Annotated in this window: 50 protein-coding genes, 1 tRNA gene and 2 pseudogenes; 20 read left to right on the top strand and 33 right to left on the bottom strand. The window is 69.1% G+C overall.

Translation table 11 applies throughout. The annotated features are described in order from the left end of the window. Positions 1 to 91 precede the first annotated feature (91 nt). Positions 92 to 1,366 (bottom strand): hypothetical protein, encoded by a 1,275-nt coding sequence (locus tag H7I87_RS26335; RefSeq protein ID WP_050483943.1) that lies wholly within the window; start codon positions 1,364 to 1,366, stop codon positions 92 to 94. 248 nt (positions 1,367 to 1,614) lie between these two features. Here H7I87_RS26335 and H7I87_RS26330 point away from each other — a divergent pair, with 248 nt between their 5' ends. Beyond that, positions 1,615 to 1,872 carry a hypothetical protein gene (locus H7I87_RS26330; RefSeq protein ID WP_033727021.1) on the top strand — a complete coding sequence of 86 codons (258 nt, stop codon included), beginning with the start codon at positions 1,615 to 1,617 and terminating at the stop codon, positions 1,870 to 1,872. A gap of 704 nt (positions 1,873 to 2,576) precedes the next feature. On the opposite strand, the gene H7I87_RS26325 is transcribed toward H7I87_RS26330, so the two are convergent. Beyond that, the gene (locus H7I87_RS26325; protein WP_063967102.1) at positions 2,577 to 3,650 is read right to left on the bottom strand and encodes a DUF3644 domain-containing protein; all 1,074 of its coding nucleotides are present in this window, start codon (positions 3,648 to 3,650) and stop codon (positions 2,577 to 2,579) included. Positions 3,651 to 4,104: 454 nt separating this feature from the next. Here H7I87_RS26325 and H7I87_RS26320 point away from each other — a divergent pair, with 454 nt between their 5' ends. The 4 genes from H7I87_RS26320 to H7I87_RS26305 all read left to right on the top strand — a co-directional run bounded on the left by H7I87_RS26320 (position 4,105) and on the right by H7I87_RS26305 (position 6,944). Further along, on the top strand, positions 4,105 to 4,248 hold the full coding sequence (locus H7I87_RS26320; protein ID WP_167380286.1) for a hypothetical protein: 144 nt from the start codon (positions 4,105 to 4,107) through the stop codon (positions 4,246 to 4,248). Positions 4,249 to 4,896: 648 nt separating this feature from the next. Beyond that, positions 4,897 to 5,331, top strand: coding sequence for a hypothetical protein (locus H7I87_RS26315; RefSeq protein WP_033727033.1), 435 nt, complete (start codon positions 4,897 to 4,899; stop codon positions 5,329 to 5,331). A 156-nt stretch (positions 5,332 to 5,487) separates the two neighbouring features. After that, complete coding sequence (locus tag H7I87_RS26310; RefSeq protein ID WP_308205919.1) at positions 5,488 to 5,739, top strand: helix-turn-helix transcriptional regulator; 252 nt, start codon at positions 5,488 to 5,490, stop codon at positions 5,737 to 5,739. Continuing rightward, positions 5,739 to 6,944, top strand: coding sequence for a tyrosine-type recombinase/integrase (locus tag H7I87_RS26305; RefSeq protein ID WP_033727023.1), 1,206 nt, complete (start codon positions 5,739 to 5,741; stop codon positions 6,942 to 6,944). The genes H7I87_RS26310 and H7I87_RS26305 overlap by 1 nt, the downstream gene beginning before the upstream one ends. Positions 6,945 to 6,980: 36 nt before the next feature. Here the strand turns inward: H7I87_RS26305 and H7I87_RS26300 are convergent. The 7 genes from H7I87_RS26300 to H7I87_RS26270 all read right to left on the bottom strand — a co-directional run bounded on the left by H7I87_RS26300 (position 6,981) and on the right by H7I87_RS26270 (position 12,467). Next, positions 6,981 to 7,057 (bottom strand) — tRNA-Pro (locus H7I87_RS26300). Positions 7,058 to 7,261: 204 nt separating this feature from the next. Next, positions 7,262 to 8,662, bottom strand: a complete 1,401-nt coding sequence (der, locus tag H7I87_RS26295; protein WP_019732782.1) for a ribosome biogenesis GTPase Der — start codon at positions 8,660 to 8,662, stop codon at positions 7,262 to 7,264. Beyond that, positions 8,659 to 9,345 carry a (d)CMP kinase gene (cmk, locus tag H7I87_RS26290; protein WP_033720006.1) on the bottom strand — a complete coding sequence of 229 codons (687 nt, stop codon included), beginning with the start codon at positions 9,343 to 9,345 and terminating at the stop codon, positions 8,659 to 8,661. The genes der and cmk overlap by 4 nt, the downstream gene beginning before the upstream one ends. Then, positions 9,342 to 10,085: a pseudouridine synthase gene (locus H7I87_RS26285; protein WP_031344368.1), complete on the bottom strand. Its 744-nt coding sequence runs from the start codon at positions 10,083 to 10,085 to the stop codon at positions 9,342 to 9,344. Before H7I87_RS26285 ends, cmk begins: the two co-directional genes overlap by 4 nt. Then, the gene (gene scpB, locus H7I87_RS26280; RefSeq protein WP_003876326.1) at positions 10,085 to 10,792 is read right to left on the bottom strand and encodes an SMC-Scp complex subunit ScpB; all 708 of its coding nucleotides are present in this window, start codon (positions 10,790 to 10,792) and stop codon (positions 10,085 to 10,087) included. The genes H7I87_RS26285 and scpB overlap by 1 nt, the downstream gene beginning before the upstream one ends. Next, positions 10,789 to 11,607 (bottom strand): segregation/condensation protein A, encoded by an 819-nt coding sequence (locus tag H7I87_RS26275; protein WP_003876325.1) that lies wholly within the window; start codon positions 11,605 to 11,607, stop codon positions 10,789 to 10,791. The genes scpB and H7I87_RS26275 overlap by 4 nt, the downstream gene beginning before the upstream one ends. Then, a complete protein-coding gene (locus H7I87_RS26270) occupies positions 11,604 to 12,467 on the bottom strand; it encodes a ParA family protein (RefSeq protein ID WP_009977240.1) in 864 nt (287 codons plus the stop codon). Before H7I87_RS26270 ends, H7I87_RS26275 begins: the two co-directional genes overlap by 4 nt. A 236-nt stretch (positions 12,468 to 12,703) precedes the next feature. Here H7I87_RS26270 and H7I87_RS26265 point away from each other — a divergent pair, with 236 nt between their 5' ends. Beyond that, the gene (locus H7I87_RS26265; protein ID WP_063967101.1) at positions 12,704 to 13,456 is read left to right on the top strand and encodes an O-methyltransferase; all 753 of its coding nucleotides are present in this window, start codon (positions 12,704 to 12,706) and stop codon (positions 13,454 to 13,456) included. Positions 13,457 to 13,481: 25 nt separating this feature from the next. Here H7I87_RS26265 and xerD read toward each other — a convergent pair whose 3' ends face one another. From xerD to H7I87_RS26195, 14 genes and pseudogenes are all read right to left on the bottom strand, one after another. After that, positions 13,482 to 14,423, bottom strand: a complete 942-nt coding sequence (xerD, locus tag H7I87_RS26260; protein WP_009977243.1) for a site-specific tyrosine recombinase XerD — start codon at positions 14,421 to 14,423, stop codon at positions 13,482 to 13,484. Further along, on the bottom strand, positions 14,420 to 15,043 hold the full coding sequence (locus H7I87_RS26255) for an NUDIX domain-containing protein (RefSeq protein WP_003876321.1): 624 nt from the start codon (positions 15,041 to 15,043) through the stop codon (positions 14,420 to 14,422). The genes xerD and H7I87_RS26255 overlap by 4 nt, the downstream gene beginning before the upstream one ends. Further along, entirely contained in the window at positions 15,036 to 16,787 is a 1,752-nt protein-coding gene (gene pyrG, locus H7I87_RS26250) for a CTP synthase (protein WP_003876320.1), read from the bottom strand. Before pyrG ends, H7I87_RS26255 begins: the two co-directional genes overlap by 8 nt. Positions 16,788 to 16,909: 122 nt before the next feature. Continuing rightward, positions 16,910 to 17,863, bottom strand: coding sequence for a copper transporter (locus tag H7I87_RS26245; protein ID WP_009977247.1), 954 nt, complete (start codon positions 17,861 to 17,863; stop codon positions 16,910 to 16,912). Continuing rightward, positions 17,864 to 19,046 (bottom strand): annotated as a pseudogene (steA, locus tag H7I87_RS26240) (putative cytokinetic ring protein SteA). It abuts the gene before it with no gap. A gap of 184 nt (positions 19,047 to 19,230) precedes the next feature. After that, entirely contained in the window at positions 19,231 to 21,000 is a 1,770-nt protein-coding gene (gene recN / locus H7I87_RS26235; RefSeq protein WP_011725232.1) for a DNA repair protein RecN, read from the bottom strand. Positions 21,001 to 21,025: 25 nt separating this feature from the next. Continuing rightward, on the bottom strand, positions 21,026 to 21,952 hold the full coding sequence (locus H7I87_RS26230) for an NAD kinase (RefSeq protein WP_011725233.1): 927 nt from the start codon (positions 21,950 to 21,952) through the stop codon (positions 21,026 to 21,028). Beyond that, positions 21,949 to 22,758, bottom strand: coding sequence for a TlyA family RNA methyltransferase (locus H7I87_RS26225; RefSeq protein WP_011725234.1), 810 nt, complete (start codon positions 22,756 to 22,758; stop codon positions 21,949 to 21,951). Before H7I87_RS26225 ends, H7I87_RS26230 begins: the two co-directional genes overlap by 4 nt. Before the next feature lie 8 nt (positions 22,759 to 22,766). Next, complete coding sequence (locus H7I87_RS26220) at positions 22,767 to 22,952, bottom strand: hypothetical protein (protein WP_003876314.1); 186 nt, start codon at positions 22,950 to 22,952, stop codon at positions 22,767 to 22,769. A gap of 23 nt (positions 22,953 to 22,975) precedes the next feature. After that, on the bottom strand, positions 22,976 to 23,989 hold the full coding sequence (locus H7I87_RS26215; protein ID WP_031348029.1) for an HAD-IIA family hydrolase: 1,014 nt from the start codon (positions 23,987 to 23,989) through the stop codon (positions 22,976 to 22,978). Positions 23,990 to 23,999: 10 nt separating this feature from the next. Then, a complete protein-coding gene (locus H7I87_RS26210) occupies positions 24,000 to 24,794 on the bottom strand; it encodes a tetratricopeptide repeat protein (protein ID WP_085989551.1) in 795 nt (264 codons plus the stop codon). A gap of 28 nt (positions 24,795 to 24,822) precedes the next feature. Beyond that, positions 24,823 to 25,191, bottom strand: a complete 369-nt coding sequence (locus tag H7I87_RS26205) for a DUF732 domain-containing protein (protein WP_011725236.1) — start codon at positions 25,189 to 25,191, stop codon at positions 24,823 to 24,825. A 91-nt stretch (positions 25,192 to 25,282) separates the two neighbouring features. Next, positions 25,283 to 26,548, bottom strand: a complete 1,266-nt coding sequence (gene tyrS, locus H7I87_RS26200; protein WP_011725237.1) for a tyrosine--tRNA ligase — start codon at positions 26,546 to 26,548, stop codon at positions 25,283 to 25,285. A gap of 11 nt (positions 26,549 to 26,559) precedes the next feature. After that, positions 26,560 to 27,177: a DNA-3-methyladenine glycosylase gene (locus tag H7I87_RS26195; protein ID WP_003877793.1), complete on the bottom strand. Its 618-nt coding sequence runs from the start codon at positions 27,175 to 27,177 to the stop codon at positions 26,560 to 26,562. Positions 27,178 to 27,282: 105 nt separating this feature from the next. Between H7I87_RS26195 and H7I87_RS26190 the strand changes: the two genes are divergently transcribed. The 4 genes from H7I87_RS26190 (at position 27,283) to H7I87_RS26175 (ending at position 30,827) form a co-directional block, all read left to right on the top strand. Continuing rightward, entirely contained in the window at positions 27,283 to 28,560 is a 1,278-nt protein-coding gene (locus tag H7I87_RS26190; protein WP_011725238.1) for an ammonium transporter, read from the top strand. Between the two features lie 111 nt (positions 28,561 to 28,671). Then, positions 28,672 to 29,433, top strand: coding sequence for an ABC transporter ATP-binding protein (locus H7I87_RS26185; RefSeq protein ID WP_011725239.1), 762 nt, complete (start codon positions 28,672 to 28,674; stop codon positions 29,431 to 29,433). Beyond that, a complete protein-coding gene (locus tag H7I87_RS26180) occupies positions 29,367 to 30,185 on the top strand; it encodes an ABC transporter permease (RefSeq protein WP_196236124.1) in 819 nt (272 codons plus the stop codon). The genes H7I87_RS26185 and H7I87_RS26180 overlap by 67 nt, the downstream gene beginning before the upstream one ends. A gap of 18 nt (positions 30,186 to 30,203) precedes the next feature. Further along, entirely contained in the window at positions 30,204 to 30,827 is a 624-nt protein-coding gene (locus tag H7I87_RS26175; protein WP_011725241.1) for a TetR/AcrR family transcriptional regulator, read from the top strand. Here H7I87_RS26175 and H7I87_RS26170 read toward each other — a convergent pair. From H7I87_RS26170 to H7I87_RS26160, 3 genes and pseudogenes are all read right to left on the bottom strand, one after another. Further along, a complete protein-coding gene (locus H7I87_RS26170; RefSeq protein WP_011725242.1) occupies positions 30,793 to 31,008 on the bottom strand; it encodes a Trm112 family protein in 216 nt (71 codons plus the stop codon). The genes H7I87_RS26175 and H7I87_RS26170 overlap by 35 nt on opposite strands. Then, positions 31,005 to 34,043 carry an acyl-CoA synthetase gene (locus tag H7I87_RS26165; protein WP_085989552.1) on the bottom strand — a complete coding sequence of 1,013 codons (3,039 nt, stop codon included), beginning with the start codon at positions 34,041 to 34,043 and terminating at the stop codon, positions 31,005 to 31,007. The genes H7I87_RS26170 and H7I87_RS26165 overlap by 4 nt, the downstream gene beginning before the upstream one ends. A 144-nt stretch (positions 34,044 to 34,187) precedes the next feature. After that, positions 34,188 to 34,556: pseudogene (locus H7I87_RS26160) on the bottom strand (hypothetical protein). 492 nt (positions 34,557 to 35,048) lie between these two features. Here H7I87_RS26160 and H7I87_RS26155 point away from each other — a divergent pair. The 6 genes from H7I87_RS26155 to H7I87_RS26130 are packed head-to-tail and all read left to right on the top strand — an operon-like array spanning position 35,049 to position 41,945. Then, on the top strand, positions 35,049 to 35,549 hold the full coding sequence (locus tag H7I87_RS26155) for a hypothetical protein (RefSeq protein WP_011725245.1): 501 nt from the start codon (positions 35,049 to 35,051) through the stop codon (positions 35,547 to 35,549). Between the two features lie 7 nt (positions 35,550 to 35,556). Continuing rightward, positions 35,557 to 36,303 (top strand): gluconate 2-dehydrogenase subunit 3 family protein, encoded by a 747-nt coding sequence (locus tag H7I87_RS26150; RefSeq protein ID WP_011725246.1) that lies wholly within the window; start codon positions 35,557 to 35,559, stop codon positions 36,301 to 36,303. Further along, positions 36,303 to 38,000 carry a GMC family oxidoreductase gene (locus tag H7I87_RS26145; protein ID WP_024636968.1) on the top strand — a complete coding sequence of 566 codons (1,698 nt, stop codon included), beginning with the start codon at positions 36,303 to 36,305 and terminating at the stop codon, positions 37,998 to 38,000. The genes H7I87_RS26150 and H7I87_RS26145 overlap by 1 nt, the downstream gene beginning before the upstream one ends. Further along, positions 37,993 to 39,789: a glycoside hydrolase family 15 protein gene (locus tag H7I87_RS26140; protein WP_011725248.1), complete on the top strand. Its 1,797-nt coding sequence runs from the start codon at positions 37,993 to 37,995 to the stop codon at positions 39,787 to 39,789. The genes H7I87_RS26145 and H7I87_RS26140 overlap by 8 nt, the downstream gene beginning before the upstream one ends. A gap of 30 nt (positions 39,790 to 39,819) precedes the next feature. Continuing rightward, positions 39,820 to 40,842 carry an SDR family oxidoreductase gene (locus H7I87_RS26135; RefSeq protein ID WP_009977275.1) on the top strand — a complete coding sequence of 341 codons (1,023 nt, stop codon included), beginning with the start codon at positions 39,820 to 39,822 and terminating at the stop codon, positions 40,840 to 40,842. Then, a complete protein-coding gene (locus H7I87_RS26130) occupies positions 40,839 to 41,945 on the top strand; it encodes an enolase C-terminal domain-like protein (RefSeq protein WP_011725249.1) in 1,107 nt (368 codons plus the stop codon). The genes H7I87_RS26135 and H7I87_RS26130 overlap by 4 nt, the downstream gene beginning before the upstream one ends. A 101-nt stretch (positions 41,946 to 42,046) precedes the next feature. Here H7I87_RS26130 and H7I87_RS26125 read toward each other — a convergent pair whose 3' ends face one another. From H7I87_RS26125 to H7I87_RS26105, 5 genes are read right to left on the bottom strand one after another with little or no spacing between them, the layout of a single operon-like run. Beyond that, positions 42,047 to 42,817, bottom strand: coding sequence for an SDR family NAD(P)-dependent oxidoreductase (locus H7I87_RS26125; protein WP_011725250.1), 771 nt, complete (start codon positions 42,815 to 42,817; stop codon positions 42,047 to 42,049). A 15-nt stretch (positions 42,818 to 42,832) separates the two neighbouring features. Further along, entirely contained in the window at positions 42,833 to 43,645 is an 813-nt protein-coding gene (locus tag H7I87_RS26120) for a mycofactocin-coupled SDR family oxidoreductase (RefSeq protein ID WP_011725251.1), read from the bottom strand. 6 nt (positions 43,646 to 43,651) lie between these two features. After that, a complete protein-coding gene (locus H7I87_RS26115; protein ID WP_023863932.1) occupies positions 43,652 to 44,716 on the bottom strand; it encodes a DUF7064 domain-containing protein in 1,065 nt (354 codons plus the stop codon). Positions 44,717 to 44,723: 7 nt separating this feature from the next. Then, positions 44,724 to 45,860, bottom strand: a complete 1,137-nt coding sequence (locus H7I87_RS26110) for a sulfotransferase family protein (RefSeq protein WP_011725253.1) — start codon at positions 45,858 to 45,860, stop codon at positions 44,724 to 44,726. A gap of 4 nt (positions 45,861 to 45,864) precedes the next feature. Beyond that, on the bottom strand, positions 45,865 to 46,758 hold the full coding sequence (locus H7I87_RS26105) for an SDR family NAD(P)-dependent oxidoreductase (protein ID WP_175609954.1): 894 nt from the start codon (positions 46,756 to 46,758) through the stop codon (positions 45,865 to 45,867). A 150-nt stretch (positions 46,759 to 46,908) separates the two neighbouring features. Between H7I87_RS26105 and H7I87_RS26100 the strand changes: the two genes are divergently transcribed. The 4 genes from H7I87_RS26100 (at position 46,909) to H7I87_RS26085 (ending at position 52,000) form a co-directional block, all read left to right on the top strand. Beyond that, positions 46,909 to 47,862, top strand: coding sequence for a LysR family transcriptional regulator (locus tag H7I87_RS26100; protein ID WP_011725255.1), 954 nt, complete (start codon positions 46,909 to 46,911; stop codon positions 47,860 to 47,862). A gap of 192 nt (positions 47,863 to 48,054) precedes the next feature. After that, on the top strand, positions 48,055 to 48,744 hold the full coding sequence (locus H7I87_RS26095; RefSeq protein WP_011725256.1) for a PAS and ANTAR domain-containing protein: 690 nt from the start codon (positions 48,055 to 48,057) through the stop codon (positions 48,742 to 48,744). 191 nt (positions 48,745 to 48,935) lie between these two features. After that, positions 48,936 to 50,711 (top strand): ABC-F family ATP-binding cassette domain-containing protein, encoded by a 1,776-nt coding sequence (locus H7I87_RS26090; RefSeq protein ID WP_033722713.1) that lies wholly within the window; start codon positions 48,936 to 48,938, stop codon positions 50,709 to 50,711. Between the two features lie 5 nt (positions 50,712 to 50,716). Next, a complete protein-coding gene (locus H7I87_RS26085; RefSeq protein ID WP_011725258.1) occupies positions 50,717 to 52,000 on the top strand; it encodes a cytochrome P450 in 1,284 nt (427 codons plus the stop codon). On the opposite strand, the gene H7I87_RS26080 is transcribed toward H7I87_RS26085, so the two are convergent. Both H7I87_RS26080 and H7I87_RS26075 read right to left on the bottom strand, forming a co-directional pair. Continuing rightward, positions 51,983 to 53,044: a type III polyketide synthase gene (locus H7I87_RS26080; protein ID WP_011725259.1), complete on the bottom strand. Its 1,062-nt coding sequence runs from the start codon at positions 53,042 to 53,044 to the stop codon at positions 51,983 to 51,985. The two genes, H7I87_RS26085 and H7I87_RS26080, sit on opposite strands and share 18 nt — an antisense overlap. A gap of 160 nt (positions 53,045 to 53,204) precedes the next feature. Next, positions 53,205 to 54,547: acyltransferase domain-containing protein (locus H7I87_RS26075; RefSeq protein ID WP_264002943.1), on the bottom strand; the 1,343-nt coding region annotated here is incomplete at its 5' end.

Genomic DNA, 54,547 nt, shown 5'->3' with positions numbered 1-54,547 from the left:
TACCGTCACTATCCAAGCCGGCAAGCACACCCTGACCGCTGCTGAACCGCCACCACCCGACCTCGCCGAAATCCTCGCAAACATCCACAGCCTACGTGCGCACTAGCCTGATAAAAGTCGGGTCAGATTTCTGGTCGGCCTCATCAAGACCATTCGCTAACTCGCGTAGACGGTACGAGGTGCTGAGCAGCGTGTCGACTTCGCTGCGGGTGAACATGATTTCTCGGACCCCACGGGGGCGAGTCAGCCTGAGTGCGGACAAGCGCCGCAGCACATCGGCGATACCCGACTCCAATTCCAGCACCCGTTGCTGGTCTGCTCGGAGCGCCTGAACGAAACCTTCGAAGGGATTCGATTCATCCATTTGAGCGTGTTCGACGGCCTGAAGCACAAGGACGCGCTTCTTCAGCGCGATGGCCAACTCCGCGAGATCGAGGTGGGCTCGGAACAGGCCACCTTCGTCTTTGTCGATCCCATCGAATTTGGTTCTCAGCTTGGCGATTTCGACGGGTCCGTCACCTAACTCTGCGATGGCGGCCTGCCACTTCTTCAGTCGGCTGTCTGCCTCAGCGACGGCGGTATCGATCGCGTATACGGCCGGGCTCAATCCCACCGAAGCACCGATGCGCCCCTGGTCAAGCAGAATAGCGGTCGCCTTGTCGATCGCCGCTCTGCAACCGTTGAGCGCAGTGCGTTCGCGCTGGAGGTTGTCATCGTGTAGCTTCTCCAGCAGCGAGGTGATGTTGTCAATCGCCTGCTGACGCTTTTGGTCGGCGTATGCACTCATGCCGACGGCGACCGCCATCAGCACGAGTGGTGCCGCGACGGTCATTGCACCCGCTCCCGCGGCTGCCATTCCAGCGGTGGCCGCCGAGCCTCCCGCAGCACCGGCGGCTGCGGCTTCTCCAGCGGCAACCGGTACGAAGGTCGCCTGAGCGGCGATACCGGACGACCCTGTCATAGCGCTGTGGACCCCGCCTGATACCGCCTTCGAGGCCATCGGCTTGACCAATCCGTTGCTGACCTGAGAAGCGACTTTGGCGGGCACGACCATTCGGTACAGCGTCTCGCCGCCGACTCCAGCGACAGCAGCCTGCGGCGGCTTGGACGTCCCCGCAATTAGCCGCGACAGGTGTGTGGCCAGTGGGCTTGCGGCGTCAAGGTGCAAGCCTTTGCTGCGATCAATGCTCGTCGCCAACGGGTGGGCTTCTAGCGTTGCGATGGGCGCATCGGCCATCGCCGCGAGCACCGTCCGCAACTCGCCAAGGCGAGCGGGAGTCATTGCGTCGGCAGTGAGCGTCGGCACCGTGATGTCACGCGTGGCCAACGTCCACACGGGCACCAGCGTCTCTTCGCTGTCCGCCACTGCTCGACCCCTCTCCTATCTCCGCCGAGATCATATTCTGCACCTGCGACAAAAGATCATGAGTTGACACGTCGACTTCAACAACGACCGCAAGATCCGCTCACGTCAAGTCCAAGTGGTATGGGTAGTGGCGGCCGACCGAGACACAACGCGGGACGCCCGAAATTGTCGGCGCAGCGGGGTAGCTTCCGGATCAGGGCGCCCACGACCCCGGTGGGTGCTCACAGCCCACATGAAAGGCGTTTGCAATGGGATTCGAGTTCAAGATCGATACCGAGGCTCTGAAACAGTTCGAGCAGGACTTGCAGAAGCGATTCGACGGCAAGAGGATCAGCATTCCACTCGAAGGCTCCGAGGAAGACGCTGTCCGCGACGTCCGCAAGCAGCTCGTGGACATGGGTCTGACGCCCAACGACGCCGAGATCGCCGGGTACGTGCGGGATGCTCGCCGCCAAATGGACTCTCATTTACGAAGAGCCCCAAAACCACCGGCGCCCTCGATATAGCGCTGCTGCCGCCGCTGGTCCGCCGGGACAACATCGAGGAGATCACAACGGGTACGGCTTCATCACCGTCGATGAATGCCACCGCGTCCAGCGAAAGACCGAGTACGAGCACTCCAGCTCCGCCAACGAGTGCTGTAGCTACGAGGCACTCGTCGTCAGGGTCAGGTAGGCGGATGTGCCGTCAACGAGTTCCCAATTTCCTAGGCGTGCCGCGCGGCGCCCAGCGGCAGCCGCTGCAAGAGCAAAAAGCGGCTAGTACTTTGGGTGACCCAATGGTCGTGGTATGTAACCCGCGGTTTCCATTGGTGTCTTTCCTTCCCCGACGCACGATTGGCCGCCCAGGTTGTTGTGAGCCGGGATTCGTTCAAAAACCGTCAGACGCATCCTCTTTGCGCAGTCGGGGCATTTACCTGACGATTTAGAGTCGGGGAGATCGACGGCGACCTCTTTGCCGCTTCCAGAACATCTGACTTTGGTGAACTGAAGGAAATGCGATTTCAAACGCCTGGTTTCCATTAAGACCTTGACGCGTTGGCCGCACGAGGGACACTCCAGCGTGGGCGACTCATGGGGGATTTTCGGTCTTCCCGACACAGTCCGTCACCTCGCAAGCATCAAGTAATTTCGCAAATTCTAGCCTCGATCATGAATGCTGCATGGTTCAGCCGGCTGGCGTAGCTAACCAGATCAACCGCAGGAGCAGGTCAAGAGGCAGCTGCGTGCGCAGCCGGCAGAGGCTGCACAGGAATGCCCAGCAGAGTCCGGAAGCCTTCGGCTGTGCGGAGGTGGCGTACGAGGTGCTCCACGTATGCAGGGCTGTAGGTGTAATCGCGGTGTGGTTCGTCATAGCGGCAGTACTGTTCCATCGTCCGCGCGGGATGAGCGCTATCGACCGGTGGCCGGATCGATTCGGCTTTCCACGCCTTGACGAAGTGGCTCATGTTGAATCGGAACGGAATTCGTGCTGCAACTGCCGTCACGACTTGGTGGGGCTTCATCCATCCGCAGTTAGTCACATCGCGCTGCTGTTCCCGCACCAGTACCAAGCCCGTCTGCTGTAAGACAGCTTTTTGTTCCTCCGTCATGTCGGCCTCCCGGATAAACCGGATCGGTGAACCGGATGCCGAATTCTTAACCAGTTCCAAAAACACACGAAGGCGCAGGTCGTACTTGTTGTCGTTCCGCACTTCTTCGGGTAGGGCTTCTGCCGATTGGACGATGAACCGGTTCAACTCGCTCGGCAACTGAGAGTGCAGTCGTTCGAGCGCTTGCTGTCCCTCAGTGGTGAAGGATCCGATGAAAAGTGGGAACCGCAGCTTAGTCGCCAAGGTGAACTGGGCCCCGAACTGGAAAGTCAGCTCCTCTTCGAAATTGAGGATGAGCGCCTGCGACTTCCCGCCAACCGCGAGCGCCAACTCCTGCTGGAACCGCGTGTACCGATGCTCGATCTTGTTTCGGAGCGCAATAAAGAATTCAATATTGGCTCGGACCGGGCTCTGATCCGGCCAGCGTTCGGTAACGCACCTGGCCAGCTCCCATAGTTTCGGTTCGCCATCGACCCGCTCGAGCCGGCGCGGATTGTCTTTCTGCCTATAGCGGATGTCGACGTTGTCCCGCTTGAGTTCGGCGTGTAGCAGGTAAAGCCACGCCAAGTGCATGTGGACTACGAAACCTTCGAACGACCGAGGTTCTGACGGGTCGTTGTACAAGCGCACCGCCAGACAGGCCTCTGCGCAGGCAGCATTCACCGACGCCTTCCAATGTCCGGGGCGCGCCACGGCAGATCACTTCCTTTCGGTGAATCACCGTATCGCCCAGAGTCGGCAAAGCGGCGGACGCGGCGCGGCGTGTCGCTAGGCAACTCCGGCAGTTAGTCAGCATGCCGAGCGATGTTCAAGCCCTCGGGGCCGGTCCGGCGGCCGAAGCCGGTAGGTGTCCCGCGTGCAGTCTGCGCCCCTTGGCGAGCCAATCGGGGCCGCGCTGTCTAGCGTCGCCATCTCGCGCCAACATGCCGCCATCATTGCTCAGGCCCATCGTCAACCTGGCGCCTCCTTTCGGAACAGCCGCCACTGCGCGCCGCTCCCTCGCCACTCATACATCGTGATTCCCGCCCCGCGTTTCAGCGGCCAAGAGACGAGACGGGGACATGTTGAGAGTTCCACGTGATTGCGCGCTGCGTGTCGGCACAGGGGGTACGCCGTTCGCCCCGAAGGTCTCGGTAGTCTGCCCCTGATGGAGCAGGCGTTAACGCAAGCCTTAGCTGCGCTGAGCCCGGTACCGCTGCCGGTGGCGCACGGAATTGCCAACGACGACTGGCTCGCCGCGGACCAGCCTCACTTCGACGTGTCGTTCCCGCGATTGACGTTCTCGGTGTAGACCTCGCCGAGTGCCGGAACGAAGACCGAGAGAAGACCATCCGGCTCCGCGTGGCCCGGGTAGTGCCCGCGCCAAGACCGCTGCGCATAACCCGACGCTCGGGTTTCGGGGTCGCCACGCTGGAGGACCACCCTCCGCCGGAAACGCCGTGCACCGGTGGAAACTACCGGTGCGCCGTACCCCAGCGCCAGCACCCCAACCATTTCGGTTTGTGTGCCACGTCGCTGCCCGACATGTCAACCGGCTAAGGGCTCTTTGCACTGCAGATGACCCCTGCAGTCGGGCGCACCCACTAGGACTTAGTACTGCTAATTTCACCGCCTCCCGACCATCACACCTCTTGCACTCAGGTCTCGCATCTATAACAATTCGTCCAGACGTTTTTCGTGGGATGCCGTGGTAATGGGCGTTGACAAAGTGGCCTCAGAGGCAAGAACGGTCTCGGAAAGAGTGTGCCCGCGCTGCGGTACGTCGTTCGAAGTGCCCGAGAAGGGGCCGGGTCGACGACCCCTGTGGTGCTCCCCCGGCTGCCGGAGGCGAGCCTCCGCGGAGCGCATCGCAGCCCGTAACTCCGGCGCGGCGGTGCGCGTCGTCGAGGTGCCTCGCGCGCACCGCCCCGACCCTGATGCGCGCCTACCGCTGCCCTCCATGGAGACCCTGGCGCGTCTATTCCTTAGCTCGGACTACCAGTGCAAAACACTCCTACAGCGCCTTGTACACCGCTACGCCGCAGGCGACATTGGCGACGAGTTGCGGTCCGCGATGGAGCAATTCGCGGCCTCGGTACAGCTCCACCAGGCCCTGTCAGAGGACCCCGCGTATCGGCAGGCCCGCGACGAGCTCGAGAGGCTCCGTGAACGTCTACGCAAGGATGTCGAAGCGGCCGATCGGCGCGACCGGGAACTGGCCCGCCTGCGCGGCGAGTCTGAGAAGTTGCGGCGATTGCGAATCCGCGTGGCGGAATTGGAGTCTGTCGTGGCGAGCACCCCGTACCCGCTGCAGCAGGCCGGCCAGCACGAGGTCACGCTCAGCCGCCAGCAGCGCCGCGCAGCAGAACGCGCCGCCCGCAAAACGCACTACTGAGCCGACAGGCACAGAGCGAAGGTCCAGCGGCAGCTCACCACCACGTACCGCGCTGGTGAGCGCCAAATATCCGCCAATTCTCGTCACCGCCGGCCGTCGCGTAACGCCACCGCCAGCTCTAGCCTTTAGACACGAGGTACCGCACGACACCGACGCATGAAGCTGGCGCCGGCCGACGCGGGGAGGGAACGTAGCGCGATGGCCTTATTAGACGGGCACTGGTACAGCTCAGCCGAACTTGCCGAGCTGCTCCACGTCGACGCATCTACTATTCGGCGCTGGCGTACATCGCATCCGCCCAAAGGCCCGGCGTTCGTACGCGTTTCGGACCGGGTGTACATGTATAACTCCAACGATGTCGAAGCATGGTTGTCCAGTCGGCATGTCGACCCTGGCGCGGTCGCGTGATGGCCGAAGAACTGACACTGCCCCTTGGTGTTTCGTTATCAGTTGACATCGAGGAGCGCCCCACCCGGGCAACTCCCTTTCGCGCTCGGGTCCGCTGGATCGACCCCGCCACCAAGAGCCGGACCTCGAAATCCGCGTCCTTCCCAACGCGTGAAGCGGCGGTCTCCTGGGCCGCCCGGATGGAACGCGCCGCGGCGCACGGAGTCGACCCGAAGACGGCCACGACGACGCTGGCGGAATACGGCACCACCAACATGACATTGGCATTGCGGGGGCTTGAGTCCAAGACCACCGATCCCTATCTGGCCGGCTGGCGCAAGCGCGTTGTCCCGACGCTCGGGCACCTGCCCATTGCCATGATCACCAACGGTGCAGTGGACCGTGCTGTGCACGCGTGGATCGCCGACGAATGCAGTCGGTCAACTGTCAAGAACAGCCTTGCCGTGCTCGTCCGCGTTATGGAACAAGCGCTCCGGGACGGCATCATCGACCGCAATCCGGCTCGTGTCACCGGCTGGCAGCGCCAATACAAGCTCGCCGAGGACGAACTCGACGATCCACGGGCGCTTGCGCTCCCGAACTGGACTGCCCTCACCACCCTCGCCGACGCACTCGTCGCCCGGTCTGCGGACCATTATCGGGGTTGGGGTGATGCCGTCATCTTCGAAGCGTGCACCGCCGCCCGCATCGGCGAAGTGGCCGGATGCCTGGTGCGCGACATCAACACCCACGAATGGATCTGGACGGTGCGCCGTCAGACCACCCCATCGCCGGGTGGCTTGGTGGACAAGAACACCAAGGGCAAACGTGCGCGCGAAGTCCCGTTGATCCCGGCCATCCGCGAACTCGTCCAGCGACGGATAGACCTCGTCGCAAGCAACCCCGATGCGCGACTCTTCACCGGTCCCAGGGGCGGAAAGATCACCACAGCCACGCTGCGCGACGCCACCTCGTGGGACGCCGTGGTCACCCAGCTCGGTTACGAAAAACTCACGCGCCATGGCTTAAGGCATACGGGGCTGACGTGGATGGCCGACGCCGGTGTCCCGGTACACATCCTCCGCAAGATCGCCGGTCACGGCGCGCTCACGACGACCCAGCGCTATCTGCACCCCGACCGGCAATCCGTCATCAACGCAGGTGACCTGCTTGAGCGACACTTGTGGTCCCCAAGTGGTCCCCAACTCCGCGTCATCTCATCCTGACCTAACCGCGTCACGGCAGGTCAGGGCATATTTGTCTGGTCGGGCTGACAGGATTTGAACCTGCGACCACTTGACCCCCAGTCAAGTGCGCTACCAAACTGCGCCACAGCCCGCGCGCCGGCGGTTGCACCGGCAGCAGGTCGAAAGCCTACCGTAAAGGATTGGCCTGCCGGGCAAGCGACCTCCCGTCAGTCACCAGTGAAGGACGCCGGCACGCCCAGGCGCAGGCGCGGACCATGAGATGACCCGCAGACACGCCAGCACCGGCGCTAGCGGATTTCGAACAGCGCGATACCTCCAGACACAGTCCACGCCACTCAGCGCCGCCGGGCCCCGCGCTTCTCCCGCACCCGCACGTTGATCCGGATCGGCGTCCCCTCGAACCCGAACGCCTCGCGCAGCCGCCGCTCCAGGAAACGCCGGTACCCGGCCTCGAGAAAGCCGGTGGTGAACAGCACGAAAGTCGGCGGCCGGGCGGCGGCCTGGGTGGCGAACAGGATGCGCGGCTGCTTGCCGCCCCGCACCGGCGGCGGGGTGGCCGCCACCACTTCCTTCAGCCAGGAGTTCAGCGGGCCGGTGGCGATCCGGGTGTCCCACGACGCCAGGGCGGTCTCCATCGCCGGCACCAGCTTGGCCACCGCGCGACCGGTTTTCGCGGAGATGTTGACCCGCGGCGCCCACCGCAGCTGCACCAGCTCGCGGTCGATCTCGCGTTCCAGCAGCTCGCGGCGGTCCTCGTCGACCAGATCCCATTTGTTGAACGCCAACACCAGGGCCCGGCCGGCTTCGATCACCATGGACAGCACCCGCTGGTCCTGCTCGGTGAGCGGGGCCGACGCGTCGATCAGCACGATCACCACCTCGGCCGCGTCGATGGCCGAGTGCGTGCGCACCGACGCATAGAACTCGTGGCCGCTGGCCTGCCCCACCTTGCGCCGCAGACCCGCGGTGTCGACGAACCGCCACACCCGATCGCCCAGCTCGATCAGCGAGTCCACCGGGTCCACCGTCGTCCCGGCCACATCGTGCACCACCGAGCGCTGATCGCCGGCCAGCTTGTTCAACAGCGAGCTCTTGCCCACGTTCGGCTTGCCCACCAGCGCCACCCGCCGCGGCCCGCCGGGCCTGGGCGCCACCTCGGACACCTCGGGCAGCGCGGCCAGCACCTCGTCGAGCAGGTCGGCCACCCCGCGCCCGTGCATCGCGCTGATCGGGTGCGGCTCGCCGAGGCCCAGCGACCACAGCATCGCCGCGTCGGCCTCGGCCTTGTCGCTGTCAACCTTGTTGGCGGCCAAGAAGACCGGCTTCCCCGACCGCAGCAGGATCCGGGCGGCGGCCTCGTCGGCGGTGGTGGCGCCGACGAGCGCGTCGACCACCAGGATCACCGCGTCGGCGGTGCGCATGGCCACCGACGCCTGTTCGGCGACCAGCTGCTGCAGCCCCTTGGCGTCGGGCTCCCATCCCCCGGTGTCCTGCACGACGAATCGGCGCCCGGTCCACAGCGCGTCGTAGGACACCCGGTCGCGGGTGACGCCCGGCACGTCCTGCACCACCGCCTCCCGGCGGCCCAGGATCCGGTTCACCAGCGTCGACTTGCCGACGTTGGGCCGCCCCACCACCGCCACCACCGGCGCGGGAGGCGCGTGCGCCGCCTCGTCGAGCTCGAATTCGACCGCCTCCCAGTCGCTTTCGTCGCTCCATGTTCCGTCGTGAGTCACCGCGCCACTTCGCTTCGCTGCCTGACCAGATCCCGCAGGTGGTCGATCACCTGCGCCTCGGTCATGTCACTGGTGTCGACCACCACCGCGTCGGGAGCCGCCCGCAACGGCGACACCCGCCGGGTGGAATCCAGGTGGTCGCGCCGGCGCACGTCGGCGAGCACCGCCTCGTAGTCGTCGGCCAGCCCCGCCGCCACGTTCTGGTCGTTGCGCCGCCGGGCCCGGGTCTCGGCCGAGGCGGTCAGGAAGATCTTCACCGGCGCGTCGGGCAGCACCACGGTGCCGATGTCTCGGCCCTCGACGACGATACTGCCGGGGCCGGAAGCCATTTCGCGCTGCAAGCCGACCAGGCGGGTGCGCACGGCGGGAACCGACGACACCGCGGACACAGCCGCGGTGACCTTGTCGCCCCTGATCTCGGTGGAAACGTCTTCTCCGGCAAGGAAATAACGGTCACCGTCGGGGTGATAGTCCACCGACATCTGCACCGCCTGCGCGGCGCGCCCGACGGCTTCGGCATCGGCCGGGTCGATGCCGGCGCGCAACACCGCCAGCGTCACCATCCGGTACATTCCCCCGGTGTCCAGATAGCGCGCACCCAGCGCGCGCGCCAATCCCTTTGAGACGGAGGACTTCCCGGTCCCCGCGGGGCCGTCGATGGCCACCACGACGTCGGCGCTCACAGCCCGACCGCCTGGTAGAGCCGGCCCACCTCGTCGCGTCCCAGCGCCCGAATGCTGCCCGGCCGCTGCTTGCCCAGGGAAATCGGCCCGATGTCGGTGCGCACCAACGACTCGACCGGGAAGCCCGCGGCCGCCAGCAGCCGGCGCACAATGCGATTCCGCCCCTCGTGCAACGTCACCCGCACCAGCGTCTTGCCCGGGATGGCGTCCACCACCGCGAACTCGTCGACCCGCGCCATCCCGTCGTCCAGCTCGATGCCCGCGCGCAGCGTCTTGCCCAGCCCGCGCGGTATCGATCCGGTGACCGTCGCCAGATACGTCTTGGGCACCTCGTGGGAGGGATGCATCAACCGGTGCGCGAGTTCGCCGTCGTTGGTCAGCAGGATCAGCCCTTCGGTCTCGGCGTCCAACCGCCCGACGTGAAACAGGTTCTTGTTGCCGCGAACTCGGCGTTCGATCAGGTCGCCGATGCACGGCCGGCCGCGGTCGTCCGACATCGTCGAGTGCACCCCGCGCGGCTTGTTCAGCGCCAGATAGACCTGCGACTCGTCGAGGACCACCCGGGCCCCGTCGACCCGGATCACCGCGGCATCCGGGTCGACGCGGGTGCCCAGCTCGGTCACCACCTGCCCGTCCACCTCGACGCGGCCGTCGACGATCAACTTCTCGGCGGCCCGCCGCGACGCGATTCCGGCCTGCGACAACACCTTTTGCAGCCGGATGCCCTGAGCTTCGACCATCAATCCTGGTCCACGTCGAACGTCAGCGCCGCATCGGAGGCCTGACCGCCGGAGAGTTTGACGAAACGTGGCTCGCTGTCCAGGGATTCGCTCAAGTCCTCGATCGTGTCGACGTCGGGAAGCAGGGGCGCGATGTCGGGCAGGTCGGCCAACGACGTCAGCCCGAGCCGCTCCAGGAACAGGTCGGTGGTGGCGAACGTGGTCGCGCCGGTGTCCTCGTCGACCCCGGCCTCGGTGATCAGGCCGCGGGCCAGCAGCGTGCGCATCACGGCGTCCACGTTCACCCCGCGCACCGCGCTCACCCGCGCCCGGGTCACCGGCTGGCGGTAGGCGACGACGGCCAGCGTCTCCAGCGCGGCCCGGGTCAGCTTGGACCGCGCCCCGTCCAGCAGCAGCTTCTCCACATAGGGCGCGAACCGGGCCCGGGTGTACATCCGCCAGCCCTCGCTGGTTTTGCGCAGGTCGATGCCGCTGTCGCGGGCGGTGAGCTCGTCGGCCATCTCCTGCAGCTTCGTGGCGATCCGGTACACCGGCTGCTGGGTCGCGGCGGCCAGCGCCTCCGCGGTGACCGGGGTGTCCACCACCAGCAGCAGCGCCTCCAGCACCGACCCGAGTTCCCCGGACTCCATGGGTGCGGCCTCGGCGATCTCCGGGATGCCCGCCTCGAGCTCGGAGTCGAGATCGACGTCCGGCGCGTTCTCGCTCACAATTCGTCCCGCACTTCTACCAAGGTTTCACCGACCGGACGTTCCCCGGTCCACGAGATTTGGAGCACGCCAAGCGGCTCTGACTGCTCGAATGCTACCGCCCGGGACCGATACAGTTCGAGTAGCGCCAGGAACCGGCCCACCACCTCCATTGATCCCTCGCAGTCGGCGACCAGCTCGGAGAACGTCGCCCACTGCCCGCTGCCCCGCGCTTCCAGGATGGCCAGCAACTTGCGCGCCTGCTCGGGGACCGAGACCTTCACCTCGTGCAGGTGCCCCACCGACACCGTCGGAACGGGCCGCGGGCTGAACGCGACCGCCGCGATCTGGGCGAACCGTTCGGCGTCGACGCCCAGCATCACCTCGGGCAGCAGTTGGGTGAACCGGTCCTCCAGCGACACCGCGCGCGGATAGCTGCGCAGGGCACTGGCCTCCAGCTCGGCGAACATCTCGGCGACGTGCTTGAACGCCCGGTACTGCAGCAGCCGGGCGAACAGCAGGTCGCGCACCTCCAGCAGGGCGAGGTCTTCGTCGTCGTCGACCTGTCCGGCCGGCAGCAGCCGGGCGGCCTTCAGGTCGAGCAGCGTGGCGGCGACGACCAGGAACGCGGTGGTCTCCTCCAGCTCCAGCTTGGGGCCGATCTCGCGGGTGTAGGCGATGAAGTCGTCGGTGACCTGGTGCAGCGCCACCTCGGTCACGTCCAGCCGGTGGGCGAAGATCAGCTGCAGCAGCAGATCGAACGGCCCCTCGAAATTGGTCAGGCGGACCTGAAAACCGGTCTGGGGTTGCGCCTCACCGTTTGCGGTCGCGTTCACGCGCCGAATCGGTCGATGAACTCGCGGGCCAGCGCGCGGTAGGCGATGGCCCCGGTGGAGCGCGGGGCCCAGGTGGTGATGGGCTCGCCTGCCACGCTGGTCTCCGGGAACCGGACGGTGCGGGTGATGACGGTGTCGAAGACCAGGTCGCCGAAGCGTTCGACGACGCGGGCCATCACCTCGCGCGCGTTGACGGTCCGCGGGTCGTACCGGGTGAGCAGGATCCCGCTGATTTCCAGCTTCGGGTTGAGCCGGTCGCGCACCTTGTCCACGGTGTCGGTGAGCAACGCCAGGCCGCGCAGCGAGAAGTACTCGCACTCGGTGGGGATCACCACACCGTCGGAGCAGGCCAGCCCGTTCACGGTGAGCAGGCCCAGCGACGGTTGGCAGTCGATCAGCACGTAGTCGTAGCGGTCCAGCACCGGGTGCAGCGCCCGGCCCAGCGTCTGCTCGCGGCCGACCTCGTTGACCAGCTGGATCTCGGCCGCCGACAGGTCGATGTTGCTGGGCACCAGGTCCATGTGCTTGACCCGGGTCTGAAGCAGCACGTCGTCGATCGACACACGCGGCTCGACCAGCACGTTGTGGATGGTCTTCTCCAGCTCGTAGTGCGGCACACCCAGGCCTGCCGACAGCGCGCCCTGCGGGTCCATGTCCACCAGCAGCACCCGGCGACCGTACTCGGCGAGCGCCGCACCCAGGTTGATGGTGGACGTGGTCTTCCCGACGCCGCCCTTCTGGTTGCACATGGCGACGACTTTGGCCGGGCCGTGCGAGGTGCGCGGCTGTGGCTCCGGGATCGCCCGCGGTGGCCGCCCGGTCAGGCCGAGCTCGACGCCGTTGTCCGGCCGCTCGGTCATGGCGGGGGTGTTCGGGAGGTGAACATCGTCGGAAAGTCTAACGGGTTCGTCGCGCGAAACCCGGCGACCCGCAGGCAATCAACCAGCCAATATGGGCGGAAATCGGTGGTAGGACGCACATCCGGACAGCCTATTCACTTCCGCCACACCAGCACCAGTTTGGGGGTGGGGACGCCGGGCGAAAAACCGCCGTCGCGGGCACCGGCACGGTCGCCGACGCGCCTATGGTGGCGGCTATGGACCTCAAGCGACGGATACCCCTGCTGCGGTGGTCGGTCTGGCGCATGGCGGCCGGGGTGCAGAACATCACCACCACCGGCCAGATCGGTGACGGACGGGAAGCGGCCGCCGTCGAGTACGTGCTGCGCAACGCGCGGGCCGACGACATCGACGACGTGCTGGCCACCATCGACAGGTTCGCCTACCAGAAATCGATGCTGATCAACGTCGGCGACGAGAAGGGGCTGATCCTCGACGCCGCGGTGCGCCGCGCCGACCCGGACGTGGCGCTGGAGCTGGGCACCTACTGCGGCTACGGCGCGTTGCGGATCGCCCGGGCCGCCCCGGGCGCCCGGGTGTTCTCGGTCGAACTGGCCGAGGCCAACGCCGCCAACGCCCGCCGGATCTGGGCGCACGCCGGCGTCGCCGACCGGGTGACCTGCGTGGTGGGCACCATCGGCGACGGCGGGCGCACCCTGGACATCCTGGCCAACGAGCACGGATTCGCTGCCGGCACACTGGATTTCGTGTTTCTCGATCACGACAAGGACGCCTACCTGGCCGACCTGAAGAGCATCATGGACCGGGGCTGGCTACATCCGGGCTCGATCGTGGTCGCCGACAACATCCGCTGGCCGGGCTCGCCGAAGTACCGCGAGTACATGCATGTCCAGCAGGGCAAGCGGTTCGACACCGTCGAGCACAAGACGCATGCCGAGTACCAGACCATGCTCTCCGACCTGATGCTGGAGTCCGAATACCTGGGCTGAGACGCGGCGCGCGGCGGCGAGATGGTCAGCGCGCCCGCGGGTGCGCCTCGGCCCACACCTCGCGCAGCGCGTGCACGGTGACCATGGTGTAGATCTGCGTCGTCGTGACCGAGGCGTGGCCGAGCAACTCCTGCACCACCCGCACGTCGGCGCCGCCCTCGAGCAGGTGGGTGGCGAACGAATGCCGCAGCATGTGCGGCGACACCCCCGAGGTGATCCCGGCGCGCTCGGCCGCGTCCTGCAGCACCTGCCAGGCGCTTTGCCGCGACAACCGGCCGCCGCGCACGTTGAGGAAGATGGCCGGCGTGCCGCGCCCGCGGCGCGCCAGCTCCGAGCGGCCGCGCACCAGATAGGCATCCAGCGCGGCCACGGCGGGACGCCCGATGGGCACCAACCGCTGCTTGCCGCCCTTGCCGCGCAGCAGCACCGACCGGGCCTGGGTGTCGACGTCGTCGACGTCGAGGCCGACGGCCTCGGAGATGCGCGCGCCGGTGGAGTACAGCAGTTCCAGCAACGCCCGGTTCCGCAGGGTCAGCGGGCCGTCGGCGGGGCTCTCGCCGCCCGCCGCCTCCAGCAGCGCCAGCACCTGGTCGATGGTCAGGCTCTTGGGCAGCCGGCGGCCCGGCGTCGGCGGGCGCACGGCGCGGGCGACGTCGAGTTCGGCCAACCCCTCGGCCGCCAGGAACCGGTGCAAGCCGCGCACCGCGATCAGCGCGCGGGCCGCCGACACCGCCGACAGCGCGGCGGCGCCGGTGTCGGGATCGCCGCGGCGCAGCGCCACCAGGAAATCGCTCACGTCGTCCTCGCCCACCTTGGCCAGGTCCGAAATCCCGCGGTCCGACAGGTGTTTGGTGTAGCGGCGCAGGTCGCGCCGATACGAGCTGAGCGTGTTCGCCGCGACGCCCCGCTCGATCGTGAGGTGGTCGAGGTAGCCCTGCAGTTGGGTCTCCAACGCCACCGTCGTCATCGCCCGGCCTTCCGCGCGGGAAACGCCGTGGGCCGGTCCTGCCACGGGCTGTCCACCGGACGCGGTCGCTCAAATCCCGTCGTGACGGCGTGGGCGGCCAAAATCCCTGCCACGGCAATGGCATTGACGATTTCACCGCTGAGCACCTTGCGGGCGGCGTCGGCCAGCGGATACCACTCCAGGGTCATGTCGGCTTCTTCGTCGTGCGCCTCGGGTCGGTCGACCCGGGTCAGGCCGGTGGCCAGATACACCCGCACCGACTCGTCGCTGAAGCCCGGCGTGGAGTTCAGATCGACGAGCACCGCCCAGGTCTCGGCCTTCAGCCCCGCCTCTTCCATCAACTCGCGCGCCGCGGTCAGATGCGCGGCCTCGCCGTGGACGTCGAGCAGCCCGGCGGGCAGCTCCCACAGCCGCCGGCCGAACGCGTGCCGGTATTGGTAGACCATCGGGATGTTGCCGTCGTCGTCCATTGCGACCACGGCGACCGCGCCGAAATGTTCGACGATCTCCCGGGTGACGACCTTGCCGCCCGGCATCCGGACCTGGTCGCGGCGTAGCGCGAAAATCTTTCCGGTGTACAGCGTTTCGGATGACGCCGTCTCGAAGACGTGTTCAGCCACGGGCCGCGGGCTCAGGTATGGGCCGCGCAGCGCTGTCCCGGTGCTGGATGCCGTTGGAGGACTGCTCGGGGATTTCCACCGGAAGCAGTTCTCCCGCTTTGTAATCCATGGCCGCCCCGACGAATGCGACGAACAACGGGTGCGGACGGGTGGGCCGGCTCTTCAGCTCCGGGTGGGCCTGGGTGCCCACGATGAACGGGTGCACGTCGGGCGGGTATTCGACGAACTCCACCAGATGGCCGTCGGGCGATGTTCCGGAGAACCTCAGGCCGCTTTCGGCGATCTTGTCGCGGTAGGCGTTGTTGACCTCGTAGCGGTGCCGGTGCCGCTCCGACACCTGCGTCGTCCCGTAGGCCCGGGCCACGATCGAATCCTCTTCCAGCACAGCGGGATAGGCGCCCAGTCGCATGGTGCCGCCCAGGTCGGCCGCGCCGGCGACGATGTCCACCTGGTCGGCCATCGTGGAGATGACGGGATCCGGTGTGTCCGGGTCGAATTCGGCCGAGTTGGCGCCGGCCAGGCCGGCCGCGCGGGCGGCCTCGATCACAATGCATTGCAGGCCCAGGCACAGCCCCAGCACCGGCAGCCCGCGGGTGCGGGCGTAGTGGATGGCCCCGATCTTGCCCTCGATGCCGCGGATGCCGAACCCGCCGGGGATCAGCACGCCGTGCACCTCCCCCAGCGCCGCCGCGGCACCGGACGCGCTCTCGCAGTCGTCGGAGGCCACCCACACCATCTCGACCTTGGCGTGGTGGAAGAACCCGCCGGCACGCAATGCCTCGGTGACCGACAGGTAGGCGTCGGAAAGCTCAACGTACTTGCCCACCAAGGCGATTCGCACCGTCTCGTGCGGCTCGTGCACCCGGCGCAGCAGGTCGTCCCATTCGGTCCAGTCGACATCGCGGAACGGCAGGTTGAGCCGGCGCACCACGTAGGCGTCGAGCTCCTCGCGGTGCAGCACCTTGGGAATGTCGTAGATGGACGGCGCGTCCGGGGTGGAGATGACGCCGTCGATGTCCACGTCGCACATCAGCGCGATCTTGTTCTTCAGCGCCTCGGGCACGTCGCGGTCGCAGCGCAGGATCAGCGCGTCGGGGGTGATACCGATGCTGCGCAGCGCGGCCACCGAGTGCTGGGTGGGTTTGGTCTTGAGCTCACCGGACGGCGCCAGGTAGGGCACCAGCGACACGTGCAGGAAGAAGACGTTCTCCCGGCCCAGGTCGTGGCGCACCTGCCGGGCCGCCTCGAGGAAGGGCTGCGACTCGATGTCGCCGACGGTGCCGCCGATTTCGGTGATGACGACGTCGGGGCGGTTGCCCTGCGCGTCCGGCTGGGCCATCGCCAGGATGCGGCCCTTGATCTCGTCGGTGATGTGCGGGATCACCTGGACGGTGTCGCCCAGGTATTCACCGCGCCGTTCCTTGGCGATGACGGTCGAATACACCTGTCCCGTAGTGACATTCGCCGAACCGGACAGATCGCGATCCAGGAACCGCTCGTAATGGCCGACGTCGAGGTCGGTTTCGGCGCCGTCCTCGGTGACGAAGACCTCGCCGTGCTGGAACGGGTTCATGGTGCCGGGGTCGACGTTGAGGTACGGATCGAGCTTTTGCATCGTCACGTACAACCCGCGCGCCGTCAGTAGCTGACCGAGGCTGCTGGCGGTCAATCCCTTGCCCAACGAGGATGCGACGCCCCCGCTGACGAAGAGGTGCTTGGTGGCGGTTTGCGGGTGCTTTCGCACAGGCGACCTCCGTGAAGACGGGCAGGGCGTCAAAATTGTTCTAGCGAATCACTAGCTGGGCCTGCCGACCCACGGAAACCCACCCTAACATCCACGGCGCCGCGCCGCGGGGAACACGCCCGCTACTGAGCGACCGTGATCGACGTGGCGCCGTGACCGGTGCCGTACTGCCCGGGGTGGCCGCCGTTCATCAGGTCATGCAAGCCGAGGACGGCGGTGATGCGGCCCGGCGCGGCGTCGACATTGTCGACGGTGCTGACCGCGGAGTTCATCCCGGCGTCGGCGCGGGTCACGGCGACGGCGGCGCTTCCGGTCGCCGATCCGTCGCGCCCGGCCAGCAACGTGGCCGAGCCGTGCGGGGCCAGCGCGGCCGAGAACCGGGCCACGCTGACGCCCTGGTTGCCGGCGTCCTGGGGTAGCGCGCCGCCGGTGACGACCAGCGCGGCGTTGGCCGCGCCCAGGTGGTCGCCGCCCTGGTAGGTGATGAAGCCGGTGTCGCGCAGCGCGGCCAGCACGGTGTTGCGCTGGGTCTCGGAGACTTCCGGCGGCGGCGGGCCGGCCGGGGTGGCGTTGGTCAACAAGGCGATTCCCATCAGGTCGCCCGCCTGCGAGCCCTGGTCGACGAGCTTGGTGCTCAGCTGCTGGCCGGCGGGCAGCACCGACGAGTTGACCACCGTCTGCAGCTTCTCCGCGGAATTGGCCTCGACGAATTCCTGGGTCAGCGCCACCGTCGTGGTCACCGTCCCGCCGGCCTGGCCGATGAACTTCGACACCGCGGCCACGTCGTCGTCCTTGGCGTCCGGGGTGCGAAACACCACCACCGACTTGCCGCCCAGCGCGTCGTGCAGCATCCGACCGGCCAGTTGGGTGTCGAAATTGTTTGCCGCGCTGAGCTTTTCGTTCAGCACATTCTTCTGGTCGTTGAGCCCGTTGATCTGGGTGTGCAGGTCGCGCTTCTCGTCACGCAGGCTGGACAGCAAGGTGTCGGACAGGAAGCCGGAGCCCAGCACCACTCCCACGGCCAGCGCCAGGAAGACGGCGGCCAGCGACAGGGCGTGTTGGCGTAGCGAGATCATCTAGGTGACCCACTTCTGCACCATCAGCGAAAAGTGGTTCCAGTAGTCGGTGATCCAAGTGCAGCACCACACCGTCGGTGCGCGACACCCACAGCGCGACGATGACGGCGATCAGCATGGTCAGCGCCAGCAGCGCGATGGCGCCCGCCGAGATGTGATTGCGGTACAGCGTGGCCACGGCCTTGGCGTCCACCACCTTCTCCCCCACCCGCAGCCGGGTCAGGAAGGTGGACGGGTTGCTGTGCGCACGGGTGCGGTCGAAGAACGTCTCGATGTTGGCGGTGTGGCCCGCCGTCACCAGCAGCGCGGCGCCGTGGTGATCGGCCAGCAGCAGGGCCAGGTCGATGGCCGAGCCCGCGGCCGGGAACGTCATCGCCCCCACGCCCAGGTCCTGGATGCGTTCCAGCCCGGGGGCGTGCCCGTCGGCGTCGGCGGGCAGCACCACCTGGGCGCCGCACTTGAGCGCGCCGGCGCTGATCTGGTCGGGATCGCCAACGATGATCTGCGGCCGATACCCCGCCTTGCGCAACACATCCGCGCCGGTGCCGACCCCGATCAGCGCCGGCTGGTACTCCTTGATGAACGGCTTGAGCGACTTGAGGTCCTCTTCGGCGCTGGGCTCGTCGGCGACGATCACCACGTGCCGGCGGCGCAGGTCGACGTCGATGTCGGGGATGCCGATGCCGTCGATCAGCAGCGGGCTCTCGCTCTTGATGAACTCGATGGTGTTGCCGGCGAACGCCTCGAGGTGGGCGGCCAGCCCGCTCTTGGCCTCGCGCATCAAGTCGGCGATGTCGTGCTCGGTGCGTTCGGTGCCGCGCACCAGCCGGCGGTCGCCGGCGTACACCCCGCCGTCGTACAGGCGGATCTTGGCGCCGTCTTTGACCTTCTTGAAGATGTCCGGCCCGGCCTCGTCGATCAGCGTCACTCCGTTGTTGACCAGCACCTCCGGCCCCAGGTTGGGGTAGCGGCCCGAGACCGACGGGGAGGCGTTGACCACGGCGGCGATGTCGGCTTCCACCAGGGCGTCGGCGGTGATGCGGTCCAGGTCCAGGACGTCGAGCACGACGATGTCGCCGGGGCAGACCCGGCGCAGCAGTCGGTCGATGTTCCGGTCGACGCGGGCGGTGCCGACGATTCCGGGCCGGTCGGTGTTTCGGGAAAGCAGGCCTGACATCTTCATGGGGGCGATTCTGTCGGTGAAGCGTCGGCGAGGTCGGGAGGCGCGCCGTAACATCAGCCTCATAAGTTATCTAGAGTCCCATTAGTCACAGGTAGGTGCCGAACCGGTCACGAACGTCGACTCGATGCGGGACATGGGGCCCGATGACGTCAACAAGTCGACGCTCGCCGGGGAGGCGCACCGTTTAGATCTCGTCCTTCTGGGCGGCGTCGAGCAGCTCGCGGGCGTGCGCGCGGCCGCTGTCGGACTCACCGAGCCCGGCCAGCATCCGCGCCAGCTCGGCCACCCGCTCGTCGCCGGTGACCCGGCGCACCACGCTGGTCCCGCGCGGCCCGGCGCCGTGCACCACCAGGTGCACGTCGGCGTAGGCCGCGACCTGCGGCAGATGCGTGACGACGATGACCTGGTGAGTGCGGGCCAGCCGGGCCAGCCGCCGCCCGATCTGGACCGCCGCCCGACCGCCCACGCCGGCGTCCACCTCGTCGAACACCATGGTGGTGCCGACGGTCTCCTTGCGGGAGGCGGCCAGCACCACTTCGAGCGCCAGCATCACCCGGGACAGCTCGCCGCCGGAGGCGCTCTTGGCCAGCGGCAGCCGATCCATCCCGCGGTGTGCGGCGAAGCCGAACTCGACCTGGTCGATGCCGTCGGCGCCGGCCCGCACCCGCTCGCCCGACGGCAGCGTCAGCACCGCCGCATCGTCGGAGCCGGAGCCGGCGGGCACGACGTCGGTGCTCACGTCGATGCTGAACTGCGCGTCGGCCATCGCCAGCCCGGACAGCTCGGCGGTGACCTCCTTGGCCAGCCGCTTGGCGGCCTTGCGCCGGATGGTGCTGAGATCGGCTGCGGCCCCGGCCAATTCGCGGCCGAGCTCCTCGACGCGGGCGGCCAGCGCGCTCAGACCCTCCTCGGAGACGTCGAGTTGGGCGAGTCGCTCCCGCGACTCCCGCGCCCAGGCCAGCACGCCGTCGATGTCGGCGGCGTACTTGCGGGTGAGGCCGCGCAGCTCGGACTGCCGGGCCAGCTTGGCTTCCAGCGCGCTGGCGTCGACCGGTAGTTCCTCCAGGAAACCGGCCAGCTCGCCGGCGGCGTCGACCACCACGGTCAACACCTCGCCGATCTGGCCGGCCAGCGCCAGCAGCTTGGGATCGTCGGTGGATTCCAGTGCGGCCCTTGCCTTTCCGAGCGTGTCGACGGCGGACAGACCGGAGCCGTCGGCGTCGTCGGCGGACAGCGCCGCGCGGGCCGCGGCGGCGGCCTCGCGCAGGGTGTCCAGTTCCGAGAGCCGCATGATCTCGGCGACCAGGGCGTCGTCCTCGCCGGGTTGCGGGTCGACGGCGTCGATCTCGCCCAGCGCGAAGGTCAGCCGGTCGGCCTCCAGCGCGAGTTCGCGCATCCGGTTGCGGCGGTCGGCGAGGTCGCGTCGCGCCGACAGCCAGGCGTCGCGCAGTTTGGTGTAGCGCTCCAACGCGGGGCCGGCCTTGGCGAACCGGTCCAGCGCGCCGCACTGCTCCTCGGGCCGCATCAGTCGCAGCTGGTCGTTCTGCCCGTGCAGGGTCAGCAGTTCGGCGGTGAAGTCGCCCAGCGATTTGGCGGGCACGCTGCGCCCGCCCAGGTACGCGCGCGACGGCCCGTCGCGGTTGACCGAGCGCAGCGCGATCACGCTGCCGTCCTCGTCGCGTTCCGCCCCGGAGGCGTCCAGCATCTCGTCCAGCCTGACCACCAGGGCTTCGTCGAGATCCGTTGTGGTGAAACGGCCTTCGACGATCGCCCGGTCGGCGCCGGAGCGCACCCGGGTGGCGTCGGCGCGGGCCCCGCCGAGCAGGTGCAGGCCGGTGACCACCATGGTCTTGCCGGTGCCGGTCTCGCCGGTCAGCACCGTCAGGCCGCGGTCGAACTCCCCGACCGCGGCGCTGATCGCCCCCAGTGACTCGATGCGGATTTCGGTCAGCATGGCAGTCGCAATCCCGTTCGCGCCGTCAGTTGCCGCGCCACCCGGTCACCGGAAGCCGGAACTTGCGCACCAGCCGGTCGGTGAACGGGGCGCTGTCCAGCCGGGCCCACTTCACCGCGGTGTCACACCGTTTGACCTCGATCCGGCTGCCGGCCGGTATCAGCATCTCGCGGCGACCGTCGCAGAACACCAGGGCGTCGTGGCCGTCGGCCTCGATCTCGATCGCGATGGTGGCGGCCGGGCTGGTGACCATGGGGCGACCGAACAGCGCGTGAGCGTTGTTGGGCACCACCAGGATTGCCTCCAGGTCGGGCCAGAGCACCGGGCCGCCCGCGGAGAACGCGTACGCGGTGGATCCGGTGGGCGTCGACACCAGCACGCCGTCGCAGCCGAAGGCCGACACCGGCCGGCCGTCGATCTCGACCACCACCCCGAGCACCCCGAGCCGCGGGCCTTTTTCCAGGCTGACTTCGTTGAGCGCCCAGCCGTGGTCGGACACCGTGCCGTGGTGGCGCACCACGACGTCGAGCGTCATCCGGTTCTCCACCCGATAGTCGCGCGCCACAACGTGTTCCAGCACCTTGTCGATGGCCTCGGCTTCGGCCTCGGCCAGAAAACCGATCCGACCGAGGTTGACGCCGAGCACCGGGATGTCGGCGTTGCGCGCCAATTCCGCGGCCCGCAGAAACGTGCCGTCGCCGCCGAGGACCAGCACCAGCTCGCAGCCGCGGGCGGCCAGCGGGTCGGCGTCGACCACCTCGATCTCGACACCCATGGCCCGCATGTCGTCGGGCGCCAGGTGCAGCGGCCCCCGGTCGACCGCCTCGGCGGACAGCACCCGCAGCGCAATCCCGTTGTCGCCCAGCACCTTCTGTACTCGGCGTGCCGTCTCGGTTGCTTCTTCGCGGCCGGTGTGGACCACCATCAGGACGGTGCGCTCGGCCGGGGTCACTGCGGTCCGCTTTCCACCGCGCGCCGCACCGCGCGGCACAGCGCGTCGCCGGCGAGCGGGCGGTCGGTGCGGGCGCGCAGCCGCAGGAAGTATTCGACGTTTCCCGACGGTCCGGGCAGCGGGCTGGCGGTGACGTCGACGGGGTGCCAGCCCAGCTCGTCGGCGCGCCGGGCGACCGACAGCACGGCCTGCGCGCGCAATTCGGGGTCGTTCACCACACCCCCGGGCCCGACCTGGCCCTTGCCCACCTCAAACTGCGGCTTCACCATGGGAACGATATCCGCGTGCGGCGCGGCGCAGCCAGCCAGCGCCGGCAACACCGTGCACAGCGAGATGAACGACAGGTCCGCCACCACCAGGTCGGCCGGCCCGCCGATCGCCTCCGGTGTCAGGTCGCGCACGTTGGTCCGTTCCACCACGACCACCCGCGCATCGCTGCGCAGCGACCAGGCCAGCTGGCCGTAGCCCACGTCCACCGCGACCACCTCGGCCGCCCCGCGGTCCAGCAGCACCTCGGTGAACCCACCCGTCGACGCGCCGGCGTCCAGGCAGCGACGGCCCGCCACCGCGATCTCGAAGGCGTCCAGGGCGCCCAGCAGTTTGTGCGCCCCGCGGGACACCCAGCCGCGTTCGCCGTCCGCGGCGACGGTCAGGGCGGCGGTGACGGCGACGGCGGTGCCCGGTTTGCGGGCCGGCATCCCGTCGATGCTCACCCTGCCGGCGCCGATCAGCTCCGCGGCCTGCTGGCGCGACCGGGCCAGGCCGCGCCGGACCAGCTCGGCGTCAACGCGGGCGCGTCGAGACATCCGCGCACTCAGCCCTTCTCCGCCGACTCCAGCGCGGCCAGCAGCACGTCGTGCGCCTCGGAGAGCCGGCGTGCGATCTCTTCGAGTTCGTCGAGCGAGGGGGCCTTGTCGGGGTCTTCGGTGTCCCCGGGCTGGGGCAGCCGGGCCAGCAAGGCGTCGATTTCAGCGCGAATCTGATCGGGATCGATACTCATCGCGTTACCACGCTAGTCACCCGCTAGTCGGTGCGCACCAAAGACCAGCGCGCCAACGCGGCGCGGGCCCGGTCGTCGCCGGCCCGGATGGGCAGCGTGCCGGCGTCCGGCGAGCCCCAGACCGCGCTGGCGACCGCCCGGACCACCGACAGCCCGTCGCCCGACCCGTCGTCGCGTCCGTCGCCGCTGACCGTGATGGCCGTGTCGCCGACGTCGACCCGCCAGCCCGGCTGCGGCGCCACCGCCAGCGCCGCGGCGTCCTGGTGCAGGGCGCGCAGGTCGTGGCCGATGTAGGTGGGGCGCCGGGCGGGCTTGGCGTACACCGCGTCTCGCGCCGAGTTGACCCCGGTGAGCACCAGCAGGCTGGGCAGCCCGGCGGCGTTGGCGCCCTCGATGTCGGTGTCGAGGCGGTCGCCGATCACCAGCGGCGCGCGGAAGTCGCCGCGGGCCGCCGCGTCGCGCAGCAGCGCCGGCGCCGGTTTGCCCGCGACCTGCGGGGTGGCGCCGGTGGCCGCGGCCACCGCGGCCACCAGGGATCCGTTGCCGGGCAGCAGTCCCCGCTCGGTGGGCAGGGTGAGGTCGATGTTGGCGGCCACCCACACCGCGCCGGCCCGGATGGCCAGCGCCGCCTCGGCGAGGTCCGGCCAGCCGATGGTCATGGACAGGCCCTGCACGACGGCGACGGGGCCGTCGTCGTAGCGGCGCACCGGGCGCAGCCCGACGGCCGCGATCTCGCCGGCCAGTGCCTCAGTGCCCACGATCAGCACCGGCGCGCCGGCCGGCAGCTGGCCGGCCAGCAGGTGGGCGGCGCTCTGGGCGCTGGTGGCCACGTCGTCGGCGGTGGCGGTGAAGCCGAGCTCGGTCAGGTGCGCGGCGACCTCGCCGGCACTGCGGGATGCGTTGTTGGTGACGAACAACGCGCGGCCGGGCAGCCTCGCCAACGCCTGCACCGCGCCCTCGGTGGGCGAACGCCCGCGAAACGCCGTCCCGTCCAGGTCGATCAGCAGGCAATCATGTTGCTGCGCAAGGGTTTTCACGCCGGACACGTCAGGCGAGTTCACTGACCCGGTCTTCGGCGTCGGTGACGCCGTCGAGGTCGGCGGCCGCGGCGTGCAGGAACCATTGCAGCGCCTCGTCGTTGCGGCCGAGCGCCAGCAGCGTGTCGGCGTAGGCGTAGAACAGCCGCGCCGCCGTGGAGCCGGTGCGGGTCGAATCCAGTTGCGGCGTGGACAAAATGGTCAGCGCCTGCTCCAGCTGGCCGAGGTCGGCGCGGGCCCCGGCGGCGACGATGCGCAACTCGTCGGCGTCGTCGCCGGACAGCTCGGCGGCCTCCGGCCCGCGGGCCAGCTCGATCGCGCGCTCCGGACGGCCGAGTCCGCGTTCGCAATCGGCGATCAGGGCCAGCAGCGCGGACTTGCTGCCCATCCGGCGGGCGGCGCGCAACTCCGCCAGCGCCTGGGCCCAATCGCCGCAGTGGTAGGCGGCGATGCCGACCGCCTCGCGGATAGCGGCGATCCGCGACGACCGGGCCCGCGCGGCCCGGGCGTGGCGCAACGCCGCCTCGGGGTCCTCGTCCAGCAGCTCGCCCGCGGCCACCAGGTGCCGCGCCACCGCGTCGGCGGTGGCGCGGTCCAGGGTGCTCAGCTCGCGGCGGATGTCGGGGGCCAGCTGCTTGGCCTCCACCCCCGGCGGTATCGGCGGCCCGCCGCCCGCCGCGCGGTCGGGCGGGGCACCCCGGCGCGCCGGGGTCTGCGGCTGGGCGGGGCGGGCACGACCCGGGCCGGACCACGACGCCGGCCGGGTCCGCCGTTCGCCGCGCTGCGGGTGCCTGTCGTCGACCACGCTGCCGAGAATACGGGCCGCCCCGCGCTCAGGATGCCAGCCGGTTACCGAGCAGCGGCGCGATCACCGCCGGGCAGTAGGTCGCGATCGCCACGATGGTGAACCTGCCCGCGGTCTCGTACGACATTCCGGCGCGCTGCGCCATGTCGGCGGCGACCGCGTCGAACGAGCCGCCGGGCTCAAAAAGCCTCGGGCACACCGACTGTCCCATCGCCATGGTGCTGGTCGGTTGGGTGTAGGCGATCCCGGCGTTGGTCAGCGCCGACAGGAACGCGTTGCCCAGCATGTCGGCGCGGATCGGCGCCGACAGCGTCCCGGCCAGCGCCGCCAGCCCGGCGAGCACCCCCACGATCAGTCCGGTCAACCGCACCCGCCTCGCGAAAATCACCGTGACCACAGTGCTCGGCCACGGTCACGTCGACGACACGGTGAGGTAAAGATTGTGCACACGTACGGCGTTTTGCGCGGCCGTCGGGCCGGCGGGCGGTCTACAGCTTTTCCACCCCGGCGATGGTGCGCTTGCCGCGGCGCAGCACCAGCCATTTGCCGTGCAGGAAGTCGGACGGTTGCGGCGCCCAGTCCTCGCGGTCGATGCGCACGTTGTTGACCGAGACGCCGCCCTCGCCGAGGGTGCGCCGGGCGGCCTTGCGGCTCTCGGACAGGCCGCTGGCCACCAACAGGTCGACGATCCCGTCGGGCGCACCGGGTTTGAGCTCGGCGACCGACGTCTCGCGCAGCGCCGCCGCCAGCGTGGCCGCGTCGAGGCGCTCCAGCTCTCCCTGACCGAACAGCGCCCGGCTGGCGTGCTCGACCGCCTCGGTGGCAGCCTCGCCGTGCACCAGCACGGTCAGCTCGCGGGCCAGCCGCCGCTGCGCGGCGCGCTGCTGGGGGCGCTCGGCGGTGGCCCGCTCCAGCTCGCCCAGCTCGTCGGCGCTCAGGAAGGTGAACCAGCGCAGGTAGCGGATCACGTCGGCGTCTGCGGTGTTGAAGAAGTACTGGTACCACGCGTACGGGGTGGTCAGCGCGGGGTCCAGCCACAGGCTGCCGCCGCCGGTGGACTTGCCGAACTTGGTGCCGTCGGCGGCGGTCACCAGCGGCACCGTCAGCGCGTGCACCGTCGCGCCCAGCTTCTGACGGACCAGCCGCACCCCGGCGATGATGTTGCCCCACTGGTCGGACCCGCCGATCTGCAGCACGCACCCGTAGCGCCGGTGCAACTCGACGTAGTCGTTGGCCTGCAACAGCATGTAGCTGAACTCGGTGTAGGAGATGCCGTCGCCCTCCAGCCGGCGCCGGACGGTGTCGCGGTCCAGCATGACGTTGACCGAGAAGTGCTTGCCGAGGTCGCGCAGGAACTCGATCGCCGACAGTTGGCGGGTCCAGTCCAGGTTGTTGACGACGACGGCGCCGGTGGCGGATTCGTCGAAGTCGACGAAGCGCTCCAGCTGGCCGCGGATCCGCTCGGTCCACTCGGCGACGGTGTCGGCCTCGTTGAGGGTGCGCTCGCCGACGTCGCGCGGGTCGCCGATCATGCCGGTGGCGCCGCCGGCCAGCACGATCGGGCGGTGGCCGGCGCGCTGGAACCGGCGCAGCGCCAGCAGCGGCACCAGGTGTCCGGCGTGCAAGCTCGGCGCGGTGGGGTCGAAGCCGGCGTACACGGTCATCGGCCGGGCTTCGGCGGCCAGCGCGTCGAGGTCGGTGGACTGCGCGATCAGGCCGCGCCAGCCCAGCTCGTCGAGGATCCCGGAAGACATCGCCGCCGACTTTAGTCGCTGGTCCCGGGGGCGGGCGCCCGCGGACTTCGCCGGTAGGCCGACACCTCCGGGCGCCCGGGCAGCCACAGCCGCCACGGCCGGTCGGCGGCCTGGCTGACCCCGACCCGCGGCCCGCACACCGCGGTCAGCGGCTCGTGCAGCCGCAGGGTCACCGGCGAGTCCGGGTCGAAAAGGTCGATTCCGTTGTCCGCCATGGTGATTCCCATGGCGGCGCACAGGTTGCCCGGGCCGCGGGCCAGCGCCGCGGTGTGCACCAACTCGCCGCGGCGGCCGCGCGCGACGTCGGTGCCGTCCTCGAGGGCGGCGGCCCGCAGCAGCACGGCGGCGGCGGTCCCGTCGGGCCCGCAGGACACGTTGGCGCAGACGTGGATGCCGTGGCTGCGGTAGGTGTAGAGCCGCCCGGGCGGGCCGAACATGACGAAGTTGCGGGCCCGCAGCCCCTTGTAGGAGTGCGCCGCGGCGTCGGGCCAGGGCCCGTCGGGGACTCCCCCGTACGCCTCGACCTCGACGATGACCCCGCTCACGCCCCGTCCGGTCAGGGTGGCGCCCAGCAGCCGGCGGGCAGCCTCGACCGGGTCGACCAGCAGCTGCTCGGCAGCGTCGCGCAATCGTCGTCCCGCCTCGACCACGTCAGATCCCTTTCAGCAACCCAACGAACCTACCGGCCCCGAACATGGCAATATCCCGGTGTCCCGGGACCCCAAGGAGCCCACATGCACGGAATCGATCCGGCCGCCACGGCCTGGCTGCTGGCCAGCACCGCGCTGGTGTTGCTGATGACCCCCGGCCTGGCGATCTTCTACGGCGGCATGGTCCGCACCACCGGTGTGCTCAACATGATCATGATGAGCTTCATCTCCATCCCGCTGGTGACCGTGGCCTGGTTGCTGGTCGGCTACACGATGGCGTTCTCCCAGGACGGGATGAGCGGGCTGGTGGGCAATCTGCGGCACTTCGGGATGCTCGGCATCACTCCCGACACCACCCACGGCGCGGTCCCCGAATTGCTGTACGCCACTTTCCAATTGACGTTCGCGATCATCACCGCGGCGCTGGTCAGCGGCGCGATCGCCGACCGCGCCAAGTTCGCCGCCTGGATGGTTTTCGTCCCGGTGTGGACGGTTGCGGTGTATTCGGTTGTGGCGCACTGGGTCTGGGGGCCGGGCGGCTGGCTGGCCCGGCTGGGCGTGCTGGACTATGCGGGTGGGCTGGTGGTCGAGATCGTCTCCGGCAGCTCCGCGCTGGCCCTGGCGCTGGTGCTCGGGCCGCGGATCGGCTTCAAGAAGGACGCCATGCGGCCGCACAATCTGCCGCTGCTGTTCGTCGGTGTCGGGCTGCTGTGGTTCGGCTGGTTCGGGTTCAACGCCGGATCGGCGTTGGCGGCCAACGGAACCGCCGCGGCCATCTTCCTCAACACCCTGGTGGCCGGCTGCCTGGGCATGCTGGGCTGGCTGTCGGTCGAGCAGATCCGCGACGGGCGGCCCACCACGTTCGGCGCCGCCTCGGGCGTGGTGGCCGGGCTGGTCGCCATCACCCCGTCCTGCGGCACCGTCAACACGCTGGGGGCGACGGTGGTCGGGCTGGCGGCCGGCGTCGTGTGCTCGTTCGCGGTGGGCGCGAAACTGCGCTTCAACTATGACGATTCGCTCGACGTGGTCGGTGTGCACTTCGTCGGCGGGGTGGTCGGGGTGTCGCTGATCGGGCTGTTCGCCACGGCGGTCATGACGGCGGGCCCGCAGGGGCTGTTCTACGGCGGCGGCGTGGCCCAGCTGGGCAAGCAGGCGCTGGCGATCGCGGCGGTGGCGCTCTACGCGTTTACCGTGTCGTTCCTGCTGGCCAAGGCCATCGACCGGGTGATGGGCTTCCGGGTCAGCGCCGAGGACGAGACCACCGGCGTCGACCTGACCCAGCACGCCGAGACCGCCTACGCCGAGGGCGTGCACGGTCATCTGCCGCAGCGCCGCCCGGGCCCCGGCGACCGGTTGAAGTAGCCCCGCGCGACGGTCGTCGGCGCCCGCACAACCCCGTCCGCAGTAACACGTTTCGCGGGGCCTGGACCAAAGTCCTTGACAACCACGCCCGGCGGGACGAATATTCATCACATGATGAGTTCATCCGGTGATGAATTAATCGGCGGGGCCGAACCGGCGGTGCGCATCGAGCACCTGCGGGTGGTCCGCGGCAAACGCCCGGCCCTGCACGACTTCTCCGTGCAGATCGCCAAGGGCAGCATCACCGGGCTGCTCGGGCCGTCCGGCTGCGGCAAGACCACCCTGATCCGCTGCATCGTGGGCACCCAGATCCTCACCAAGGGCAGCGTCACGGTGCTCGGAAAACCCGCCGGCAGCGCCGAGCTGCGCCACCGGGTCGGCTACCTGCCGCAGGACCCGACCATCTACAACGACCTGCGGGTGGTGGACAACGTCCGCTACTTCGCGGCGCTGTACGGGTTCGACGGCCAGGCCGCCGACGCCGCCATCGATCGGGTGGGGCTGACCGATCATCGAATTGCCTTGTGCGGCAACCTGTCCGGTGGTCAGCGCACCCGGGTGTCGCTGGCCTGCGCGCTGGTGCGCCGGCCCGACCTGCTGGTGCTGGACGAACCCACCGTGGGCCTGGATCCGGTGCTGCGCGCCGACCTGTGGGATCAGTTCGCCGCGCTGGCCCGCGGCGGGACCACGCTGCTGGTGTCCAGCCATGTGATGGACGAGGCCGACCACTGCGGCGACCTGCTGCTGATGCGGGAAGGGCGGCTGGTCGCCCACACCACCCCGAACCGACTGCGAGAGGACACCGGATGCACGTCACTGGAGGACGCGTTTCTGTCCATCATCAAGCGCAGCACCATGCGCGAAGCCGGCTGACGCTGCGCGGATACACCGCGACCACGACGCGGATCCTGCGCCAGCTGGCCGGCGATCACCGCAGCGTGGCGATGATCCTGCTGGTGCCCGTGCTGGTGATCACCCTGATGTATTTCATGTTCGAGAACGCCCCGCACCGCCCGGGCGGGCCGACCCCGTTCAACAACGCCTGCCTGGTGCTGCTGGGCCTGTTCCCGCTGTTCGTGATGTTCATCATCACGGCGATCACCATGCAGCGGGAACGGGCGTCGGGAACGCTGGAGCGGATCCTGACCACCCCGCTGCGCCGGCTCGACCTGCTCATCGCCTACGGCACCGCGTTCTCCCTAGCCGCTGCGGCGCAAGCAATCCTGGCGTGCATCGTGTCGTTCTGGTTGCTGGGCTTCGACACCGCGGGCAGCCCGGTGTGGGTGTTCGTGATCGCGATCGTCAACGCGGTGCTGGGTGTGGGGTTGGGGCTGTTGTGTAGCGCCTTCGCCCGCACCGAGTTTCAGGCCGTGCAGTTCATTCCGCTGGTGATGGTGCCGCAGTTGCTGCTGGCCGGCATCATCGTGCCGCGGGCGCTGATGCCACACTGGCTGCAATGGATCAGCAATGTGTTGCCGGCCAGCTACGCGCTGGAGGCCCTGCAACAGGTGGGGACGCACCCGGAGTTGACCTTCATCGCGGTGCGGGACATCGTCGTGGTGCTGGGCTTCGCCCTGGCGGCGCTGTGCCTGGCCGCGGCGACACTGCGGCGACGGACGCCCTAGCGTGACGGACGGCCCCGCGTGACGACCACCGGCACGACGCGACGCCGCCGCGGCCGGCCGGCCGGGTCCTCCGGCAGCCGGGAGCGGATCCTGGCCAGTGCCCGGGAGTTGTTCGCCCGCAACGGTATTCGCAACACCTCGATCCGTGCGGTGGCCGCGGCGGCCGGGGTGGACTCGGCGCTGGTGCACCACTACTTCGGCACCAAGGAGAAGCTGTTCGCCGCGGCCGTGCAGATCCCCATTGACCCGATGCAGGTGATCGGCCCGCTGCGGGAGGTACCGGTCGACGACCTCGGCTACGCCCTGCCGTCGATGTTGTTGCCGCTGTGGGATTCCGAGGTCGGCGCGGCGTTCATCGCCACCCTGCGCTCGATTCTGGCCGGCGAGGAGATCAGCCTGTTCCGCACCTTCATCCAGGACGTGATCGGCGTCGAAGTCGGCCCCCGCGTGGACAACCCGGCGGGCAGCGGGGTGATCCGCATCCAGTTCGTGGCCTCGCAGCTGGTGGGTGTGGTGATGGCGCGCTACATCCTGGAACTGGAGCCGTTCGCGTCGCTGCCGCCCGAGCAGATCGCGGCGACCATCGCGCCGAACCTGCAGCGCTACCTCACCGGGGATCTGCCGGACGGCCTTGCGCCATGAGCCGGGCGTGCTCCTCGTCGTCGACGTCGCGGGCCTCGCCGATGAGCAATACCGGGATGCCGTCCTCGATGCGGTAGGCGCGCCGCAGCCGCGGGTTGTACAGCAGCTCCTGGCCCACCAGCACGAGCGGACCCCGATCGGCCGGGCACACCAGGATGTTCAGCAGCGCCTCGTCGATCATGACCGGCCGCCGCTCAGCTCGGCGCGCGCGGCGGGCGTCAGCCGGCGGTACTGCCCGGATTCGGCGTCGAAATACCAGACCTGGCGTCCCGCCTTCGGGATCCCGGCGGCCCGCAGCGCGCTGATGGTCGGACGGTACGTGGCGCTGAGGTTCATTTCCGGCACCACGCACACGATGTCGGGGCCCAGACCGATCGGGATCTTGGCGCAGGCCTCGGTCAGGTCGGCCGCGGTGATGGAGGCGCCCGGCAGCAGCGTCACCGCCGACACCGCCACCTCGTGCCCGCCCACCGGCACGTTGTAGGTCACCGCCAGGTCGACGCCGTTGATGCACCCGAGCGCGTCGGTGACCGGCTCGGCGTAGACCACGCCGCGCGGGGTGTGCACCACCGACCCGCGCCGGCCGGCCAGCCAGTAGTCGCCGTCGTCGTCGCGGTAGAACAGGTACTCGGTCGATATCCAGGTGTCGCCGGCGGCGAACACCCCGCGTTTGACCGAGGCGCTGGGGTCGATCGGGCCGTTGGAGGCGGCCAGCAGCACCCCCACCTGGTGGGGTTCGGCGATCTGCACGAAGCCCCGGTCGTTCTCCAGGATCAGGTCGTGTTCGGTGTCGTAGGCGCCCAGCTCGATGCGCCCGGCGCCGGGCAGCGGCCGGCCCTTGCTGCCCACCTTGGCACCGGAGACGTTGGCCAGCACCGCCTGCCCGTCGGTGGTGGCGAAGAACTCGACGACGTGGGCCGGCGCGAACGCCTCGACCACGCGCCCCCACAGCCCGGTCGGCATGCCGGAGCCGATGAACAGCCGCACCGGGTGGTTGCCGTGCAACACGAACGCGGGATCGTCGACGATCTCGCGGAGCATGGCCCAGGTGTAGGACACCACGGTGACGCCGTACTGGCGCACCTCCTGCACGAAGCGGTCCCGGTCCAGGCCGCGCGACAGCGCGATGCGGGTGCCGCCGACCACCGCGCCGCCCAGGCTGACCAGCAGCGCCGACTCGTGGTGCAGTGGCGTCAGGCAGTACACGGTGTCGCGGCGGTCCAGCGCGGCCGTCGACGCGGTGCCGAACGCCGACACCGCCCAGCGGTAGTTGGTGATCTGCTTGGCCACCAGCTCGCCGCCGGCGGCGCTGAACGCGATGAACGCCAGATCCCGGGCCAGCCCCGGGTTGGGCCGGTACCAGCCGGGCAGCTCGACCGCGTCCGGGTCGATCTTCTCCATGTCGATGACGTACGGCTGCTCGGCGGAGTCCTCGGGCAGGTGCAGGTCCCGCGCCTCGCCGCCGCCGAGCACCAGCACCTGCCGCAGCAGCTGCCGGTCCGAGGCCAGCACCGACTCGAGGTTGGTGGGGTCGGTCAGGATCTCGGTAGCGCCCCCGAGCCGCACCGAGGCGGCCAGGTCGGCGTCGGGCCGCATCACCACCGCGATGGCGCCGAGCCGGGACAGCGCGGCGATGGCCACCAGTGCGCTGGGCCGCGTCTCCATCAGCACACCGACCCGGTCGCCCTGGCGCACCCCCACCTCGATCAGGCCACGCACGACGTTGTTGATGCGCCGGTTGACGGCCTCGTAGGTGTGCACCCGCCCGTCGAACAGCAGGAATTCGCCCTGCGGGGCGTCGTGGGCCTGCTCCTCGATGATGCGGCCCAGCGAGATCCGGGTGTGGTCGTTGATCTGGCCCAACCGGACCAGCCGGGGCAGGGTGCGGGCGGTCTCGACGGCCAGGGTGCGCACCGACTTGTTGGCGGTGACGACCGCGTTGGCCGCGCCGCGCACCAGCCCGATCGCCGCCTCGGAGGCCTCCCCCAGCTCGTGCGCGATCCGCGAGCTCAGGGCCACCCCGCTGTCGGTGTGCTCGGCCGGCTGGTCCGCCATCGGGTCGATGCCGGTGGGTTTGTCACCGCCGGTGGACAGCCATTTCACCCACGCGGCCACGGTCGGCCAGCTGTGCTGGGCGGCCTTGGAGCCGACCACCAGGCCGAAGTGGCCGGTGCGGATGGTGCACTCGTAGACCTCGGCGTCCGGAGCCGCGCGCCGGATGCCGCGCACCGAGGCGGGCTGCCCGATGTCGTCGACCTCGCCGACGAAGGCCAGCACCGGACAGGTGATGTCGGTGAGGGTGACCATCTGGCCGTTGACGGCGAACCCGCCGGTCATCATCCGGTTGTGGGCGATGAACTGCTTGAGCAGCTCGGAGATCGCGGGGCCGGACCAGGCGATCCATCCCTCACGCTCGAGGAACCGGCGCTGCTGCTCGCGCGGCAGCAGCGCCTCCCGGTCGTGCAGCTGGCGCAGGAAGTCCACCCGCGCCTTGGCGGTTTTGAGCGGGTCGAGCATCTGGAAGCCGGTGCGCGCCATCCAGCTGGGGATGGCCAGCCGGCTGAACACGTGGTCGGCCATGAAGTTGGCCGCGGGCGCGGCGAAGTTGGCCGGGATGCCCATCGGCAGGGCGGCCAGGGTGTCCACCGGCGAACCGAACGTGACGATGCTGGCCAGACTCTTCGACCGCCGGTAGGCGGCCACCTGGTAGCACCACATGCCGCCCTGCGAGTAGCCGACCAGGTGGATGTCGGCGCCGGTGACGTCCTTGACGGTGTCGATGGCCTGGCTGAGCGCGACGATGTGGTCGGTGAGGGTGCGGCGCATCCCGCCCTCCACCTTGTCCGGTTCGCCGAAGTCGATCACCCAGGGATCGAGCCCGTGCGCGTGCAGGATCCCCACCGCCCCCTCGTCGCGGGTGACGTCCCACATGTCGGCCGACATCATCATCGGGTGCACCATCAGCACCGGCGGGCCGACCGGCGGCTGGCCGGGCCGGCTGTCCGGCGGGAAGTAGCGCCGAAGCTTGTACATCGGCACGCTCTCGACGATCTGCGACGGCGACGCGACCGTGCCGGTTTCCAATCCCCCCAGTCGCAAGACCTCCAGCCCGTTCTGCGCCGTGGCGATCAGCCGCCCGACCGGTCGCGTGACCATCGACAAATTGAGATCCACCGCCGCTCCCTGAGTCTTGACAGCTTGCACATCATGGCACATCGGGCCAGCTAGAAGGGCGGTGGTCGGCCCGCATCGGCGACCCGGGCGGATCGCCTTCCGGCGGCGCGGTCGGCGACCGTGCGGTGCTGCGCGGAAAGCTCATCGTGGTGCCGGCGCGGTGGTTCGCCGTCCGGCAACCGGCACTCAGCCGTGGAAGCCGGGATCCTGGCCCCCGGGGTTGGGGCACCACATCAGGCCGCACTGGACGTTGCCCGGATTGTCGCCCGGCGGGTTGTCGCCGTCCCACGCGTTCGAGCTCTAAAGCGTCTGCTGACCGTTGAGCGCGATGCGCGGGACGTTGCCCCAGCCGTCGGGGACGACGTACCAGGTGTGGCACACGTTCATGTCCCAGACGTAGTTCAGGTGACCGCGCGAGGAGTTCGGGCCGCTCGGCCACTCCATGGACTGCCCCGGGCACCAGGTGAACGGGCCCTTGGTGGCGTGGGCGGCCCCGGCGCCCAGTCCCAGCCCGGCGGCGGCGACGCCACCGGACAGCAGCGCCCCGGCGATCATCGCGTTGACGATCCGAAATCCTGACATGGCCCCACGCCCTTTCCCGGACGGGATTACCGGTGCCGACCAGTATTCGCCGGCACCGCATCCCCCGCATGGCTAATCGGCTAACTCGAATCAGTACAGACGGGCCGGGCCGCTACCGATCCCAACGACAACCGATGACACGGGCCGCCGGCGGGCCCCGTTTGCACCCCCGGGGACGCGGGTACACAGCCGACGCGCTTCGGTCACGACGCGTCGTCGAGACCACCTCGGTTGAAACTCACAGCTGGGCGCTCACCAGTTCTCTGGGCGGCTTCCGCGGCCGTTACCGACGGTGCCGGGGCCGGAGGCTGCGTGCGGTCCATTCCGGCGGAGGCGAGGCGGCGTCATGACGACACCGGTTTTTCCCGGCCACCATCCCCACGGCATCACCCACGCGGCCGCGCGGTCATCGCGGCACACCGGCGGGTGACCGGCCGGCATCACGCGAGCGAGAAAGGGAGACACATGTTGTTGCTGGGCAACGGCGGACGGCGCAGGGCCGCCGGCGGCGACGGCCCCGGCGAGGTACAGCAGCTGGCCGAGCGGGCGCTCTACGACGTCGCGCACGGCCGGTTCGAACGCTCGCTGTCCGGGCTGACCGCGATGGCGGCGCTGGTCACGACGGCCGAGATCTACTTCGAGCACTACAAGGCCAGCTTCGGCAACAAATGGATGTGGAGCCCGATCGTGGTGACCCCGCCGGTCGTGGTGGCCGGGATCGGCGGGGTGTTCTCCCGGCGCTGGGCCAAGGTCTGGCTGCCCATCACCGCCGCCGTCTACACCGCCAACGGCCTGATGGGCGAATACCTGCACGCCCGCGGGGTGGCGCGCAAGCCGGGCGGATGGAAGCACGCGTCCTACAACGTGCCGATGGGCCCGCCCATCGCCGCCCCCGGGTTGATGTGCATGGTCGGCGGGATGGGGCTGCTGGCCTCGATCCTGCGCCGCGAACGGTTCCGGCGATAGGCAGCCGATGGCCGACACCTCTCGCCCCGACCACCTGCCCAACCTGCGCGACGACGGCAAGCCACCGCACCCGTCCTGGCTGCCCCGGCAGCGCCGCGGCACCACACCGCAGATGATCGGGCGCTACCCCGATTTCGACGTGCTCCAGACCGCCGGCCACTGGGACGAGGCCACCCGCAACGTGGTGCTGGCCCGGCTGGAACCGCCGGGGCCGCTGCGGTTTTTCGGCCCTGAGGAGGAGCCGTGCCTGCGCGCGTTCTGCGACACGGTGCTGGCCCAGGACGTCGAGCCGCGGGTGCCGGTCGCCGAGTCCGTCGACGCCAAGCTCGCCGACGGCCGCCTGGACGGCTACCAGTACGCCGACATGCCCGACGACCGCGACACCTGGCGGCTGGTGCTGCGCGGGCTGGACGAGACCGCGTCGCGTCGATACGGCGCCGACTCGTTCGCCGCCGCCGAGCCGCCGACCCGGGAGGCGATCATCGACGAATTCTCCCGGGGCGAGCTGCACGGCGGCAGCTGGGACAGCCTGAACGTCAAGCGCGCATGGTCGGTGTGCATGCGAATGACGTTGTCCGGCTTCTATTCTCACCCGTGGGCGTGGAACGAGATCGGTTTCGGCGGCCCGGCCTACCCGCGCGGGTTCATGCGCCTCGGCGGTGCCACCGGGCCGGCGGCCGCGCGGGAGCCGTACGAGACCCGCGGCGCCACCGACGAAGACCCGGTGCAGGTCGTGCAGAACGGCGAGCTGTGATGGGCGACTTCTGGCGCGGCCTGCTCAAGGGGGCCGTCGGACCCCGGGACAACGACTCCCGCTTCCTGCTCGACGTGCATTCGCGCGACCTGCCCGGCGAACGGACCATGCGCCGCTACGCCGACGACGACGAGGTCGACCTGGTCGTGGTCGGCGCCGGCGCCGGCGGCTCGGTGCTGGCGCAGCGGCTGGCCCGCGCCGGCTGGCGGGTGGTGATCCTGGAGGCCGGCCCGTTCTGGCACCCCGACGAGGACTGGGTGTCCGACGAGGCCGGCTCCCATCCGCTGTACTGGACCCAGAAGCGCATCATCGGCGGTGCCGACCCGATCGAGTTGGGCAAGAACAACTCCGGGCGTGGGGTGGGCGGCTCCATGATCCACTACGCCGGCTACACCCCGCGGTTCCATCCCAGCGACTTCGCCACCTACACCCTGGACGGGGTGGGGGCCGACTGGCCAATCCGGTACGAGGACCTGCGCCGCCACTACGAGCAGGTCGAGCTGGAGCTGCCGGTGGCCGGGCAGAACTGGCCGTGGGGCGATCCGCATCGCTATTCCTTTGCCCCCCACCCTATTTCGGGTGCAGCCGCCAAACTGTGGGAGGGCGCGCTCAAGCTCGGCATCGAGATGCGGGTGGGGCCGGTGGGCATCGTCAACGGCACCTTCGGCAATCGCCCGCACTGCATCTATCGCGGCTACTGCCTGCAGGGCTGCAAGGTCAACGCCAAGGCCAGCCCGTACGTCACGCACCTGCCCGACGCGCTGGCGCACGACGTGGAGATCCGCGCCAACTGCATGGCCGCCCGCGTCGAACTCGACGGCAGCGGCGCCGCCCGCGGCGTGGTCTACTACGACGAGGCGGGCGGCACCGAACGGCTGCAGCGCGCCAAAGTGGTTGCCATCGCGGGGTATTCGATCGAAACGCCCCGCCTGCTGTTGAACTCGGTCAGCGACCGCTTCCCGAACGGCTTGGGCAACAACGACGACCAGGTCGGCCGTTATGTGATGGTGCAGGGCGCCACCCAGTCGGCGGGCCGGTGGTCGGAGGAGGTTCGGATGTACAAGGCGCCTCCGCCGGAGGTGACCTCCGAGCAGTTCTACGAGACCGACTCCTCGCGTGGGTTCGCCCGCGGCTTCTCCATCCAGACGGTGTCGCCGATGCCGATCGGCTGGGCCGAACACGTGCTGGCCGACGGGCACTGGGGCCGGGCGTTGCGGGAGTACATGCGCGACTACAACCACTGGGCGACCATCGGCGTGCTCAACGAGCTGTTGCCCCAGCCGGACAACCGGGTGACGCTGGCGGACGAGAAGGACGCCTACGGCATCCCGGTGGCCCGGTTCGACTACACGCTGTGCGACAACGACAAGGCCAACATGGCCTACTCCACCAACGTGATCGGCGACATCCTGCGCGCCGCCGACGCCCAGGATGTGCTCACCATCGAGCGGTTCGCCCACCTGATCGGCGGCGCCCGGATGGGTACCCGGCCGGACAACTCGGTGGTCGACTCCGATCACCGGGTGTGGGGCGTGCCGAACCTGTTTGTGGCCGACGGGTCGGTGTGCCCGACCCAGGGCTCGGCCAATCCCGCGCTGACCATCATGGCGTTGGCCTCCCGGCTGGCCGAGCGGTTGGCCGCCGGCAAGGTCGACACCGCCGCCGGACGGAGGTCGAAGGCGGCGGCCCGTGGCTGAGCAGACCGTCGATGCCGGGACCGTCTTCGCGCCCCGGGTGCTGCGCGAGTACGCGCTGCTCGCCGACGGCGAGCGGGGCGCGCTGATCGGCCCGCAGGGCGACGTGGCGTGGATGTGCGCGCCGCGCTGGGAATCCGACGCCGTGTTCTCCAATCTCGTTGGGGGCGGCGGGGTTTACGCGATCACCCCGACCGACGTGCGGCACGTGTGGGGCGGCTACTACGAGCCGGGCACGCTGATCTGGCGCAACCGCTGGATCACCCGCGACGGCATCGTGGAATGCCGTGAGGCGCTGGCCTTTCCGGGCGACCCGGAGCGGGTGGTGCTGCTGCGGCGCCTGGTGGCCTGCCGCGGCACGGTGCGGGTACGGGTGCTGCTGGCCCCGGCTGCCGAGTTCGGAAAGCACGGCCCCGGCCGGCCCCGGCTCGACGACGACGGGGTGTGGAGCGGACGGTCGGGCCGGTTGCGCTGGCGCTGGCTGGCCGGCTGCGACGCCCGCCCGGTCGATTCGGCCGGCCACGGCGCCGGCGAACTGCTCGGCTGCGAGATCACCCTCGACGAGGGCGGCCGGCACGACCTGGTGCTGGAGCTGTCCGAACGCACCCTGCCCGAGCGGCTCCCCGACGCCGGCCTGGCCTGGGATGCCACCGCGGCCGCCTGGCAGCGCAGCGTGCCCGCGCTGAACTGCACCATCGCGCCCCGGGACGGCCGGCACGCGTATGCGGTGCTGCGCGGGCTGACCAGCTGCGGCGGCGGCATGGTCGCCGCGGCGACGCTCGGCCTGCCCGAACGCGCGCACACCAACCAGAACTACGACTACCGCTACGCCTGGATCCGCGACCAGGTGTACGCCGGCATGGCCGCCGCCGCGGTCGGCACCACCGAATTGCTGGACCGGGCAGTGGGATTCATCGGCGCCCGGCTGCTCGAGGACGGCGCCAACCTCAAACCCGCCTACACCGTCACCGGCGGCGCCGTGCCCGGCGAAGAGACCCTCGACCTGCCCGGCTACCCCGGCGGCACCGACAAGGTCGGCAACTGGGTCAACCAGCAGTTCCAGCTCGACGTGTTCGGCGAGGCGCTGCAGCTGCTGGCGGTGGCCGGGGCCGCCGACCGGCTCGACGCCGAGGGCTGGCGCGCCGCCCAGGCCGCCATCCGGGCCATCGAAAAGCGCTGGCGCGAACCGGATTACGGGGTTTGGGAGATCCAGGACGAGCGGTGGACGCAGTCCCGGCTGGCCTGCGTGGCCGGGCTGCGCGCCGTCGCAAAGCTTGCCGGCGCCGGGCCGGAGCTGACCGCGTGCGCGTCGCTGGCCGACGCGATCCTGGCCGACACCGCATCGGAAAGCCTGCACCCGCACGGCTATTGGCAGCGCAGCCCGCGGCTGCCCGGCGTCGACGCCTCGCTGCTGTTGCCGCCGGTGCGCGGCGCGGTGCCCGCCGACGACCCCCGCACCCGGGCCACCCTGGACGCTGTGCGCCGCGACCTCACCGACGACGGTTTCGTCTACCGCTTCCGGCACGACGAGCGCGACCTGGGCGAGGCGGAGGGCGCGTTCCTGCTCTGCGGGTTCATGATGGCGTTGGCCGAACATCAACTGGGCCATACCCATTGCGCGATGCGCTGGTTCGAACGCAACCGGGCGGCGTGCGGGCCGCCGGGGCTGTTCTGCGAGGAATACGACGTGCGGCAACGCCAGCTGCGCGGCAACCTGCCGCAGGCGTTCGCGCACGCGCTGATGCTGGAATGCACCGCCACCCTCGCCGAGGACGCCGTCCACCATGACTGACACCGGACCGCAGCGAAAGGCAGTTCTGCGATGACACAGTCCACCCAGACGGTGGTGATCACCGGGGCCAGCGCCGGGATCGGGCGGGCCACCGCGAAGGAGTTCGGCCGGCGCGGCGCGAACGTCGCCCTGCTGGCCCGCGGCGCCGCCGGGCTGCAGGGCGCGGCCCGCGACGTGGAGGCCGGCGGCGGCAAGGCGCTGGCCCTGCCGACCGATGTTGCCGACCACGCGGCCGTCGTCGCCGCCGCCGACGAGACCGAGGCCGCCTTCGGCCCCATCGACGTGTGGGTCAACGTTGCCTTCACCTCGGTGTTCGCCCCGTTCAGCGAGATCAGCGCCGAGGAGTTCAAGCGGGTGACCGAGGTGACCTACCTCGGTTATGTGCACGGCACCATGGCGGCGCTGGCCAAGATGCGGCCCCGCGACCGCGGCACCATCGTGCAGGTCGGCTCCGCGCTCAGCCAGCGGTCGATCCCGCTGCAGTCGGCCTACTGCGGCGCCAAACACGCCGTCAACGGGTTCACCGAATCGGTGCGCTGCGAACTGCTGCACGAGGGCTCGCGGGTGCGGATCACCCTGGTGCAGATGCCCGCCGTCAACACCCCGCAGTTCTCCTGGGTGCTGTCCCGGCTGCCCCGTCATCCGCAACCGGTGCCGCCGATCTACCAGCCCGAGGTCGCCGCCCGCGGCGTGCTGTACGCCGCCGATCATCCAGGGCGCAAACAGTATTGGGTCGGGGATTCCACCATGGTGACGCTGCTCGCGCAGAAGTTCGCGGCGCCGTTGCTGGACCGCTACCTCGGCCGCACCGGGTACGACTCGCAGCAGACCGAGCAGCCCGTCGGCGGCGACCGGCCGCACAACCTCTGGCAGCCGCTGGATCAGGAGCCGGGCAGCGATCACGGCGCCCACGGCGAATTCGACGACACGTCGCACGCCCACAGCCCGCAGCTGTGGGCCTCCCAACATCCGGTAATCAGCGGCACCGGCGCGCTCGGCGCCGCCGGGCTGGGCGCCTGGCTGGCGGCGCGGGCCCGCCGGTGGACGCGATGACGCCCGACCCGGCCATCGACGAGGTGACCGCGCGGGTTTACCAAATCCCCACCGACGCACCGGAAGCCGACGGCACCCTGTCCTGGTCGTCGACCACGCTGGTGCTGGCCGAGGTGGCCGCCGGCGGGCGGCGCGGCATCGGCTACACCTACGCCGACGGCGCCTGCGCCGCGCTGATCACCGGGGCGCTCGCCGGCTCGGTCACCGGACACAGCGCGCTGGACGTCCCGGCGCGCTGGCAGGCGATGGTCCGCGCGATGCGCAACAACGGGCGGCCCGGCCTGGTGTCCTGCGCGATCTCCGCGGTGGACACCGCGCTGTGGGACCTCAAGGGAAAGCTGTTGGGCCTGCCGGTGTGCCGGCTGCTCGGCATGGCGCACGACTCGGTGCCGATCTACGGCAGCGGCGGTTTCACCAGCTACGACGACAACGCCACCCGCGCCCAGCTGGAACGCTGGGTGCACGAGTGGCGGATCCCGCGCGTCAAGATCAAGATCGGCGAGTCCTGGGGGTCGCACGAGCGCCGCGATCTCGATCGAATTGCCCTGGCCCGCACCGTGATCGGGCCCGACACCGAACTGTATGTGGACGCCAACGGCGGCTACCGGCGCAAGCAGGCGATCCGGATGGCCCACGCCATGGCCGGGCACGACGTCACCTGGTTCGAGGAGCCGGTCTCCTCCGACGACCTGGCCGGGCTGCGGGAGGTGCGCGACCAGGTGAGCGCCGACGTCACCGCCGGCGAGTACGGGTACGACCTGGCCTACTTTCACCGGATGCTCGCCGCCGACGCGGTCGACTGCCTGCAGATCGACGTCACCCGGTGCGGCGGCATCACCGACTGGCTGCGGGCGGCGGCCGTGGCGGCCGCCCACAACGTCGACGTCTCCGGGCACTGCGCGCCCAACCTGCACGCCCACGTCGCCACCGCCGTCGCCAACCTGCGGCACCTGGAGTACTTCCACGACCACCACCGCATCGAGCGGATGTTCTTCGACGGCGCGCTGTCGCCGCAGGGCGGCGTGCTGCGGCCCGATCAACAGCGGCCCGGATTCGGGCTGGAGTTCAAACAGCGCGACGCCGACCGGTACCGGATGCGCTGACTGGCTTCGTCACGACCTGTGGGCCCACGCATTTCGTGAATTCGAGTGCGGGGCCGACAGTTGAGGGCATCGACGCCGCGTTCGCGGGAATACCAATCCTGCTACTGGCGCATGTGTGAGGCGCCGCCGATGTACCACACCTGCCCGTTGATCCATTCGGCCTCATCGGAGAGAAGGAAGGCAGTGATCGCGGCGATGTCGCGCGGTTCTCCGAGGCGGGTGACCTTGGCGGCCTGCAGGAACATCTGCTGCAACTGAATGTCGTTCTGCTGCTTCTGGGTTTCGCCCATGACCAGGCCGGGCATGACGCCGTTGCACCGGACCCCTTGCGCGCCCCAGTTGTTCGCGATGTGGCGGGTGAGTTGGTTGACGGCGGCTTTGGCGGCGTTGTAGGCGACGTGCATCGGGTCGGTGCCTAGCGAGCCTCCCGAGGACGTGTTGACGATGCTTCCGCTGCCTTGCTGGAGGAGATGCGCCAAGACGGCGCGACTGGTGCGCACGTAACCCAGGAGGTTGACGTCGAGCGTGCGGCGCCAGACATCGAAATCGGTGTCCAACAGCGTGGTGTCGCGGCCGAGGTTCTCGGCGGATAGATCTGCGCCGACGTTGTGGAGGCCGTGGAGGGCGCCGAACTCGCCAATGGTCTTCTGCACGAGGTTCCGAACGGATGCGTCGTCGGCAAGGTCGAATTCCACCGCGATCGCGCGCCCGCCGGATTGCGTGATCCGCCCGACGGTCGCGTTGGCGCCTTCGATGTTGATGTCACCGACGGTGACTGCTGCTCCCTCGCTGGCGAGGCGTTCGGCGGTTGCGGCTCCGATTCCGGTCGCTCCGCCTGCAACGATGAACGTCTTGCCCTGTAATCCGCGCACGGGCCCATCCTCTCGCTAGCAGTGGGCGACACCCAGGTCGACCGAGATACCGGATGCGGTAACGAATCTCGATTGATCCGATGCGAGCCAGGCCACCGCGTCGGCGATGTCTTCGGGTTGCGCAATGCCGTCGGGCAGCAGCGGCTTGTGCAGGCCTTCCAAATGGGGATACGTCGCGGCCGCCGACTCGAGCGCGTCGCGCATACGTCCGGTTCCCATGGGCGTGTCGACAGCTCCGGGGTGAAGGCTGTTAACGCGGATGTTGTAGCGGCCCAGCTCGGCGGCGAAGGCCCGGGCCATGCCGGTGATGGCGTGCTTGCTCGCGGTGTAATGCACCATGAACGCTTGCATTTTCACACCGGCTGCCGAACCGATCAGGATGATCGACCCGCCCCGTCCCCCTGCGATGATGTGGTGAGCGCCTGCCATGACGGTGTTCCAGGTGCCGATCACGTTGGTGTCGATGGTGTCGCGGAATGCTTGGTCGGTGATTTGGTCCCATGGTGCCGGGCAACAGATTCCCGCGTTGGCGACGATGATGTCGAGACGGCCAAGCTCGGCGACTGCGTCGCCCACGGCCGCGCGCAATTTGTCGCCGTCACGCACATCGATCGCCGCGGTGATCGCGCGTCGGCCGTTGGCTTCGACCAGTCGCGCGGTCTCGGCGAGATCGTCGGGAGTCGGCGACTCATATGGGACGCTTTCGGGTAGTTGCCCGGCGATGTCGACCGCGATGACGTCGGCGCCGCCGGCGCTGAGCCGCACCGCGTGGGCACGTCCCTGCCCACGCGCGGCTCCGGTGATGAGAGCTACTTTGTTGTCCGCCACGGCAGTTCAGTCCCGATGAATCTTGTCGAGCGGGTTGGAGCGTTCGAGCATGCCGTAGGTCTCCTCGCCGTCCCAGCGGTAGCGCACACCGGCTTGCTGCAGTGCGGGGAAACTGGGCATCTCCTTCTTCATGGCATGTACGGAGTAGGAGTCGTCGTCGTGATGGATGTCGTGGGTGGAGAACACCGTCTCTCCCTCGACGGCGACGACGCCGTGGCCGGTTTCCAATACCAGTGACACGTCTTCGCCCAGGGCCTGCAACCGCGTCAGCCACGGCGCCCGCACGACGCGCGCCGGGATCAGCGGCCCGTCGCCGGTAAAGACGTAGCCCTCGTTGAACGTGGGCTGGCCGTCCGGCCGCGGCGGATAGGCGATGTAGCCGAACGCTTTTCCGCTCGGAAACACCGCCGACTGCCAGGCATGCCCCCAAAAGCCGGCTAGCTTGCGCACCCCTTGGCGGCGGATCCGCAGACCACTGCCGCTGAACCGCCGCTCGCTGCCGTCGACCGTCACCGACCCGGCCGCCCGAAAGAGTTGTTCATAGCGGGGGCCGCCCATCAGGTTGCCCTCGATGGATGACTTCAGTTGTTGGCCTGCATCGGTGTGTAAGGCGCCCTGAACCCAGGGCGGCACCGCCATCGCGGCCTCAACCTCAAAAGCGACGTCGACCAACGGGCCGTCCTTGCGCCCGCTGACCAGATCGGCCGACGACGTCTGCACGGCCTTGCCCTCGTAGGTCATCGTCCATGTGTGAAATGGTTCGACGCAGCGGAACGCCAATCCCCCTGCCCCCAACACCGTCGGCCGGCCGTCCGGTCCCGCCGCGGGCAGGGACGGACCGTTGGCTCTCAGGCGGTACACCCGACCGTCGGGGTAAGCGACGTTGACTTGGATGTCGTGGGCATCCCAATTGGCTGCGACGGCTTCGATTCCGATCCTCGGCAGGCCGATCTCGCCGCGATCGTCGACGACCCAGAAGCTCACCGAGTCTCGCATCTCCGGGTTCTCTGGACGCTCAGCGAACACGAGTTCGCGCGATGGGTCGATGCCACCAGTGAGGTCAATAGCCATGGCTCTCCTAGATGTCGGCGTGTGCGGTCCAGTCGGCGGCGGCCGTGATGTAGTCGGCGAACAGCGGCCGTATCGAATCCAGGTCGATCCCGAACTGAACAGGGTCAGCATGGCTGCTGGGTTCGCGCTCGGTTGCCGCCTGCGCCCACCAGCTGTTCATTCGGCCCTCGAATTCGTCGCTGACCTGTTCGCCAAGCCAGCGATATAATCCCGTCACCTCGCCGATCGGGTCGGCCTGCATCGCGCGAAAGTCGATGTCATAGAACCGGTTATCGTTGCCCGCTGCCCGGAACTGCAGCGTGCGGGCCATGCCCAACGACCAATGCTCGACGTTGAGCCGCCCGATATAGGGGCGGTCGATGTCGTCGGTGAACTGGCCGATGATGTCGGCGTAGAGGTCGGCGACTGACAGGATGACGTCGGTGGGATCACGGTGCGTCATCACGAATTTGGCGTCTGGGAAGACCGCGGCCAGGCGGTCAAGCCAGAGCACGTGCGAGGGGCATTTCAGCCTCCACGGCCGCGTCGGCTCACCCCAGGCCAGCAGCTTGAGCACCCGACGCTCGTACGCGAGCGCCGAGGTGAGGTCGGCGTCGGCCACCAGCCACGCCGAATAGGTGGGAACTTGGGCCAGCGACTGGAACAGGTGGGAGGCGAAACTCAGAGCCATCAGCTCGTGACATTCCATCGGCCCGTTGGCGTCCGTGGGCACATGGTGGCGAGTGCCGATCATTTCCCCCTTGCCGGGCGGGATGCGCGGATCCACACCGCACACGGTCGACGGCGGCGGACACGGTTGGGAGGACTCCCATTTGCGCAGATACCGGACATCGGGGTCCTGAGCGAGCAGCATCGACAATGCCGTCGACCCTGTGCGCGGCAAGCCGAGCCCGATCAGCGGAGACTCGAGGGACACCTCGTCGATCTCGGGATGCCGGCGGTACCAATCCTCGACCTGCAGCCGCTGAGCAAGGTATGCGGTGATCCGCGGATAGATGAAGGCCTCACCTTTGGCGTTGAGCCGGGCCTCATCGCGCAGCGACGTCAACAGTATCTCGAGGCCTTCTCGAAAGGAATCATCCCCGAAATCGTCGAGACCGGTCTGGGCAACCGCGGTTTGCAGGAGATCGTTGACTGCCGGCATTGGATCAGCCCATCCACTGTCCGCCGGCGACATCGATGGTCTGACCGCACAGATAATCGGCGGCCTCGGTAGCAAGGAAGGCAACCATATTCGCGGCTTCCTCCGGAAGCGAGGCCCGGCCGAGCTGCACCTGCTGTGTGATCGCCTCAATCATCGCATCGCGTCCCGCGCGCTCCTGGTCGTCCTGCGGATCCAAAACATATTGCTTGAGTTGGGGATTGAGCATGATGCCGGGCGCCACGCCAAGCACGTTCACTCCGCGCAGAGCCACCTCATGGGCAAGGTTGCGGGTGAACCCGATCACACCGGCCTTACACGCGTTGTACACAACAAGGCCCCGCTGCTGGATACGACCACCGACCGAGCCGATATTGATGATCTTCCCCGACCCCTGAGGAAGCAGGAACTGCAGTGCGGCGTGTGCGCCGTACATCATCATCGTCAGGCTGCCGAGCACGGTGAAGTCGATCTGCTCCTTGGTCTGAGTCTCGAACAGCCCTCCGGCGACCATCACCGGGTTGTTGACCATGATGTCGAGACCACCCAGCTGCCAGTGCGCCTCGCGCACGGCATTATGCACTTGATCCCAGTCCGACATGTCGGCGCTGATCGCGACCGTCTTGACCCCCCAGCGTTCCTCGACTTCGCGACCACGACGTTGCACTTTTTCCAGCGTGCGGCCAATCAGCGCGATGTCGGCACCCAGCCCGCCCAGCCGATTGGCGATCGCCTGACCCAGGCCGTCTCCCCCGGCGCCAGTGACAACAGCCTTCTTGCCGGACAGATCCATCAACTCGGTGACCCGCTTATCGACAATGTGCTCCGGCAGCCGGTCAAACCCCAGCACTTCTGCCCAGTCCTGCTTTTCATCCTGGATTGTCACGACGGCTCCCTTCACCGGAGGCGATACACACGACATATCAGCGCGTTATCGCATTAGAACGTGCTCGCTCGGTTGCGACGTTAGAGCCGGGGACGACCGATGAGGTAATACCAATTACGGAACGCAGTCATACCGATTCTTGATGCCTGGTATATCTGTGCAGCAGTGGACACTCATCGGCTGAAGTACTTCCTGCGCATCGCAGAACAGGGCTCGATCACCGGCGCGGCCGCCTCGCTCGGCATCGCGCAGCCGGCGCTGAGCCGCCAGATCCGCCTGCTCGAAGAGGACCTCGGTGTCGCGCTCTTCCGCCGAACCCGCCGCGGGGTGCAACTGACCGAGGAGGGGGAACGGCTACGAGCATCCACCGCTGCACCGCTGCGCCAACTCGAGCTGGCCATGCAATACGCCGGATCACCGATAGCCAGGCTCGCGCGCGGCGTCCGCCTAGGCATACTCGACACAACGGTCGACGTCTTCGCTGCACACCTGCTGTCCAGCTTGGCCGCCGCTTTTCCGAAGGTGACTTTCTCCGTGGAGACCGGAAGCACCGACCAGCTCGTCGAAGCGATGTTGAAGGGCGCCGTCGACGTCGCTGTGATCAACCCAGTGCCGGACGACCGAATCTTCTACCGCGATCTACTCACCGAAGACCTCGTGGTCGTCGGCGCAGCGACCTCGGGCCTCGATTCCGGTCAGATGATGCCCTTCACCGAACTCGTAGAGCTACCACTGGTGGTCCCTCGATCACACACCGGTATCGGGAACGTGATCGAAAATGCCGCGCTGCGAAGGAAAGTCAAGATCAGCTGGCGAATAGCCACAGATTCCCTAGCGCTGACCAAACGGCTCGTTGCGGCCGGCCTCGTCTACGGAGTTCTCCCGCTTTCCGCCTGCCTCAACGAAATTGACTCCAATCAATTGCGATACACCCCGTTGACCGAGCCACCCCTTACTCACAGGGTCGGTGTCGCGGCCACGTCCAACCTAGAGCTCCCACGAGAAGTCACCGCAAAAGTCGGCAACATCCTGCGCGAAGAGACCGCACACCTCATCAAAACTGGACGGTGGCCAGCTCGACTCCTATCACCACAACCATGGGATCCCGCAGTCACATGAACGGTTGACGGGACGCACCTTGACACCGCGAGTGTGCGAGCAACAACTTCGACCAACGCGTGCTTCAGGTTGGCCGGCAACCTCGATCACACACTGAGCGCCTCCCCAGCACGAGCAGGTATGGAAGCGCGCCAAACGGGGAATCGATATGTCAACTTCTCCCAGCGGTTGCATGGAAGGGATCTGGCGGCCATGACAGTGAATTCCAACGACGAAACCGTCCCGTGTGCGGAGCCGCTCGGCTCGGACGTCGTCGAGGGCGACGGCGACCTCAGCGCGGTCGAGCGGGTGCTGGGCCTGGGTGAGCCGCAGCGCGTCGGCAGGTTCCGGTTCTTCCTGGACGGCCACCGCTGGGAGTGGTCGGACGCGGTGGCGCGCATGCACGGCTACCGGCCCGGGCAGGTGCAGCCCAGCACGGAGCTGCTGCTGCAGCACAAGCACCCCGACGACCGCGAGCGGGTGGCGGCCGTGCTGGACCAGGTGATGCGGGGCAAGCCGTTCAGCAGCCGGCACCGCATCGTCGACACCGCCGGACGCACCCACTGGGTCGTCGTCGCGGGCGATCGGATGCTCGACGACTCCGGCGCGCTGGCCGGCACCTCCGGCTTCTACGTCGACGTCACCGACTCGCTGCACTCCGACATCACCAACGTGCTCTCGGCGGTGGCCGACTCCCGGGCCCGCATCGAGCAGGCCAAGGGGGTGCTGATGGCCGCCTATGGCATCTCCGCCGAGCGGGCGTTCGACATCCTGGTGTGGCGCTCGCAGGAAACCAACCTCAAGCTGCGCGACGTCGCCGGCCGGTTCCTGGACGCGGTGGCCAGCAAGGCGTCCCCGGGAATGCAGCGCCAGGTCGACCACGCCCTGCTGACCCTGGAATGACCGCGCAGGGTCGGATTGCACGACTCCTCCTCCGGCCGTCACCGGCCCGGCATCGTCGCCGCGCAGGGCCGGATTGCGCGACTCCTCCTCCGGCCGTCACCGGCCGGCATCGTCGCCGCGCAGGGCCGGATTGCGCGACTCCTCCTCCGGCCGTCACCGGCCGGCATCGTCGCCGCGCTAGGGTCGGGCCGGTGGCGCACCTACTGGGAGCTGAGGCCGTACACCTGGAATACCCGACACAGGTGGTCTTCGAGTCGATCACGCTCGGGGTCAACGACGGCGCCCGCATCGGCATCGTCGGGCGCAACGGCGACGGCAAATCAAGCCTGCTGCGGCTGCTGACCGGCGAACAACAACCCGACGCCGGCCGGGTCACCCGGCGCAGCGGGCTGCGGGTCGGCGCGCTCAGCCAGGCCGACACGTTGGACCCGGACCACAGCGTGGGCTGGACACTGGTCGGCGACGCAGCCGAACACCAGTGGGCCGGCGACCCGCGGGTGCGCGACGTGGTGGCCGGCCTGGTCTCCGACATCGATTGGCGGGCAAGCGTTTCCACGCTGTCGGGTGGTCAGCGCCGCCGGGTGCAGCTGGCCCGGTTGCTGATCGGCGAGTGGGACGTCATCGCGCTCGACGAGCCGACCAACCACCTGGACATCGAGGGCATCACCTGGCTGGCCGGGCATCTGCGGCAGCGGTGGGCCCGCAACACCGGCGGGCTGCTGCTGGTCACCCACGACCGCTGGTTCCTCGACGAGGTCGCCACCACCACCTGGGAGGTGCACGACGGGATCGTCGAACCGTTCGACGGCGGCTACGCGGCCTACGTCCTGCAACGCGTCGAGCGCGACCGGATGGCCGCGGCCGCCGAGGCCAAGCGGCAGAACCTGATGCGCAAGGAGCTGGCCTGGTTGCGCCGCGGCGCGCCGGCGCGCACCTCCAAGCCCAAGTTCCGGATCGAGGCGGCCAACCAGCTGATCGCCGACGTCCCGCCGCTGCGCAACAGCGTCGAGCTGGCCAAGCTGGCCACCGCCCGGCTCGGCAAGGACGTGGTGGACCTGCTCGACGTGTCGGTCTCCTTTGACGGGCGCCCGGTGCTGCGCGACGTCGAATGGCGGATCGCCCCCGGCGAGCGCACCGGCATCGTCGGGGCCAACGGCGCCGGCAAGTCGACCCTGCTGGGCTTGATCGACGGCACCGTGCGGCCCGACAGCGGGCGGGTCAAGCGCGGCAAGACCGTCCAGCTCGGCGTGCTCGACCAGCGGGGAGCGGAGCTGGCCGCGATCGCCGACGACCGGATCAGCGACGTGCTGGGCCGGCTGCGCGCCGGCTATCGGGTGGACGGCCGTGAGGTGACGCCGGCCCAACTGCTGGAGCGGCTCGGTTTCGGCCGGGGCCAGCTCGCGGCGCGGGTCGGCGACCTGTCCGGCGGCCAGCGGCGGCGGCTGCAGCTGATGCTGACGCTGCTGTCCGAGCCCAACGTGTTGCTGCTGGACGAGCCGACCAACGACGTCGACACCGACACGCTCGCCGCCATGGAGGATCTGCTCGACTCCTGGCCGGGCACGCTGATCGTCGTCTCGCACGACCGCTACCTGCTGGAGCGGGTCACCGATCAGCAGTACGCGGTGCTCGACGGCCGGTTGCGGCATCTGCCCGGCGGCATCGACGAGTACCTGCGGCTGGCCGCCCAGCGGCGCGACGCGGCACCGCCCGCCGGGCCGACTTCCGTTGCGCCGCAAGCGATGTCGGGCGCGCAGCGGCGCGCCGCGGAGAAGGAGCTGGCCGCGGCCGACCGCCGGCTGGCGCGGCTGGCCGAACAAATCAAGGACAAGCACGAGGAGCTCGCCGCGCACGACCAGTCCGATCACGTCGGCATCACCCGGCTCACCCGTGAGCTGCGCGCGCTGGAGGACGAGGTCGCCGCGGCCGAGAGCCGCTGGCTGGAACTGTCGGAGCTGCTCGAATGAGACCCGTGCGCTACCGGCCCGGTGAGGCATTGCTCGCGCTGTACCGGCGCCGGGGCCCGGTGATCGACGCCGGGGCGGGCCGGCGCGGCTACACCCTGCTGCTCGGGGCCGAGGCAAACAAGTTTGTGTTCGCCAACGCCGACGCCTTCAGCTGGCGGGCGACGTTCGAGAACCTGGCCCTGGTCGACGGGCCCACCGCGCTGATCGTCAGCGACGGCGACGACCACCGGCGCCGCCGCAGCGTGGTGGCGCCCGGGCTGCGGCACCGGCAGATCCAGGACTATGTGACCACCATGGTGTCGTGCATCGACCGGGTCATCGACGGCTGGCGGCCCGGGCAGCGGCTGGACGTCTACCAGCACTGCCGCGCGGCGGTGCGGCGCAGCACCGCCGAGAGTCTGTTCGGCCGGCGCTTGGCCGTGCACTCCGACGCCCTCGGCGAATACCTGCAGCCGCTGCTCGACCTGACCCACCAGCCGCCGCAACTGGTGGGCCTGCAGCGGCGGATCAACGCCCCGGCGTGGCGGCGGGCGATGGCCGCGCGACAGCGCATCAACAACCTTGTCGACACTCTGATCGCCGAGGCCCGCGCTGCGCCCAACCCGGACGACCACATGTTGACCATGTTGATCGACGGCCGCGGCGACGAGGGTTATGCATTGAACGACAACGAGATTCGCGATGCCATCGTGTCGCTCGTCACGGCCGGCTACGAGACCACCAGCGGCGCGCTGGCCTGGGCGGTCTACCTGCTGCTGTCGCAGCCCGGCGCGTGGGCCACGGCGGCCGGCGAAGTGCGGCGGGTACTCGCCGGACGGCTGCCGGCCGCGGCCGACCTGAGCGGGTTGACCTACCTGAACGGCGTCGTTCACGAAACCCTGCGGCTGTACCCGCCCGGGGTGATCTCCGCGCGCCGGGTGATGCGCGATCTGCGCTTCGAGGGCAGGCGGATCCGATCGGGGCGGCTGTTGATCTTCAGCCCGTACGTCACCCACCGGCTTCCTGAAATATGGCCCGAGCCAATGAGATTCGCGCCCGAACGGTGGAACCCCGATGCTCCCGGGTATCGCCGGCCGGCGCCGCACGAGTTCATCCCGTTCAGTGCGGGGCTGCACCGCTGCGTGGGGGCCGCGATGGCCACCACCGAGATGACGGTGATGCTCGCGCGGCTGCTGGCCCGCACCCGGCTGCGGTTACCCGCTCAGCGCCTGCGCGCGGCCAATGTCGCCGCGCTGCGGCCCACGCCGGGCCTCACGGTCGAGGTGATCGACTCAGTGCCAGCGCAGTAGCACCAGCTCGGAACCGAAGCCGGGACCCACGGCCAGCATCAGCGCCGGGCTGCCGGCCGGGGGCGGCTTGGCGATGGTGTCGCGCAGGATGTGCAGCACCGACGCCGACGACAGGTTGGCGACCTCGCCGAGCGAACGCCAGGTCAGTTCGTGCGCCTCCGCGGGCAGGTCGAGCGTCGCGGCGATCGCCGTGATGACCTTGGGGCCGGCCGGGTGGGTGATCCACGCGCCGACGTCGCCGGTGGTCAGGCCGTGGGCGGCGAGGAAGCCGGTCACGTCGTCGGCCAGGTGCTTTTCGACGACGGCCGGCAGTTCCGGGGACATCACCAGCTGCATTCCGGCCGAGCCGATGTTCCAACCCATGATGTGCAGCGTTTCCGGATAGAGCCGGCTGCGCGAGTCCAGGATGTCGGGGCCGGTGGCGCCGAGCCGCTCGGCGCGCCGGTCCCCCACGGCGACCACCGCGGCGGCGCCGTCCCCGAACATCGCCGTCCCGACCAGTCCCGACACCGTCGGCTTGACCGTCGGGAAGGTGAGCGAACACAGCTCGACCGACACCAGGGCGGCGACGCCGTCAGGAGCGCCACGCAGGTAATCGTGCAACCGGCCCACCCCCGCGGCCCCGGCCGCGCAGCCCAGCCCGAACAGCGGCACTCGGCGCACGTCGGGGCGCAGGCCCAGCCGCCCGGCGATCCGGGCGTCCAGCGACGGCACCGCCACCCCGGTGACCGTGGTGGTGGCGATCATGTCGATGTCCTGCGGCCGCAGGCCCGCCTCGTCGAGGGCGCCGAGTAATGCGTCGCAGCCGATTTGGACGGCCTTGTCGATGAAGATCTCGTTGACCTCGCCGAAATCGGTCAGCGAGTGGTACTGCTGCAGCGGCAGCACGAAGTGGCGGCTGTTGACCTTGGCGGCGGCGTGCAGGCGCCGGACGACCTCTTCGTGTTCGCGTAGCGCGGGGAACTTCACGATCTCGTCGGTGATTTCGCGTTGGCTGTAACGATGCGGCGGCACGGCGCCGAACACACCCGCGATGACGCTCATGCTTTACTCTCTTGATTGCCAACCGACTTGGACACGATTCCCGCTAAACCCCGAAGTTTATGCGTTCGGATGGGGTCGCGCAAAAGTTCGATGTATTGAACACATGTGTTATTGGGCCGATTTTCGGTGCGTGTAATCGGGTCGGCCAGCGGGGATTTCGTCATTCGGCCTCGTCGTCGTCCGCCGAGTTCAGCGCCATCGCGATCAGCGCGTCGGGGCTTAACGAGTCGATATCCGCGTCGCTGATTTTCGCGTCGGTGGTCGCGGTTTCCGGCATACCGGCGAGCAATAGGAGTTTGTCGAGCAATCCGGTCCGCCGCAGCTCGCGCAGCGGAATTCTGCGCAGCGCCGACCAGATTCTCTCGTCGTCGGATTCCGGGTCCTCGTCGTGCAGCAGTTGCTGGCGAAGATGGTCGGCCAGCGCGGCCGGCGTCGGGTAGTCGAAGATCAGGGTGCGCGACAACGCCGTCCCGGTATGCGTGGTGAGGCGGTTGCGCAATTCGACCCCGATCAGTGAGTCGAACCCGAGATCGGCGAAGGCGCGGTCGGGGTCGATGGCGTCACCGCCGGGGTGCCCGAGCACCGCGGCCGCGTGCTCGCAGACCAATTCGCGCAGCACCCGCTGCTGTTCGTCGCGGGGCAGTGCGTGCAGGCGGTGCGCCAGCTCGGGGGCACGCGTGCCGCCCCCCACCGGCGCCGCTCCCGCCGGGGCGCCGGCCAACGATGCGCCGCCCAGCCAAAAGCGTTCGCGTGCAAAGGCATACGTCGGCAGATCGACGCGACGGGCGGGCAGGCCGGCGAACACACCCGCCCAGTCGAGGCGGTGGCCGCGGGTGAACAGGTGCCCGGCCGCGTGCAGCGCCGATTCGGTCTCGGGGCGGTCCTTGGGCAGGGTGGCGATCGCGGTGGCGCCCTCGGTGCTCAGCGATTGGTCCACCGCGGCCGTCAGGGCCGCGCCCGGGCCGACTTCCAGGAACACGCCGGCACCCTGGGATTCGGCCAGCCGCACACCGTCGACGAACCGGACCGGCCGGCGGACGTGCTCGACCCAGTACTGTGGCGTGCCGTAGCCGGGGCCGGCGAGTTGTCCGGTCAGGTTGGACACCAAAGGGATTCGCGGGGGCCGCGGCTCGATACCGGCCGCCGCGGCGGCAAAACCGTCCAGCATCGGCTCCATCAGGGCCGAGTGAAACGCATGCGAGACCGCCAACCGGTGCACCCGCGCGCCCGAGCCGGCCAACCGCTCCGCCACCGCCGACACGGCTTCCTGCTCACCGGAGAGCACCACCGCGTCGGGGCCGTTGACCGCCGCGATGCTCACCCCACCACCCACCAGCGGCGCCACCTGCGCCTCGGTCGCGGTCACCGCCACCATCACACCGCCGGGCGGCAGCGCCGCCATCAACGCACCCCGGGCCGCCACCAACCGCGCCGCATCCCGCAGCGACAACACCCCCGCCACACACGCCGCGGCGATCTCACCCACCGAATGCCCCATCACCA

The sequence above is a fragment of the Mycobacterium timonense genome (genome assembly GCF_025821985.1).
GTDB lineage: Bacteria > Actinomycetota > Actinomycetes > Mycobacteriales > Mycobacteriaceae > Mycobacterium > Mycobacterium avium.
Note: the sequence above shows the minus strand (reverse complement) of the source record. Positions and strands in the feature narration are given on the sequence as shown.

What these genes read in the sequence shown, in the direction of transcription:
- H7I87_RS26080 (WP_011725259.1), bottom strand. Translation starts at nt 53,044, where the DNA reads ATGAGCGTCATCGCGGGTGTGTTCGGCGCCGTGCCGCCGCATCGTTAC.
- H7I87_RS26150 (WP_011725246.1), top strand. Translation starts at nt 35,557, where the DNA reads ATGGCCGACACCTCTCGCCCCGACCACCTGCCCAACCTGCGCGACGAC.
- H7I87_RS26170 (WP_011725242.1), bottom strand. Translation starts at nt 31,008, where the DNA reads ATGATCGACGAGGCGCTGCTGAACATCCTGGTGTGCCCGGCCGATCGG.
- H7I87_RS26330 (WP_033727021.1), top strand. Translation starts at nt 1,615, where the DNA reads ATGGGATTCGAGTTCAAGATCGATACCGAGGCTCTGAAACAGTTCGAG.
- H7I87_RS26145 (WP_024636968.1), top strand. Translation starts at nt 36,303, where the DNA reads ATGGGCGACTTCTGGCGCGGCCTGCTCAAGGGGGCCGTCGGACCCCGG.
- H7I87_RS26245 (WP_009977247.1), bottom strand. Translation starts at nt 17,863, where the DNA reads ATGATCTCGCTACGCCAACACGCCCTGTCGCTGGCCGCCGTCTTCCTG.
- H7I87_RS26190 (WP_011725238.1), top strand. Translation starts at nt 27,283, where the DNA reads ATGCACGGAATCGATCCGGCCGCCACGGCCTGGCTGCTGGCCAGCACC.
- H7I87_RS26265 (WP_063967101.1), top strand. Translation starts at nt 12,704, where the DNA reads ATGGACCTCAAGCGACGGATACCCCTGCTGCGGTGGTCGGTCTGGCGC.
- H7I87_RS26270 (WP_009977240.1), bottom strand. Translation starts at nt 12,467, where the DNA reads ATGACCGAGCGGCCGGACAACGGCGTCGAGCTCGGCCTGACCGGGCGG.
- H7I87_RS26180 (WP_196236124.1), top strand. Translation starts at nt 29,367, where the DNA reads ATGCACGTCACTGGAGGACGCGTTTCTGTCCATCATCAAGCGCAGCAC.
- tyrS (WP_011725237.1), bottom strand. Translation starts at nt 26,548, where the DNA reads ATGTCTTCCGGGATCCTCGACGAGCTGGGCTGGCGCGGCCTGATCGCG.
- H7I87_RS26185 (WP_011725239.1), top strand. Translation starts at nt 28,672, where the DNA reads ATGATGAGTTCATCCGGTGATGAATTAATCGGCGGGGCCGAACCGGCG.
- H7I87_RS26130 (WP_011725249.1), top strand. Translation starts at nt 40,839, where the DNA reads ATGACGCCCGACCCGGCCATCGACGAGGTGACCGCGCGGGTTTACCAA.
- H7I87_RS26310 (WP_308205919.1), top strand. Translation starts at nt 5,488, where the DNA reads ATGAAGCTGGCGCCGGCCGACGCGGGGAGGGAACGTAGCGCGATGGCC.
- H7I87_RS26220 (WP_003876314.1), bottom strand. Translation starts at nt 22,952, where the DNA reads ATGAGTATCGATCCCGATCAGATTCGCGCTGAAATCGACGCCTTGCTG.
- xerD (WP_009977243.1), bottom strand. Translation starts at nt 14,423, where the DNA reads ATGACGACGGTGGCGTTGGAGACCCAACTGCAGGGCTACCTCGACCAC.
- H7I87_RS26110 (WP_011725253.1), bottom strand. Translation starts at nt 45,860, where the DNA reads ATGCCGGCAGTCAACGATCTCCTGCAAACCGCGGTTGCCCAGACCGGT.
- H7I87_RS26155 (WP_011725245.1), top strand. Translation starts at nt 35,049, where the DNA reads ATGTTGTTGCTGGGCAACGGCGGACGGCGCAGGGCCGCCGGCGGCGAC.
- H7I87_RS26115 (WP_023863932.1), bottom strand. Translation starts at nt 44,716, where the DNA reads ATGGCTATTGACCTCACTGGTGGCATCGACCCATCGCGCGAACTCGTG.
- H7I87_RS26165 (WP_085989552.1), bottom strand. Translation starts at nt 34,043, where the DNA reads ATGTGCCATGATGTGCAAGCTGTCAAGACTCAGGGAGCGGCGGTGGAT.
- H7I87_RS26095 (WP_011725256.1), top strand. Translation starts at nt 48,055, where the DNA reads ATGACAGTGAATTCCAACGACGAAACCGTCCCGTGTGCGGAGCCGCTC.
- H7I87_RS26315 (WP_033727033.1), top strand. Translation starts at nt 4,897, where the DNA reads ATGGAGACCCTGGCGCGTCTATTCCTTAGCTCGGACTACCAGTGCAAA.
- H7I87_RS26305 (WP_033727023.1), top strand. Translation starts at nt 5,739, where the DNA reads ATGGCCGAAGAACTGACACTGCCCCTTGGTGTTTCGTTATCAGTTGAC.
- recN (WP_011725232.1), bottom strand. Translation starts at nt 21,000, where the DNA reads ATGCTGACCGAAATCCGCATCGAGTCACTGGGGGCGATCAGCGCCGCG.
- H7I87_RS26135 (WP_009977275.1), top strand. Translation starts at nt 39,820, where the DNA reads ATGACACAGTCCACCCAGACGGTGGTGATCACCGGGGCCAGCGCCGGG.
- H7I87_RS26285 (WP_031344368.1), bottom strand. Translation starts at nt 10,085, where the DNA reads ATGGTCGAAGCTCAGGGCATCCGGCTGCAAAAGGTGTTGTCGCAGGCC.
- H7I87_RS26225 (WP_011725234.1), bottom strand. Translation starts at nt 22,758, where the DNA reads ATGTCTCGACGCGCCCGCGTTGACGCCGAGCTGGTCCGGCGCGGCCTG.
- H7I87_RS26320 (WP_167380286.1), top strand. Translation starts at nt 4,105, where the DNA reads ATGGAGCAGGCGTTAACGCAAGCCTTAGCTGCGCTGAGCCCGGTACCG.